This is a genomic window from Luteimonas sp. MC1572, assembly GCF_016615815.1.
Taxonomy (GTDB): Bacteria; Pseudomonadota; Gammaproteobacteria; order Xanthomonadales; family Xanthomonadaceae; genus Luteimonas.
Genome location: NZ_CP067112.1, coordinates 1928756 through 1985274, shown reverse-complemented (window position 1 = coordinate 1985274; position 56519 = coordinate 1928756). Strand labels below are relative to the sequence as shown.

Below are 56519 nucleotides of genomic sequence, written 5' to 3'. Positions count from 1 at the left end.
GTCATCCATTGCAGCGCCGTTGTGCAATGCGGCGATGGACACCGGCGCCTGCGGGATGCGGGCGGGATCGATGGCCGCCACTGCAGCGGCCAGCAGCGGCGCGAGTGCAGCATGCGACGGCAGCGCGTGCGGAGCCTGCCCCAGCGCACGCCATGCGGCACGCAGCGCCGGCAGCGGATGCCCGGCATCGACAGCAAGCGCGTGCAGCGATTTCGACAGCTTGCGGCCGTCGCCGTCCAGCACCAGCGGAAGGTGCAGGTAGCGCGGACGCGGCAGGCCGAGCGCCTGCTGCAGCAGCAACTGGCGCGGGGTGGAGTCGAGCAGGTCGGCGCCGCGGACGATGTCGGTGATGCCCTGCGCGGCATCGTCGACGACCACGGCAAGCTGGTAGGCCCAGGGTCCGTCGGCGCGGCGCAGCACGAAGTCGCCGGCTTCGCGGGCCACGTCCTGGGTAACGCGGCCATGCACGCCGTCGTCGAACGCCATGCGGGTGCCGTCGCCCACGCGCAGGCGGATCGCGGGATCGGTGCGGCGCGCGCCCGGGACGCAGCGGCGATGGATGCCGCCGCTGGCGGCGAGGTCGGTACGGCTGCAATGGCATTCGAACGCCAGGCCCCCGTCCAGCAGCCTGGCCAGGGCCTCCGCGTAAAGCGCCCCGCGGCGCGACTGGTGTTCGACCGGGCGGTCGGGGTGCAGGCCGAACGCCGACAGCGTGCGCAGTTGCGCGCCTGCCGCCCCGGCCACCTCGCGCGGCGGGTCGATGTCTTCCACTCGCACCAGCCACTCGCCACCGGCGCGGCGCGCGAGCAGCCAGCTACCGAAGGCCACGAGCAGCGACCCGAAATGCAGTGGCCCGGTGGGCGAGGGTGCGAAGCGGCCGCGGTACGGCGGTCGTGGCGGATGGGCTGGCTGGGCGGGCACGGTGGGCACCTGGGCGTCAGCTTGAATTTAAACGCGTGCGCCCACAATTTGCACCGCATCCCCGCGTCATTCCAGGACACACCCCATGCTCAAGCGCGTCGCTCTCTTCCTCGCCACCAACCTGGCGGTACTCGCGCTGCTCAGCGTCATCATGTCGGTGTTCGGCATCAATCCGCAGTCGATGGGCGGCTTGCTGGTGATGGCGATGCTGTTCGGCTTCGGCGGTTCGCTGATCTCGCTGCTGTCGTCGAAGTGGGTGGCCAAGCGCGCGGCAGGGCTGCACGTCATCACCCAGCCGCGCAACGAGACCGAGCGCTGGCTGGTCGACACCGTCGCCCGCCAGGCGCAGGCCGCCGGCATCGGCATGCCGGAAGTGGCGGTGTACGAAGCCCCCGAGATCAACGCCTTCGCGACCGGCGCGAGCCGCAACAACGCGCTGGTCGCGGTTTCCACGGGTCTGCTGCGCTCGATGGACCACGGCGAGGCCGAGGCCGTGCTGGCCCACGAGGTCAGCCACGTGGCCAACGGCGACATGGTGACCATGGCGCTGCTGCAGGGCGTGCTGAACACGTTCGTGATCGTGCTGGCGCGCGTGGTCGGGCGCGCGGTGGACGGTTATCTCAGCAACGGCCGCGAAGGCGGCGGTGGCATGGCCTACTTCGCCATCGTGTTCGTGCTCGACATGGTGTTCGGGCTGTTCGCCAGCGTGATTGCGATGTGGTTCTCGCGCCACCGCGAATTCCGCGCCGACGCCGGCGGTGCCGCGCTGGCCGGCCGCGACAAGATGGTCGCCGCGCTCAAGCGCCTGTCGCTCAACCAGGGCGCCAACACCCTGCCCAAGCAGGTCGCGGCGTTCGGCATCAGCGGTGGCGTGGCCCACGGCCTGCGCCGCCTGATGATGAGCCACCCGCCGCTGGAAGAGCGCATCCGCGTGCTCGAAGCCGGCAGCATCGATGGCAAGGCGGCCCTGCAGCAGGGTTTCCTCGCCTGATCCCGCTGCGCTGAGGTAGCGGCGGGGGGAGCAGGAGGGGGCTGCGGCGGGGCTGCCCGCGCACGCCGACGCTCTTCGCTGGCGTTCCGAGGCGTGCGCGTGCCGACATGCGCGGTCAGCCGGTGTTGGGCCGTGGCGGGTTGTGGTGAGCCTTGCGGGTTCACGCGGGGCTGTCCGCGCACGCCGACGCTCTTCGCTGGCGTTCCGAGGCGTGCGAGCGCCGACATGCGCCGACAGCCTTCATGCACCGCGGCGGCTTGCCGGCCAGCACCCCAGAGCACTGTCCCGTCCTTGCCACCCTCCCACTGCAGCAGGATCACGAGGAGGCTGGAGGCTGCAGGCCGCAAGCGCACGCCTCGGAACGCCAGCGAAGCTTGCGGGCGTACGGCCCTGGCCGGAATGTGGCCGGCGAAACCCTTACTCGAAGTCGTATCCCATGTCCGGCCCGGACGGCGCCAGGAAGTGCCCGGACACGTAGTCGACCCCGGTGCCGAACAGCACCGACATCGTCGCCGCATCGCTGACGAATTCGGCCATGGTCTGGATGCCGAGCTCGCGCGCCTTGCCGGCGATCTCGCGGACGCGCTGCTGGTTGTCGGCGCTCTTGGCCAGATCCTCGGTGAAGCCCGGGTCGATCTTCAGCATGTTCGGCTTCAGGTGCGCCAGCAGCTGGAACGAATCCAGGCCCGCGCCGAAGTGCTCCAGCGCGATCCGGCAGTCCAGGCGGCCGATGGCGGCCGCGAACGCCTGCGCCGCCTTGAGGTGGGTGAACACCTTGGCCTCGGGCAACTCCAGCACCAGGTACTCGCCGGGCACGCCGTGCGCCAGCAGCTGCTCGCCGATGTAGCGCGGCAGGCTGTCGTCGTGCAGCGATGCCTGGCTGACCTTGACCAGCAGCGTGGTGGGCCGGCCGGCGCGGATGCGCTCGCCGATCACCGCGATGGTGTGGCCCACCACGTAGCGGTCGATCTCCCACAGCAGGCCGTGCTCTTCGGCGATCTGCAGGAACGTCAGCGGCTTGATCAGCTCGCCGTCGTCGCTTTTTAGGCGCAGGAACGCCTCGTAGACCGCGCCGGTATCGCCCTGCAGGCTGATCACCGGCTGGTAGTGCAGCACGAAGCCCTCGCTGTCGAGGGCGTCGCGCAGGCGGGTGACCCAGGCCTGGATGTGTTCTTCCTCGGCGCGGTCGACCGCGCTGGCGTCGAACAGCTCCAGGCGGTTGCCGCCGGTGCCGCTGGCCGAGGCCACGCCTTCGGTGGCCTTGGCCAGCACCTGGCTGACGCTGGCGATCTTCTCGCCGACCTGCACGCCGCCGATGCTGGCGGTGATCACGCTGGAGCGCTCGCCGATCTCGAACAGCTCGGCGGAGAAGGCCGCGAGCACGCGTGCGGCAGTGGCTTGGGTGCGGGTGTGGTCGCTGTTGCGCAACAGCACGGCGAGCGTGTGTTCGCCAAAGCGGGCGGCGATCGCATCCTCGCCTTCGGCCTCGACCACCGCCTGCAGGCGCGCGCCCACCGCGGCGAGGATGGCATCGGCCGAATCCAGGCCGATATCGGCCAGCAGGTGCTGGTAGTGGTCGGGTTCGACCAGCAGCAGGGCGTGCTGCACGCTGCCCTGCGAGACCGCGTCGACCGCATCCTCCAGCGCGCGCAGGAAGGTCGGCCGGTTGAACAGCCCGGTGACCTGGTCGCGCTGCCGCAGTTCTTCGATCTCCTGCGCGAGCTCCGGGTCGAACGTGTCCTGGCGGCGGAAGATCACCTGCAGGCAGGGCTCGCCCTCGTACTGCGCCTGGGTGAACTCCATGGCCGCGGGGAACGCATTGCCGTTGATGTCGCGGGCCTCGAGTTCGTGGCGCGGCGGCGGGGCGTCGCCGCGGGCGAGGTCCTTGAGCAGCTGGCGGAAGCCCTCGATGTGCTGGGGCGCGACCATGTCGAGCAGCGACATGCCCTCGACGTCTTCGAAATCGTCGTACCCGAACATCTCCAGGTAGGCCTGGTTGGCGCGAATGTGCATGCCTTCGTGGATATAGGCGATCGGCTCGCGCGAGGAATCGATCAGCGCGTCGCAGCGGCGCTCGGTTTCGCGCAGGCGGCCTTCGAGCCGGCGCAGCGCGCGCCGTGCCTCGACGTCGGCCCAGACTTCGCGGATCGCGGCCAGCAGCAGCTGCGGCCGCTCGCGCAGGGCGACCGCGCGCACGCCGGCGGTCATCGCGTCGACGTAGCCGGCCTCGTCTATGGTCTCGGCCAGCGCCACCACCGGCAGGTCCTTGCCACTCGCCAGCACCTGCTGCATCACGGTCGCGAACGGCACGCTCGCGGACGCCTGTTCGGCCACCACCACGTCGATCGGCTGCGTCGAGATGGCGGTTGCCAGTTCGTCCGCCGATGCCGGGCGCAGCGGGCGCACCGCGATGCCGGCGTTGCGCAGCGTACTGACGATGGCTTCGGCCGCTTCGACGCTGTCGTCGACGATCATCAGCCGCAGGGCGGCATCCTGGCTCTTGGACATTGCGGTCTCCGTGGTAGCGGCGTTATGCCATGCGCCGACGCGCGGCGTCCACGACAGCGGCATGCAGCGCTGGCGAAGCGTGAGCGTCGTCGCCGATGCGCAGGCGATTACAGCGCGCGTTTCGAGGCATCGCCGGCGACTTCGCGCACCAGCCTGGGAACAAGGTAGCCGGGCAGGCGCGCGACCAGCGCCGCGTGAAGTTCACGGGCGCGCGCGTCGGGCACCTCGAAATGCGCGGTGCCGGCGACGCGGTCGAGCTGGTGCAGGTAGTACGGCAGCACGCCGGCGTCGAACCCGCGCTCGCACAGCGTGGCCAGCGCCTCCACCGAATCGTTGACCCCGGCCAGCAGGACCGCCTGGTTGAGCAGGGTGGCGCCGGCGGCGCGCAGCGCGGCCATGGCGGCATCCACGTCGGCGTCGAACTCGTTGCCGTGGTTGGCGTGCACCACCACCACCACCGGCCACGGCAGCGAAGACAGCCACGCCAGCAGTGCGTCATCCACGCGCTCCGGCAGCACCACCGGCAGCCGGGTGTGGATGCGCAGGCGGCGCACGTGGGGCACCGCGCGCAGGCGGTCGGTGACTTCAACCAGCTTGTGGGTGGCGAGCGCCAGCGGGTCTCCGCCTGACAGGATCACCTCGGTGACGGACGGATCGGTGGCGATCGCCTCGACGGCGGCGGCCCAGCCGCCCGCCGCGGCGGTCTCTTCGGCGTAGGGAAAGTGGCGGCGGAAGCAGTAGCGGCAGTTGATCGCGCAGCTGCCGGTGGCCACCAGCAGGGCGCGGCCCTCGTACTTGTGGATCACTCCCCGGGCCACGCGCGCGGCGCCATCGCCGACCGCATCCAGCCCGAACCCGGGCACGGTGCGCAGCTCGTCATCCAGCGGCAGGACCTGGCGCAGCAGGGGGTCGTGGCGGTCGCCGTGGCGCATCCGGCCGATGAACGCGCGCGGCACCCGCAGCGCGAAGGCAGCCACGGCGGCGTCCGGAACGGAGCCGGCTTCGGCCTCCAGGCCGAGCAGGGCGAGCAGCTCGCGCGGGTCGCGGACCGAGTCGCGCCAGGCCTGCTGCCAACCGCGTGGCTGCATGGGAAGGGGGGCTGCGAGTATCATTTCGCCACATTCTAGCCGCTCACGCGGCCCACCCCCGCCGAACCCCTGCAGGAGCACGCATGGCCAGCTATGGCATGAACGACGTCAAGAACGGGATGAAGATCCTGGTCAACAATGATCCGGCCGTCATCACCGACACCGAGTACGTCAAGCCGGGCAAGGGCCAGGCGTTCACCCGCGTGAAGTACCGTCTGATCAAGTCGGGCCGCGTGCAGGAAGTCACCATGAAGGCGACCGACTCCATGGAAGCCGCCGACGTGGTCGATACCGACATGCGCTATCTGTATGCCGACGGCGAGTACTGGCACTTCATGGACCCGGAGAGCTTCGAGCAGGTGCAGGCCGACAAGGCCGGCATGGGCGGCGCCGAGAAGTGGCTGAAGGGCGAGGAAGACTGCGTGGTGACGTTGTGGAACGGCACGCCGATCCAGGTCACCCCGCCGAACTTCGTCGAGCTCAAGATTGCCGAGACCGACCCCGGCGTCCGCGGCGACACCTCCGGCGGTGGCGGCAAGCCGGCCACGCTGGAAACCGGCGCGGTGGTGCGCGTGCCGCTGTTCGTCGGCCAGGAAGAAGTCATCAAGGTCGACACGCGCTCCGGCGAGTACGTCAGCCGGGTCAAGTGATGACGGTGGCGGAGACCCCCGAAGCCTGCGACCTGCTGCTCGAGGCCGGCTTCGTGGTGCCGGTCGAGCCGCACGCGGTGGTGCTGGAGGACCATGCGGTGGCGGTCCGCGACGGCGTGATCGTCGCGGTGCTCCCGATCGCGGAGGCACGCCTGCGCTTCTCCGCGACGGAGACCGTGTCGCGCCCCGGGGCGGCGGTGGTGCCGGGTTTCGTCAACGCCCACACCCACAACCCGATGACCCTGCTGCGCGGGATCGCCGACGACCTGCCGCTCAAGGTCTGGCTGCAGCAGCACATCTGGCCGATCGAGGCCGCGGTGATCGCGCCGGACTTCGTCGCCGACGGCATCACGCTCGCCATCGCCGAGATGCTGCGCGGTGGCACCACCTGCGCCAACGAGAACTACTTCTTCCCGGACGTGCAGGCCGCGGTGTACAAGCGCCACGGCTTCCGCGCCCGGGTCGGCCTGCCGGTCATCGACTTCCCCACCGCGTGGGCGAAGAGCGATGACGAGTACTTCGACAAGGCCGGTGAGGTGCACGACCAGTGGCGCGACGATCCGCTGGTGTCGATGGCGTTCGCGCCGCACGCGCCGTACACCGTCAGCGACGCCAACTTCGAACGCGTGCGCATGCTCGCCGACCAGCTCGACGTGCCGGTGCACCTGCACCTGCACGAGACCGCGCAGGAGGTCGAGCAGTCGCTCCGCGAGCATGGCCAGCGCCCGCTGGCACGGCTCGACCGCCTCGGCCTGGTCAACGACCGCCTGATCGCCGTGCACATGACCCAGCTGACCGACGCCGAGATCCACCTGTGCGCCGCGCGCGGCGTGAGCGTGGTGCATTGCCCGGAGTCGAACCTGAAGCTCGCCTCCGGGTTCTGCCCGGCCTGCGCACTCGAGCGCGCCGGCGTGAACCTGGCCATCGGCACCGACGGCTGCGCCAGCAACAACGATCTCGACATGGTCTCCGAAACCCGCACGGCGGCGCTGCTGGCCAAGGCGGTGGCGCAGGACGCCGAGGCGTTCGATGCGTTCACCGCGCTGCGCGCGGCGACCCTCGGTGGCGCGAAGGCGATGGGGCTCGACCACCTTGTCGGCTCGATCGAGCCCGGCAAGCAGGCCGACCTGGCCTGCATCGAACTCTCCGACCTCGAGACCCAGCCGCTGCACCACGTGGTGTCGCAGCTGGTCTACGCCGCCGGCCGCCACCAGGTGAGCGACGTCTGGATCGCCGGCCGCGCGCGGCTGCGCGCCCGCCAGCTGGTCGACATGGACGTGGCCGCCATCACCGCCAACGCACGGCAATGGCGCGAGCGCATTGCCGGCATCGACCGCAGGCAGCCATGACCATGCAGCCGTCATCCGACGCACGCCCCAACTTCCGCCAGTCCGAGCTCGACAAGTTCGCCGCGCTCGCCACCCGCTGGTGGGATCCGGACGGGCCGCAGAAGCCGCTGCACGCACTCAATCCGGTGCGCCTGGCCTATGTGCAGGCGCGCGCGCCGTTGTCGGGGCGCCGCGTGCTGGATGTCGGCTGTGGCGCCGGGCTGCTGAGCGAGGCCATGGCGCGCGCCGGCGCCGAGGTCACCGCGACCGACCTGGCCGACGAGCTGATCAAGGTCGCGCGCCTGCACGGGCTGGAGTCCGGCCTCAAGGTCGACTACCGGCTGCAGGCGGTGGAAGCACTGGCGGACGAAATGCCCGGCGCGTTCGACACCGTCACCTGCATGGAGATGCTCGAGCACGTGCCCGACCCGGGCGCCATCCTCGGCGCGTGCGCACGCCTGCTGAAGCCCGGCGGTCGCCTGTTCGTGTCCACGCTCAACCGCACGCCGGCGGCGTTCGCGCTGGCGATCGTCGGTGCCGAATACATCGCCCGCCTGCTGCCGCGCGGCACCCACCAGTACCGCGATTTCATCAAGCCGTCCGAACTGGCCGCATGGCTGCGCGCGGCCGGGCTCGAGCTCGAAGACGTCAGCGGCATGGTCTACGAGCCCTGGCGCAACGCGGCGCGGCTGTCGTCGCGCACCGACGTCAACTACCTCGCCTGCGCGCGCAGGCCGGACGCGGCGTGAGCGGAGCTGCATCGCCGGCCGGGCAGGGCGGCCGCTTCCCGCGCTGCGTGCTGTTCGATCTTGACGGCACCCTGCTCGACAGCGCCCCGGACATGGCCGCCACCCTCAACCGCATGCGCGCCGCGCGCGGGGCGGCACCGATGGAGCTTGCCGACGTGCGCCCGCACGTCTCGCGCGGTGCGCGGGCGATGAGCGCGGCGGCCTTCCCGGAGCTTGGCGGCGAGATCGGGCCGGAGATCGTGCGCGAATTCCTCGACACCTATGCCACGGAGCTTGGCCGCCATGGCGCCGCGTTCGACGGCATCGAACCCATGCTGGCCGCGCTCGAAGCCGATGGCGCGTGCTGGGGCATCATCACCAACAAGCCCGAGTACCTGGCGCGCGCGCTGATGCCCGGGTTGGGCTGGGAGTCGCGCAGCGCGGTGCTGATCGGTGGCGACAGCCTGGCCGAACGAAAGCCGCACCCGCTGCCCTTGCTGCACGCCGCGGCACAGCTCGGCTTCGCGCCGGGCGAATGCGTGTACGTCGGCGACGACGAGCGCGACATCCTTGCCGCGCGCGCCGCGGGCATGCGTTCGCTGGTCGCGCTGTGGGGTTACCGCCTGCAGCACGACGACCCGCTCACCTGGCAGGCGGACGCCATGGCCGACGCGCCGCAGGACCTGCTCGACCCGGCGGCCTGGCCGTGAGCGTCGATGTGCGCGACGAGGCCGCCGGCTTCGTCGCCAAATGGCGGACGCGCTGGCCGGAGTGGGCGCTGGCGATGGTGTTCGTGCCGGCGGCGCAGCGCGATGTGGTGGACGCCTGGTTCAGCCTGCTGCAGGAGCTGACCGACGCTGCCTGGGGCGGCAGCGATCCCACGCCCGGGCTTGCCAAGCTGGCCTGGTGGCAGGACGAGTTGGCGGGCTGGGAAAAGGGCGCGCGCCGCCATCCGCTGGGCGCGGTGCTGCAGCCGCGGCAGGCGCCGTGGAAGGCGCTCGGGCACGGCCTGCCTGCGCTGCGCGCCATGCGCGACGACGGCGAACCCGGCAGCTTGCCGATGGCATCCGCGCCGCCGGACGGTCGGGCCTTCGCCGAGGCGGTTGCCGCGTGCGAGGCGGTGTTGTTCGCCGGGCGCGCGGTCGATGCGGACGCGGTCGCCGCGGTCTCGGCGACGCTGGCCGGGGAGCATTCGCTGCTCGGCGGCGCGGACGCCGCCGCGGGACCACTGGCGGCGGCCATGCCGGTGCGTCCCGGTACGCGGCCACGCGGCATCCATCTCGCGCTGCTGCGCGCGCGATTGTCGCGCCCCGAACGTGCGGTGCCGCCGCTGCGCGCGTTGCTGGCCGCATGGCGCGGGGCGCGCCGCGCGGCCTGACCGCGACGCAGCGTTGCAGCGACCCGTTTGCAGCGCCGGGTACAATTGCAAACCATTCTCGATTGCAGGCACTCCGTTTGACTTCCACCACGCAACCGCAGTCGCTGCCCGACGTCGCCGACGACCTCGCCGCCGCCGCGCGCCCGCTCGACTGGGTCGGCATGCGCCGGATCGCGCTGCCGCTGCGCGTGGCCAGCGACGACGGGGACTCCATGCTGGTGCCGGCATCCGCGGACATCGGCGTGAACCTGGCCAGCGCCGACACGCGTGGCATCCACATGTCGCGCCTGTACCTGCGCCTGCAGGACACCCTGGCCGCGCAGCCGCTCACGGTTCCGGTGCTCGGGCGGCTGCTGCAGGACTGCATCGACTCGCAGTCCGGCCTGGCCACCACGGCGCGCCTGACGCTGCGCTACGAGCACCTGCTGCTGCGCCGCGCGCTGGCCAGCGACAACGCCGGTTGGAAGGCCTATCCGGTCGAAGTCGACGCCACGCTGTCGGCCACCGGCCTGGAAACCGTGCTCGCGTTCGGCGTCGACTATTCGAGTACCTGTCCGGCGTCCGCGGCGCTGTCGCGCAGGGCCAACGCCGATCGCTTCGAAGCCGACTTCAACGGTGCACCGCCGCCGTCCGCGACGGCGGTGCGCGACTGGCTGGCGTCGGAGCGCGGCCTGGCCGCCACGCCGCATGCGCAGCGCAGCCGCGCCGACGTGCGCGTGGTGCTGCGCCCCGGCATCGCGATGCTGCCGCTGCGAGAACTGGTCGACGCGGTCGAAGCCGGGCTCGGCACGCCCGTGCAGACCGCGGTCAAGCGCGAGGACGAACAGGCCTTTGCCCGCGCCAACGCCGCCAACCTGATGTTCTGCGAGGACGCCGCGCGCCGCGTCGCCGCCGCTGTCGCCGCCGACCCGCGCGTCGCGCGCTTCGACATCACCGTCTCGCACTTCGAGAGCCTGCACGCCCACGACGCCGTGGCGCGCGTGGCGGGGAGCTGCGCGCCGCGCTGAGCCGGCCGCGCCCGCCTCGCTGCACGGCCGGCATGTGCTGGGCTACGATTGCGCGATGGGGAGGGGGGAAACGAAGCGTTTGTCTGGGTGGTGCAGTCTCTGGCTGTGCCTGGTGTTGCTGTGTGCCGGGCCCGCCTCCGCGTCCGCCGGTAACGCCTTCGTGCTGCAGCCGTTGCCGGCCGGCGGGGAAGCCATCGACGTGGCCGACTTGCGTTCCGGCGGTCTCGATGACCGGCTCGGCCCGCCTTCGGCGCCGGTGATCCAGACGCGCCGCGGTGATGTGACCTGGTGGCGGGTCACCACCGCCGTGCCGCTGGCTCCGGACAGCCTGCCGCAACTGGTGCTGCGTTCGCCGTTCCTGAACCATGTGCAGGCGTGGGTGCCCGGCAGTGCCGCGCCGGTCAGCCACGCACTGTATGGCGAGCACGCGGACTCCCGCTATTCGCACCGCGCGCTGGTGGTGGACCTGCCACAGGGCATCCCGGCGGGCGAAGCGGTCTGGCTGCGTGTGGACGGGGCATCCTCGCTGCAGATGCCGGTCTCCATCGAGTCCCTCGACCAGGTGCATCGCCATGACCTCGCCTTCGTCGCCTGGCGGGTGTTCGTGCTGTCCGTGCTTTCGGTGCTGGTGTTGCTGGCCTTCGCCTTCCGCGTCGGCACCGGCGATGCCAGCTTTGCGTGGTTCGGCGCGATGCTGTTCTTCGCGGTGCTGTATCTCGTGTCCATCAGCGGCGATCTCCGCCTGCTGCCCGGCGCGGACACCGTGTTCGGAGGGTCGTCGCGGGCCAACCGCGTGGTCGGCGGGCTGGGCGTCGTGTGCAGCAACCTGTTCCAGCGCGCCTACCTGGACCTGCGCGGCAAGCTTCCCGCGCTCGATCGGCTGCTGTGGGTGGGCACCGCGCTGGCGGCGGTCGCCGGCGTCGGCAGCATGGTCGGTGATGCCGCCTGGCTGGGGCTTCTGGGCAACATCGGGCTCATGCTCTCGGCCGCCCTGCTGCTGGTCGGGAGCACGATGCTTGCGCTGCGTGGCGATCGTGCCGGGCGCGTGGTCATGGCGTCCTGGCTGCCGCTGATGGTGTTCACGACGCTCATGGCCACTGAGGTGATGGGGCTTTGGGCCGGCCCTACCTGGCTGGTGCAGGGGCTTGCGGGCAGCTTCGCCGTGGCCGGGTTGCTGCTCACCATCGGCCTGGCCGACAAGCTGATGGAGCTGCGCCGGGACCGCGACCACGCCAGCGCGCGGGCGCGGGCGGATGAGCTGACCGGCATGCTCAACCGCGCCGGCGTGGAGTCGGAGCTCCGGCGGGCCGTGCAGCAGGCCGGCGCCGATGCCGCGCCCGCAAGCATCGCATTCGTGGACGTCGACAACTTCAAGATGATCAACGACGCGTACGGGCACAGCATCGGCGACCAGTGCCTGCGGATCGTGTCGCAGCGCATCCGCAGCCAGCTGCGTGGCGACGAGGTCATCGGCCGGTACGGTGGCGACGAGTTCCTCGTGGTGTTGCCGAAGGCCGGCCTGGACGACGCGCTGGCCGTCGCGCGGCGCATGCTGGCATCGGTCAATGGCCGCCCGCTGGCGATCAACGACCTGCGTTTGGACGGCAGCCTGAGCATCGGCGTGGCGGAACTCGTGGCCGGCGAAACCGCGGAGGCGCTGGTAGAGCGCGCCGATGCCGCGCTGTACGCCAGCAAGCAGGCGGGACGCAACCGCGTGACCGGCGCAGCCAGCGATGGCATGCAGGAAGATCCGCCCGGCGCGCCGGTGACGATATGACCATGCTGTCGCTCGACGCGCTGCAGGAAGGCGACATCCTGCTGATGATGGGTGACGGTCCGCTATCGGATCTGATCGCCTGGGCCAGCGACGGAATCTACAGCCACGCCGCCATCGTTGCCGACAACGGTGAGCTGATCGAGGCCTCGCTGCGCGGCGTACGGCGCTATCCGCTGGCGCGTCGCGTCGCGGAACAGGCGCATTTCCACTGCATCGACGCGTTCCGCATGCGCGATGGCCTCGGCCGGGCGATCGATGCCCGCGACCGTGGTCGTGTCCGCCAGCACGCGCAGGGGATGCTCGGCGTGCCGTACCCGGTCAATCAGCTGGCGCTGCTGGGTGTGGTGATGGCGGTGCGCGGCAAGTGGCCCGCGCATCCACTGGCGCGCAAGCTGGTCAGGCTGGCGCTTGACCATGCGTTGCCGGCCCGATCACCGGCGATGGTCTGCAGCGAAGTCGTCTATCGCAGCTGGGCGGAGTGCGATGTCGACCCGCGGGGCAGGCTGGCGCCGCGGATCGTCGAGGGCGAACGCGGCGTCGCCCCGTTCCCGGCAATCGACTGGAAGGTCCTGTTCGACGAAGTCGGCCCCTTGCTGGGGTCGCAGGCGCTGCTGGCAGCGGGCACTGCCCGCGGCACCACTGCCTCCGCGGATGCCGACGCCACCGTGCTGCTTGCCGACGACGGCGAGGACATCGCCGACGCCGCCCTGGAACAGGCGCGCCTCCAGGTGCTGGCGGGGCTGGATCAGGGCGTTCTGCTGCGCGGCGCCGGCGTGGAGTCGCTGGCCGATCCGCGCCCGAACCCGCGCCTGGTCTCGCCGCAGGACCTGGCCAACTCGCCCGGCGCGGAACTGCTCGGCCGCCTGATGCAGCGCACTATGGGGTGAGGCGAGCAGGGCGCCGCCACATCCCTCACGGGCGTTCCAGCACCAGCAGCGGGTCGACGCGCACGTCGAACCAGTTCATGCCCCAGTGCAGGTGGGGGCCGGTGGCGCGCCCTGTGGCGCCGACGGCGGCGAACGCCTGGCCCTGTTCGACGCGGTCGCCTTCCGCGACATCGATGCGCGAGAGGTGCAGGAAGTTGGAGCTCACGCCGTGGCCGTGGTCGATCACCACGGTGCCGCCGGTGAGGTAGAGGCCCGGGTCGGCGAACGTCACCACGCCGGCCGCGGGTGCCTTCACCGCGGTGCCGGTGGGCGCGGCGATGTCCATGCCCGAGTGTCCGGACCCGGGCTTGCCGTTGTAGATGCGCCCGCTGCCGAAGCGTCCACTGATGCGACCTTCGACCGGGCGCTGGAAGCGCTGCGCGAAGTCGGCGCGGTCGTCGTCGCGCACGCGCGCCGCGGTGACGCGCGCCTGTTCGCGGCGGATGCGCTCGGCGATCGCCGGCGGCGGATCGACGGTCTTCGGCGGCACGCCGTTCACGTGTTCCATCGGCCAGTCGCGCGGGGTGACGGCGATGCTCGCGTGCGTGCGGCTGCCGTCAGGTGCGGTCACGCCCACGCGCAGCGGACCGGTCGCATCGCGTCCCACGCCGAACACCACGCTGCCGTAGCCCGTGGTGCGCAGCACGCGGCCGGCGTAATCGACGCGGCTGCCGGGCGGCACCTTGCCGATCACCAGCGCGCCCTGCTGCACGCTGGCCGGGAACACCACGCGCGTGTCGGGCGTGGCCGACTGTTCATTCGAAGCCTGACGCGCGGACGCGCCGGCAGGTGCGAACGCCAGCGCAACGCCTGCGGCCAGCGCCAGCAGCGACGGCAAGGCGAGCACGGCTCGGATCAACGCGCGAACTCCAGGCGTTTGCCCTGCGGGTCACCCACCAGTGCAGTGCCATCCCACGCCAGGGCGCCATTGACCCAGGTGGAGGCGATGCGCGAACGGAACGTGGTGCCCTCGAACGGCGACCAGCCGCATTTCGACAGCACGTCCTCGCGCTTCACGGTGAACGGGCGGTCCTCCACCAGCACCAGGTCGGCGTGGTAGCCCTCGCGCAGGAAGCCGCGCTCGGCCACGCCGAACAGCTGCGCCGGCGCGTGCGCGAACTTCTGCACCACGCGGGCGACGTCGAAATGGCCTTCGTGCACGCACTCCAGGGCCGCGACCAGCGCGTACTGCACCAGCGGCAGCCCGCTCGGCGCGCGCACGTAGGGGTTGTGCTTTTCTTCCCAGGTGTGCGGCGCGTGGTCGGTGGCGAGCACGTCGATGACATCGTCGGCCAGCGCGCGCAGCAGCGCCGCGCGATCCGAGGCCTCCTTGATCGCCGGATTGCACTTGATCTGGTGGCCCAGGCGCGCGTAGTCGGCGCGGTCGAAGCGCAGGAAGTGGATGCAGGTCTCGGCGGTGATGCGTTTGCGCAGCCTGCCGTCGGCATCGACCAGCGGGCCGGCATCGAACAGCGCCAGCTCGTCGGCGGTGGAAATGTGCAGCACGTGCAGCCGCGTGTCGTGGCGGCGCGCGAGCTCCAGCGCCAGGCGCGTGGACTTGATGCAGGCCTCGCGCGAGCGGATGTCGGGGTGCAGCCCGGCGGGGATGTCATCGCCGTATTTCGCGCGCGCGGCGGCCTGCGCCGCCTCGATCATCGGCGTGTCTTCGCAGTGGGTGATGATCGGCACCGGGGTTTCGCGGAAGATCGCGTCCAGCGTGGCCGGGTTGTCGACCAGCATGTTGCCGGTCGACGCGCCCATGAACACCTTCAGCCCCGGGGTGGCGCGCGGATCGATGGCACGGACCGCGTCGAGGTTGTCGTTGCTCGCGCCCATGTAGAAGCCGTGGTTGGCACGCGCGCGGCCGGCGGCGCGCGCGTACTTGTCCTCGAGCGCCGCGGCATCGAGGGTCGGCGGGCTGGTGTTGGGCATGTCCATGAAGCTGGTCAGGCCACCGGCCACGGCCGCCGCGGATTCGGTGGCCATGTCGGCCTTGTATTCCATGCCCGGTTCGCGGAAGTGCACCTGGTCGTCGATCATCCCCGGCAGCAGCAGGCGGCCGGCGGCATCGACCACGGTTTCGCCGTCGCGCGCGGCCAGGCTGGGGGCGATGGCGTCGATGCGCCCGGCACGGATGCGCAGGTCGGCGTCGAATTCGCGGCCTTCGTTCACCAGTCGGGCGTTGACGATCAGGGTGTCGGTCATCCAGGACGCTCCTTGCGCCGCGGCGGCACGGGGTCGTGCCCGCCGGGATTGAGTGGGTGGCAGCGGCCGACGCGCCGGACCGCAAGCCAGCCGCCACGGAGTGTCCCGTGGCTGGCCAAGGCCTGCATGGCGTACTCGGAACAGCTTGGCGCGAACCGGCAACGTGGCCCGAGCAGCGGGCTGAGCCAGCGTTTGTAAACGCGCAGCAGCGCAATGAGGAGACGATTGATCACGTGGCGCCGACGCAAAGGCCTGCCGCGGTTGCCGCTGCAGTCCGGGCAGGGTATAACACCCCGCTTTCCCGTCCAAGCGACGGGGTGTGGCGCCGGCCACGGATGGTTACCGGCGGCCGGAGCTTCAGGACCGCCGCGCCGCGCCAAGGCCGAGCATTGAATCCTCACCCCGCTGCCGTCATGTTGACGGGATTGCCGGCGGCGTTCGTGCCGGCACCCACTTCCAAGTACAAGGATCGCTGACCGTGGCAGTGAAGAAGACAGTCAAGAAGGCCGCCAAGGCCGCCAAGCCCGCAGCGAAGAAGGCCGCGAAGAAGGCTGCCAAGGCCGCGCCGAAGACCCTTGCCGCCAAGAAGCCAGTTGCAAAGAAGCCGGTTGCGAAGAAGGCCGTTGCCAAGAAGGCAACGAAGCCGGCAGCGAAGAAGACCGTGAACAAGCCCGTGGCGAAGTCCGCCGCCAAGAAGGTCGTGGCAAAAAAGCCCGCGGCCAAGAAGTCCGTCGCCAAGACGGCCCCCAAGAAGGTTGCTGTGAAGAAGACTGTGAAAACTGCCGCAAAGCCGGCTGTCAAGAAAGTCGTGGCGAAAAAGGCTGCGGCAAAGAAAGTCGTGACGAAGGCGCCTGCGGCCAAGGCTGCACCGAAGAAGGCGATTGCCAGTGCACCGGTGGCGAAGAAGGCCGCCGCAACCCCGTCGAAGCCGACTGTGAAGAAGTCCGTTGCACCGGTGGCCAAGGCCCCGGTGAGCAAGGCTCCGGTGACCAGGGCGGTAGCAGCGGCCCAGCCCGTCGTCCAGAAGTCGGCGACCAAGGCGTCCGCCAAGGCCGCGACCAAGGTTGCACCTGCGGCCAAGCCCACGCCTGCGCGTCCAGCCGGCAAGGTCGCGGTGGCGATCACCAACCGTCCGCCGGCCGCCCCGGCGCCCAAGACCCGCTACAAGGTCGTGCCCTACAAGACCGACGAGGCCAACGGGCGCCCGATCGTCCCGGAGGGCTACAAGCCTGGCGCGGACGAGGAGTACATGAGCCCGTTGCAGCTCGAGTATTTCCGCAAGCGCCTCGCGGAATGGCGCGCCGACCTGGTGGAAGAGTCCAAGCAGACCATCGAGAACCTCAAGGACGAAGTGCGCGACGTCGGCGACGACGCCGAGCGTGCCACGCGCGAAACCGAGAACTCGCTCGAACTGCGCACCCGCGACCGCTACCGCAAGCTGATCGGCAAGATCGACAGCACGCTCAAGCGCGTGGATTCCGGCGAATACGGCTACAGCGTCGATTCCGGCGAGGAAATCGGCCTGGATCGCCTCGAGGCGCGCCTCACCGCCGAGCGTACGATCGACGAGCAGGAGCGCTGGGAGCACCTGCGCAAGCAGATCGGCGACTGATCCAGTCGCAAGTTGTGCACGTCACGAAAGGAGCCCGGCGATGCCGGGCTTTTTTTGTTTCCCGTTTGGGGCGCCGCAGTGGCCGGGAGGCCTTCGCGGCTCATGTCCCCCGGATCCGCCTGGCGGCGGATGCCTCCTCCTTGACTTCCCCGCGAAGGCCTCCCGGCCACTTCGGGACTCTGTGCGGGCTGCCAGTAGCGGCACCGTGGGCGGGATTGCGGGCCGTGGCTTTGCTTCTCGAGCAACACGAAGTAAAGAGGACCCGGCACCGCATAGATGATGGGCGTTACGTCAGCTCGCGCATGTCCAGGCGCCGCAACCGCGGCGCGCGCCACGCAGTGACCGCCGCCACGGTCATGGTCACGCAGCCGCCCAGCACCACCGCCGGCACCAGGCCGAGCAGGCGGCCCATGGAGCCGGCGTAGAACGCGCCCAGTTCGTTCGACGAGCCCACGAACAGGCCGTTGATGGACGACACCCGGCCGCGCATCGCGTCGGGCGTAGCCAGCTGCAGGATGGTCGAGCGCAGCACGACCGACACGCCGTCGCAGACTCCGGACATCAGCAGGAAGAACGCCGACAGCCAGAACGCGGTCGACAGCCCGAAACCGATGATGCAGATGCCGAAGCCGGCCACCGCGAACAGCAGGATGCGCCCGGCGTTGCGCGTCGGTGGCCGTCGCGCCAGCCACACGCCCATCGCTACAGCACCCAGCGCCGGCGCGCTGCGCAGGATCCCGAGGCCTTCCGGGCCGTAGTGCAGGATTTCCTTGATGAAGGCGGGCGCAAGCGAGATCGCGCCGCCAAACAGCACCGCGAACATGTCCAGCGCCAGCGCGGCCAGCAGGATCTGGTGCGAGAACACGAAGCGCGCGCCTTCGGCGATGCTGGCAAAGATCGGCGCGCCCTGCAGGGTGATCGCGGGCTCGGTCACCTTCAGTCGGCCGACGGCCAGCGCGGCCATCAGCGCAAAGCCGGCCGCAACGGCATAGGCCGCGGACTTGCCGGCCAGGCCGACGATCAACCCGCCAGCTGCCGGCCCCAGCACCATCGCGGACTGGAACACGATCGAACCCACGCTCGCGCCGCGTGCGAACTGGGTGCGTGGCAGCACCCGCGCGAACAGCGCGTTGTAGACCGGGCCGAGGAACGCGCGCACCGCGCCGGTCAGTGCGACCGCGGCGTAGATCCAGCCGACGTGCACCTGGCCGAGCACGCCGGCGGCGATCAATGCCAGTGCGATCGGCGTCAGCGCCAGGCCGATGCAGGCGAACATGCCAAGCCTGCGGCGCGGCAGATGGTCCACCAGGTACCCCGCGAACGGCGCCACGCAAAAGTACGGCAGCAGTTCCGCCAGGCCGATCAGGCCGAGCATCCACGGGTCGCGCGTGAGCTCATAGACATGCCAGCCCACCGTCACCGCGACCATCTGGTAGGACAGGATGTTGCAGATCCGGTAGGCCATCAGCCCGCGGAAGGAGCGGTTGCGCAGCGGTGCCGCGTTGCCCTGCGCCGTGCGGTCGGTGTCCCTGGGCGGCGTGGCAGCGGTGCCCGCCGTGGTCACGCCTGCGCGCGCTGCGCGGTATCGCGGATCACGGCAAGCAGCGCGGCCAGTCCGTTGCTGCGGGTCGGCGAAAGATGCTTCGCCAGCCCGATGTCGGCGATATAGCCCGGCTCGCTGGCCAGGATCTCGGCTGCGCTGCGGCCGGCGTAGACGCGCAGCGCCAGGAACACCAGGCCGGAGACGATGGCCGAGTCACTGGCCGCGGCGAAATCCAGCCGCGTGGCGTCGCCGGACGGCACGATCCACACCATCGACTGGCAGCCGAGCAGCCGGTGCTCCTCGGTGCGCAGTGCGTCCGGGAACGGCGGCAGCTTGCGGCCGAGGTCGATCAGGTACTGGTAACGCTCCGACCAGTCGCTGAAGAACGCGAACTCGTCGCGGATCGCGGCCTGTGCCTCGTCGGCGGTGGCTTCGAGCGGGAATACGGTGTCGTTCATGCGCGCTTCCAGCGTACGCCCTGCGGCGTGTCCTCGAGCAGGATGCCTTCGCCGGCCAACTGGTCGCGGATGCCGTCCGCGCGTGCGAAGTCGCGTGCCTGCTTGGCGGCGGCGCGCTCCTCGACGAGCGCCTGGATGCGCGCGTCGTCATCGCCCGACGCGCCGCGCGCGAACCACGCCGCCGGCGACTGCTGCAGCAGGCCCAGCACGCGGCCACCGGCGCGCAGGCTGGCGCCGAGCGTGGCCAGCGCCAGCAGGGGGCCGTTGCCCGATGCTTCACCATTGCCAATCGCGTTGCGCAGCACGCGCGCGTTGCCGGCGATCGCGGCCAGTTCGGCCAGTGCCTGCGGGGTGTTGAGGTCGTCGTCGAGCGCGGCTTCGACCGCGTCGGGAGTCGCGACGTCCGGAGCCGTGTCCGCGGGTGCCAGCGCGTCGACGTCGCGCAGCGTGCCGTACAGCCGGTCCAGGGTGCGCACGCTCTGTTCGACCAGCGCATCCGACCAGTCCAGCGGCTGCCGGTAGTGCGCCGACATCAGTGCATGGCGCAGCGCTTCTGGCGGGTGCGCGCGCACCAGGTCGTGGACCTTCTCGATGTTGCCCAGCGACTTCGACATCTTGGCGCCGCCGAAGTTGAGCATGCCGTTGTGCAGCCAGAATCGTGCGAACGGCTTGCCGCCGTGCGCGCACTCGCTCTGCGCGATCTCGTTTTCGTGGTGCGGGAATTGCAGATCCACGCCGCCGGCGTGGATGTCGATGGTCTCGCCAAGGTGGGCGGCTGCCATCGCCGAGCATTCGATGTGCCAGCCCGGGCGGCCATGGCCCCAGGGCGAGTCCCAGCCGGGCAGGTCGCCGGTGGAGGGCTTCCACAGCACGAAGTCGCCCGGGTCGCGCTTGTACGGGGCCACTTCAACGCGGGCGCCGGCGAGCATGTCCTCGAGCTCGCGGCGCGAGAGCTTGCCGTAGCCATCGAAGCTTGCGACCGCGAACAGCACGTGGCCTTCGGCGGCATACGCGTTACCTGCGGCAACGAGGCGCTCGACCATGGCGATGATCTGCGGGATGTGGCGCGTGGCCTCCGGCTCGATGTCCGGCGGCGCCACGCCCAGCGCGGCCATGTCCTCGCGGTAGGCGGCGGCGAAGCGGTCGGTGATGGCCGAGATCGGCACGCCCTGTTCGGCGGCGGCGGCGTTGATCTTGTCGTCGACGTCGGTGATGTTGCGGGCGTAGTCCAGACGGCCGAAACGGCGGCGCAGCAGCCGCGCCAGCACGTCGAACACCACCGGCCCGCGCGCGTTGCCGATATGCACGTAGTTGTAGACCGTGGGCCCGCAGACATACATCGTCGTGCGCTCCGGATCCGCGGGTTGGAAGTCCTCGACCCGCCGGGTCAGGCTGTTGAACAGTCGCAGGGTCATTGCATGGGCCGCTGTGCAGACCCGTGATTCTAGCGGCCGCGGCAGGGCCACGACAGCCACGATTCAGCCCCTGTGCCCGGCCAGCCCATACACTGCCGGATCTCCATGCACCCGTCCTCGCCCGCCAAGCGGTGCCTGCCGCTGCTCTTCGTCGCCGCACTTGCGGCGCCCGCGGCGTGGGCGCAGCACACGGTGATCCAGTCCGAGAACGTGCGCTACGAGTACGCCCAGGTGCTGCGCGCGGAGCCGGTCTACCAGACCCTGCGCGCCACCAGCATGGTCGAGCGCTGCGAGCAGTCGTCGATGGTGCAGGCCGCAGACGACCCGGAATCGCGCCGCGGGCTGGCGCGCGTGGTCGGCGCGGTCAAGGACGTGCTCGCCCCGGCAAGGGCGGCGGAGGTTGCAGGCAGTGACGACGCCGACGCCGCGGGCTGCCGCATGGTGCCCGTGGAGCGCGAGTTCCGCCGCCCGATCGCCTACGACGTCGATTACGTGCACCGCGGCAGCAAGTACCGCTCGCGCCTGCCCGCAGACCCCGGCAACCGGCTGCGGGTGCGGGTGTCGGTGACGCCGGTGGCGCCCGCCGGCAACCAGGATTAGGCCCCAACCCTTGCACCCCGGGCCGCGGGCATGGGACCATTCCGGGTCATGCAGCACACCGCGATCAGCAGCGCCGACCTCCTCACCTCCGCCCGCATGGCGTCGGGGATGACCTCGCGCGCGCACCGACCGGACGCCCTCATTCCCGCGGGTTGAGACCGGATCGCCTGTATGTCCGTTGTCCAGAGCCCGGCCCGAGCCGGGTTTTTTCGTTTCCAGACCCATGGACCAGACCATGACCCCACCGATCAAGCCCGCTCCAATCAAGCACTTCCTCAATACCCAGGACTGGAGCCGCGCCGAGCTCGACGCCGTGCTGGCCGACGCCGAGCGCATGAAGCGCGATCGCCTGGGTGACGCGTTCAAGGGCAAGTCGATCGCCCTGCTGTTCTTCAATCCCTCGCTGCGCACGCGCACCAGCTTCGAGCTCGGCGCGTTCCAGCTCGGCGGCCACGCGGTGGTGCTGCAGCCCGGCAAGGACGCCTGGCCGATCGAGTTCGACCTGGGCACGGTGATGGACGGCGAGGCCGAGGAGCACATCGCCGAGGTCGCGCGCGTGCTCAGCCGCTACGTCGACATGATCGGCGTGCGCGCGTTCCCGAAGTTCGTCGACTGGTCGCTGGACCGCGAGGACCGCGTGCTGGCCGGCTTCGCGAAGTACGCCACGGTGCCGGTGATCAACATGGAAACCATCACGCATCCCTGCCAGGAGCTGGCGCACGCGCTGGCGCTGCAGGAGCATTTCGGCACGCGCGACCTGCGCGGCAAGAAGTATGTCCTCACCTGGACCTACCACCCCAAGCCGCTGAACACGGCCGTCGCCAACTCGGCGCTGACCATCGCCACCCGGATGGGCATGGACGTGACTCTGCTGTGCCCCACGCCGGAGTACGTCCTGGACGAGCGCTACATGGGCTGGGCGGCCGACAACATCGCCGAGAGCGGCGGCTCGCTCACCGTCAGCCACGACATCGACAGCGCCTATGCCGGTGCCGACGTGGTGTACGCCAAGAGCTGGGGCGCGCTGCCGTACTTCGGCAACTGGGCGCCGGAGAAGCCGATCCGCGACCAGTACCGCCACTTCATGGTCGACGAGGCCAAGATGGCGCGCACCAACGATGCCGTCTTCAGCCACTGCCTGCCGCTGCGCCGCAACATCAAGGCCACGGATGCGGTGATGGATTCACCGCGCTGCATCGCCGTCGACGAGGCCGGCAACCGCCTGCACGTGCAGAAGGCGGTGATGGCGGCGCTGGCCAGGCAGTAAAACCGGCAGCGCCCCTCCGGCGCCGCGCAGCAACGAATTCCTCCCCCACGTCCAGATCGAGCGGCATCCATGAACACCCCCGAGACATCCAAAGACATCGTCCTCGCCTTCTCCGGCGGCCTCGACACCAGCTTCTGCGTGCCGTGGCTGAAGGAGCAGGGCTGGAACGTGCACACCGTGTTCGCCGACACCGGCGGCGTCGATGCCGACGAGCGTGCCTTCATCGAAAAGCGCGCCGCGGAGCTCGGCGTGGCCAGCCACGTCACGATCGATGGCGGTCCGGCGATCTGGGACGGCTTCGTGAAGCCGTTCGTATGGGCCGGCGAGTGCTACCAGGGCCAGTACCCGCTGCTGGTCTCCGACCGCTACCTGATCGTCGACGCCACCCTGGCGCGCGCCCGCGACCTCGGCACCAATGCCATCGCGCATGGCTGCACCGGCATGGGCAACGACCAGGTGCGCTTCGACCTGGCGGTGAAGGCTTCGGGTGATTTCCGCATCGTGGCGCCGATCCGCGAGATCCAGAAGGAACACACGCAGACCCGCGCCTACGAGCAGGAGTACCTGGCCGCGCGAGGCTTCGGCGTGCGCGCCAAGCAGCGCGCCTACACGATCAACGAGAACCTGCTCGGGCTGACCATGTCCGGCGGCGAGATCGACCGCTGGGAGGCCCCGGGCGAGGGTGCGCGCGGCTGGTGCGCGCCGCGCGCCGCATGGCCGGAGCAGACGCTGAGCGTGGCGCTGCGCTTCGTCAACGGCGAAGCCGTGGCCATGGACGGGGAGGAGATGCGCGGCGAAATGCTGCTGGCACGCCTCAACACCATGTTCGCGCCGTACGGCGTGGGCCGCGGCATGTACACCGGCGACACCACCATCGGCCTCAAGGGCCGCATCGTGTACGAGGCGCCGGGCCTGACCGCGCTGCTGGCCGCGCACCGCGCGCTGGAAGAAGCAGTGCTCACCAAGCAGCAGAACCGCTTCAAGCCCGACGTGGCGCGCAAGTGGGTGGAGCTGGTGTACGAAGGCTTCTTCCACGACCCGCTGAAGACCGATCTCGAGGCGTTCCTGGCCTCGTCGCAGGCGACCGTCAACGGCGAAGTGGTGCTGGAGACCCGCGGCGGCCGCGTCGACGCGGTGGCGGTGCGCTCGCCGCACATCCTCAATGCCAGCGGCGCGACCTACGCGCAGTCGGCCGACTGGGGCGTGGAGGAGGCCGAGGGCTTCATCAAGCTGTTCGGCATGAGCTCCACGCTGTGGGCGGAGGTCAACCGCCAGTGAGCCACGCCGGCGACCCGCTGCTCGATGCCGTGCTGCGCCACCTGCGCGCGCTGGTGGCGTTCGACACCCGCAACCCGCCGCGCGCGATCGACAGCGGCGGGATCTTCGACTACATCCGCGGGCAGCTGCCGGATTTCGAGGTGACGGTCAGCGACCACGGCGCGGGCGCGGTGTCGCTGTTCGCCCGTCGCGGCCAGCCGGCGCTGCTGTTCAACGTGCACCTGGACACGGTGCCGGACTCGCCGGCATGGACCGCCGATCCGCACGTGCTGCGCGTCGAGGACGGGCGCGCGATCGGCCTCGGCGCCTGCGACATCAAGGGCGCGGCCGCGGCGCTGATCGCCGCGGCGCAGGCCAGCGGCGGCGATGCGGCGTTCCTGTTCTCCAGCGACGAGGAAGCCAACGACCCGCGCTGCATCGCCGCGTTCCTGGCATCCGCGCACGGCTTCGAAGACGTGCTGGTGGCCGAGCCGACCGGCTGCGAGGCGGTGCTCGCACACCGTGGCATCGCCGCGGTGCAGCTGCGCTTCCACGGCGAAGCCGGCCATGCATCGGGCGCGCAGGCGCTGTCCGCCAGCGCCGTGCACAAGGCGATGCGCTGGGGCGTGGACGCACTGGCGCTGGCTGAAGGCGAGGCCCACCAGCGGTTCGGCGGCCTGACCGGGCTGCGCTTCAACATCGGTCGCGTCGAGGGCGGCATCAAGGCCAACGTGATCGCGCCGGCAGCCGAGGTGCGCTTCGGCTTCCGCCCGCTGCCGTCGCAGGACATGGAGGTGCTGCACGCGCGCTTCGCCGCGCTGGCCGCGGAAGGCAGCGACTACACGCCCACGTTCTTCGGCCCCTCGCTGCCGGCCGGCGACGTGTCTGCCGCGGAAGAGCGCCGCCTGGCCGCACGCGACCTGGCCGACGGCCTGGGCCTCGCGATCGGCAACGCCGTCGATTTCTGGACCGAAGCCTCGCTGTTCTCCGCCGCCGGCCTCAACGCCATCGTCTACGGGCCCGGCCACATCGCCCAGGCGCATACCGCTGACGAATGGGTCGCGCTCGACCAGCTCGCACGCTACGCCGGCGCCGTGCACGCCATCCTCTCGAAGGCCACATGAACGCAACGCCCGCCATGCAGAACGTCCACCGCCAGACCCGGCAGACCATCGTCCGCCTGCTGTCCGGAATGGGCAGCGCCAAGGAAATCAGCCAGTACCTGAAGCGCTTCTCGCAGCTCGATGCCGCACGCTTCGCGGTGGTCAAGGTGGGTGGCGCCGTGCTGCGCGACCAGCTCGACGAGCTGGTGTCGTCGCTGGCGTTCCTGCAGCAGGTCGGCCTGACGCCGATCGTGCTGCACGGCGCCGGGCCGCAGCTCGACGAAGCCATGCGCGATGCCGGCATCGAGAAGCGCGTGGTCGACAACCTGCGCTACACCGATGCCGAAGGCCTGGCGATCGTGCGCCGCGTGATGCGCGAGGAGAACCTGCGCCTGGTGGAGGCACTGCAGGCGGAGGGCGTGCGCGCCACGTCGATCCAGTCGGGCGTGTTCGAGTGCGCGTTCCTCGACCGCGAGCGCTATGGCCTGGTCGGCAAGGTCGCGCGCGTCGATACCGACGGCGTGGGTGCGGCGATCAAGGCCGGCTCGATCCCGGTGATCGCCTCGCTCGGCGAGACGGCGGAAGGCCAGATCGTCAACGTCAACGCCGACTGGGCCGCCAACGAACTCATCAAGACCCTGCAACCGTACAAGATCGTGTTCCTCACCGGCACCGGCGGCCTGCTTGGCGCCGACGGCGAGCTGATCGACTCGATCAACCTCAGCACCGAATACGACGAACTGCTGGCGCAGCCCTGGCTGCACTCCGGCATGCGGGTGAAGATCGAGCAGATCCACGACCTGCTGATGGCGCTGCCGCATTCGTCGTCGGTGTCGATCACGCGCCCCGGCGAGCTGGCCAAGGAGCTGTTCACCCACAAGGGCTCCGGCACCCTGGTGCGTCGCGGCGAGCGCGTGCTGCGCGCCGAACGCTGGGACCAGCTGGACCTGCCGCGGCTGCGCACGCTGATCGAATCGGCCTTCGGACGCACGCTGGCGCACGACTACTTCGAGCGCACGCCGCTGCTGCGCGCCTACGTCAGCGAGCACTACCGCACCGCGGTGATCCTCACCGAAGTGGACGGCGTGCCGTATCTCGACAAGTTCGCGGTGCTCGACGACGCGCAGGGCGAGGGCCTCGGGCGCGCGGTGTGGCAGGTGATGCGCGAGGAAACCCCGCGGCTGTTCTGGCGTTCGCGCCACGACAACGCGGTCAACATCTTCTATTACGCAGAGTCCGACGGCTGCTACAAGCAGGCCAAGTGGAAGGTGTTCTGGTACGGCCTGCAGGCGTTCCCGGACATCGAGCGCGCGGTGGCGCATTGCGCGGTGCGCCAGCCGACGCTGCTTGATCCCTCGCGTGCGCCAGCGGCGGTGCGTCATGGTTAAGTCGGTCGGCATCGTCGGCGCGCGCGGCCATACCGGCGCCGAACTCATCCGCCTGCTCGCCGCGCACCCCGGCTTCGAGCTCGCGTTCGTGTCCTCGCGCGAACTCGACGGCCAGCCGGTGTCGGCGCACGTGCCCGAGTACCGCGGCGACTTGCGCTACGCCAACATCGCGCATGAGTCGCTTGGCGGGTACGCCGTCGATGCCTGCGTGCTGGCGCTGCCCAACGGCAAATCGGATGCCTGCGTCGCCGGCCTGGCCGGGGAGGGCGCCGACCCCGTGATCGTGGACCTGTCGGCCGACCACCGCTTCGACGACGCCTGGTATTACGGGCTGCCGGAACTGACACGCAGCACGTATGCCGGGCAACGGCGCATCGCCAACCCGGGCTGCTACGCCAGCGCCATGCAGTTCGCCATCGCGCCGATGCTCGATGAGCTCGAAGGCGCCGTTCAGTGCTTCGGCGTGTCCGGGTTCTCGGGCGCCGGCACCTCGCCCTCCGACCGCAACGATCCCGGCAAGCTGCGCGACAACCTGATGCCCTACGCGCTGGTGGATCACCTGCACGAGCGCGAGGTCACACGTCACCTGGGCGCGCCGGTCGAGTTCATGCCGCACGTGGCGCCGCATTTCCGGGGCATCACGCTCACCGCCAACCTGCACCTGCGCACGCCGGTCACGCTGGACACCGTGCGTGCGCGCTACCACGCCCGCTATGCCGGCGAGCCGCTGCTGCGCGTGGTGGACGAAGCGCCGTGGGTGAGCGCGATCGCCGGCCGCCACGGCGTGGAGGTCGGCGGCTTCACGCTGTCGGCCGACGGGCGCCGCCTGGTGGTGGTGGCCACGCTCGACAACCTGCTCAAGGGCGCCGCCACCCAAGCGCTGCAGAACCTCAACCTCGCCTTCGGCTATCCCGAGACGCAAGGCATCCCGCTCGACTGATCCCGCTGGAACCGACATGTCCGACCTTCTGTGGCAAAAGCCCGGCGTCACCGTCGATGCCGCCATCCAGGCTTTCCTGGCCGGCGACGACGTGGTGCTCGACCGCGAGTTCTTCCTGCACGACATCGAGGCCAGCCGCGCGCATGCGCAGGGCCTGGCGCGCATCGCGATCCTGGCCGAAGACGAACTCGCCGGCATCGAGCGCGAGCTCGACGTGCTGGCCGGTGATTTCAGCGCCGGCCGCTTCGTGCTCGACGACCGCTACGAGGACGGCCACTCCGCGATCGAGGCGCGCCTCACCGAGCGCCTTGGCGATGCCGGGCGCCGCATCCACACCGGCCGCAGCCGCAACGACCAGGTGCTGGTGGCGACGCGGCTGTGGCTGAAGGCGCAGCTGGCGCGCACGCAGGCGCTGTGCGTGGAGGTCGCGGGCATCGCGCTCGACCGTGCCGCGGCTGAGCGCGACGTGCCGCTGCCCGGCTACACGCACCTGCAGCGCGCGGTGGTGTCGTCGCTCGGCATGTGGTGGTCGGCGTGGGCGGAGGCGTTCATCGACAACGCGGCGCGCGCGCGCGACACCCTGGCCTGGATCGACGCCAATCCGCTCGGCAGCGCGGCCGGCTACGGCGTCAACCTGCCGCTCGACCGCGACCACACCACCGCCGCGCTCGGCTTCGGGCGCATGCAGGTCGCGGCGACGTACGCACAGCTGTCGCGCGGCAAGTTCGAGATGGCGGCGCTGGAGGCGCTGTCGAGCGCGATGCTCGACCTGCGCCGCCTCGCCTGGGACCTGAGCCTGTTCACGGCCGCCGAGTTCGGCTTCGTGGCGCTACCGGCGCAGTACACCACCGGCAGCTCGATCATGCCCAACAAGCGCAATCCCGACGTCATCGAGCTGATGCGCGCGACCTACGCGAGCGTGGCCGCGGCGCGCTGCGAGATCGAGCAGCTGCTGTCGCTGCCGTCGGGCTACCACCGCGACCTGCAGGTGTCGAAGGGCGCGCTGTTCCATGGCTTCGGCAAGGGCTTGCAGGCGCTGGCGCTGCTGCCGGACCTGCTGCGCAACCTGGACTGGAACACCGACCGCATGCGTGGCGCGCTGGAGCCGTCGATGTATGCCACGGACCTTGCGGTCGACATGGCGCGCGAAGGCGTGCCGTTCCGGGATGCGTATCGCCAGGCGGCGGACCCGGCGCGCTGGGCGGAAGGCGATCCGGCGGCGAGCCTGCTGGCGCGGGTGTCGCCCGGCGCGGCGGCTGATCCCGGGCTTGAGGTGCTGCGCGCGCGTCTGGTGGACGTGCAGGGCATGTCCGGAAGCTGAGCGAGGGCCGGCGAGGTTGCGCGGCGCTTCGGGCGCCGCTGGCCAGGTCTACGCCCGTTGCAGGGCGTCTTCGAGGAATCGCGGCTTGCAGGCCTGCCACGCGCCCAGCAGCATCACCACGGCGCTTGCGGCGAGCATGGCGAACGGCCAGGTCCAGCTGCCGGTGGTCTCATGCAGCAGCCCGAACAGCAGCGGGCCAAGACAGGCCAGCGTGTAGCCCATGCCCTGCGTGAAGCCCGAGAGAGCGGCGGAGCCTGCCGGAGTGCGGGTGCGCTTGTTGAGCAGGGTCAGCGCAAGCGGGAAGGTGCAGCCGCCGAGCCCGAGCAGGGAGACCCAGAGCAGTGGCATGGCCATCGGGGCGACCAGCAGCCCCGCGTAGGCCGCCACCTGGCACGCGGCGCAGGCGAAGACGATCGGGAAGGGGTTGCGTACGCGCACGGCGATCGCCGGCATCACGAGCGCACCGAGCAGGCCCAGGCCGGCGAACAACGCCACCATCGCGCCACCGTAGGCCGGGCTGGCGCCCGCGTCGGTCAGCAGCTTGGGCAGCCAGGTGAACAGGGCATAGGTCATCAGCGAGGTCATGCCGAACATCAGCGCCATGCCCCAGCCGATCGCGGTGCGCCAGGTGCGCACGCGCGGGGGCGGGGCGACGAGTTCGGGGGCGCCGTCGCCGGGCAGCACGGCGCGGTCGTGGACGCGTGCCAGCGCGGAATCGGCGCGGCGCTCGATCCACAGCACGCCCAGCCAGGGCAGGATCGCCGCCACCGCGATCAGGGCCCACGCGCCCAGCGAGATGCGCCAGCCCACGGCCGCGGCCACCGGCACGGCCAGCAGCGCCGGCAGGATGGTGCCCATCTGCATGACCGCGATGTACAGCGTGCTGACCATGCCGATGCGCGCGGCGAAATAGCGCTTCACCAGTGGCGGCAGCACCACGTTGCCGATGCCGGCGCCGGCCAGCGCCACGACCGAGCCGGCGATCAGCACCGCAGTGCCAGGGGCCAGCGAGCGCAGCACAAGTCCGGCGGCGGCCAGCACCATCGCCAGCAGCGCGGTGCGTTCCAGGCCGGCGCGATGCGCGATGGCCGGCGTCGCCACGCCAAACAGGGCGAAAGCCGCACTCGGCAGCATGCCCAGCACGCCGGCCATGGCGGCGCCGAACGCGAACTCGTGGCCCAGCACGTCCAGCAGCGGGGTGATGGAGGTGACGGCCGTGCGCAGGTTGAACGCGGACAGCACGATCCCGGCGAGCACCAGCGCCGCGCCCGCGCCGAGGGCGGGTGTGGGCGATGCCGGGGACGCTGTTGCACGCATGGGGGGAACGGACTCCAGGAAGCCGCGCCGGGCGCGGAAACGAAAAGACCGGCCGATGGGCCGGTCTTCGCTTGCAATCACCAGTGGTCGGGGAGACAGGATTCGAACCTGCGACTTCTACGTCCCGAACGTAGCGCTCTACCAGGCTGAGCTACACCCCGAGTCGGTGAGCCGCGCATTTTAGGAGTCGGCGGCGCGAAGGGCAAGCCCCTTGTGTTGCGCCGTGCCGGGGATGTGCCCGCAGTCGCTAGAATGCGGGGCTCACCGGTCCACCTTGTCCCCGGAGTTTCCCGCCTTGATCAAGCCACGCACGCCCCCGGGCGTCATGGAGCTGCTGCCCCGCGACCAGATCGCCTTCCAGCGCATGCTCGACACCATCCGCGGCACCTTCGAGCGCTTCGGCTTCCTGCCGGTGGAAACCCCGGTGTTCGAGCTGTCCGAGGTCCTGCTGACCAAGACCGGCGGCGAGACCGAGCGCCAGGTGTATTTCGTGCAGTCCACCGGTGCGCTGGGCAAGGCGGCCGAGTCCGGCGGCGCCGAGGGCGTGCCGGAGATGGCGCTGCGCTTCGACCTCACCGTGCCGCTGGCGCGCTACGTGGCCGAGCACGAGCACGACCTGGCGTTTCCGTTCCGCCGCTACCAGATGCAGCGCGTGTATCGCGGCGAGCGCGCCCAGCGCGGGCGCTTCCGCGAGTTCTACCAGTGCGACATCGACGTGATCGGCAAGGACACGCTGTCGCCGCGGTTCGACGCCGAGATCCCGGCGGTCATCCACGCGGTGTTCGAGGCGCTGGGCATCGGCGCGTTCACCATCCAGCTCAACCACCGCAAGCTGCTGCGCGGCTACTTCGAGGGCCTGGGCATCGAAGGCGACCGCCAGGCGGCGGTGCTGCGCGAGATCGACAAGCTCGACAAGCGCGGCGAGGACGCAGTGCGCGCGACGCTCGAAGGCGAGGGTTTCGGCATTGCCGCGGACGTCGTGGAGCGGCTGATGGCGTTCTCGCGCGTGCGCTCCACCGGCCACGACGATGCGCTGGCGCGGCTCGATGCGCTCGGCGCCGGCACCGCGCTGTTCGAGGAAGGCCGCGACGAGCTGCGCGCGCTGCTCGGTACGCTGAAGGCGATGGGCGTGCCCGAGGCGCGCTACGCGATCAACCTGTCCATCGCGCGCGGCCTGGACTACTACACCGGCATGGTCTACGAGACCGTGCTCGACGCGAACCCCGGCATCGGCTCGATCTGCTCGGGCGGCCGCTACGAGGACCTCGCCGGGCACTACACGAAGTCGAAGCTGCCCGGCGTCGGCATTTCCATCGGCCTGACGCGGCTGTTCTGGCAGCTGCGCGAGGCGGGGCTGGTGACGACCGCTGAAAGTTCGGTCGATGCGCTGGTCACGCTGTTCGACGACGCGGGGCTGGAACACGCCCTCGCCCTGTCGCAGCGCCTGCGCGCTGCCGGCCTGAACGTCGAGACCCAGCTGGAGCCGCGCAAGCTGGCCAAGCAGATGCAGTACGCCGACCGCGCCGGCATCCGCTTCGTGGTGATCCGCGGCGACAACGAGGCCGAACGCGGCGTGGTGGCGGTCAAGGACCTCCGTCGCGGCGAACAGTTCGAAGTCGTCGAAGCCGAACTGGCGCAGACGCTGCTCGTGGAGCGCGAACAATGGAAGGTGCAGGGTGGGCAATAACGTGATCCGCCTCGACGGGCTGTCGCTGACGCGCGCGCAGCTGGTGGCCGTTGCGCGGGGCGCCAGCGTCGCGCTCGATGAGCGCGCATTGACCGCGGTCGCCCGCGCCGCCGACTTCCTGGCCGAGCAGGTGCGCCGCGAGGAGCCGATCTACGGCGTGTCCACCGGCTTCGGCAGCAATGCCGACAAGTTGCTCGGTGCGCATCCGCTGCGCGACGAGCTGCCGGGCGCCACGCCCTCCGGCCGCTCGCTGCACGAGGAGCTGCAGCACAACCTGATCATCACCCATGCGGTGAACGTCGGTGAGCCGCTGGCCGCCGACGTGGTGCGCGCGATGCTGTGCATCCGCATCAACACCCTGCTGCGCGGGCACTCGGGCATCCGCGTCGGCACGCTGCAGGCGATGGCCGCGATGCTCAACGCCGGCATCGTGCCGGTGGTGCCGGCGCTCGGGTCGGTGGGCGCCTCGGGCGACCTGTCGCCGCTGTCGCACCTGGCGATCGTGCTGCTCGGAGGCGGCGAGGCGTTCGTCGAAGGCGAACGCATGCCAGGTGCCGAAGCGCTGCGCCGCGCCGGCCTGGAGCCGCTGCAGCTGTCGTACAAGGAGGGCCTGGCGCTCAACAACGGCACCGCGCAGATGCTGGCGATGGGCGTGCTGGCGGTGGCGCAGCTCGAGGACCTGCTGGATACCGCGGACCTCGCCGCGGCGATGACCATCGACGCCTTTGCCGGGCGCCTCGGTGCCTTCGCCGAGGACGTGCACGCGCTGCGTCCGCACCCGGGCCAGGTCGCGGCCGCCGCGCACCTGCGCGCGCTGCTTGAAGGCTCCACGCTGGCGGATATCCCGTACCACCTGGTGCCACGCTTCAGGCAGTGGCTGCCGACAAGCTGGGATGTCGCCGCGGCGCAGGCGCTCAATTTCGACATCGGCTGGGACTGGGTGCCGCTGGGCCAGCGCCACGGCCGCGAGAAGTTCTACGACCGCTTCCGCCCGTTCCGCGGCGGCAAGAAGCACCAGCCGCAGGACAGCTATTCGCTGCGCTGCGTGCCGCAGGTGCACGGCGCGGTGCGCGACGCGGTGGCGCAGGCCGCGCGCGTGCTCGAGGTCGAACTCAATTCGGTCACCGACAATCCGCTGGTGTTCCCGGACAAGGTGGCCGAGCACGTCGAGGAGCAAGTCATTTCCGCCGGGCACTTCCACGGCATGCCGCTGGCGCTGGCGATGAGCTACGTCAAGGCCGCGATCCCGGTGCTGGCCTCGATCTCCGAGCGCCGCCTCAACAAGCTGGTCGACCCGGCCACCAACGACGGCCTGCCGGCATTCCTGATCGGCAACGAGGACGGCACCGAATCCGGCTTCATGATCGTGCAGTACACCGCCGCCGCGATCGTCAACGACCTCGCCAGCCGCGCCATGCCGACCAGCGTGTATTCCATCCCGACTTCGGCCAACGCCGAGGATCACGTGTCCATGGGCGCCAACGAGGCGCGCCACGTGCTGGCCATGGCCGCCGATCTCGGCAAGGTGCTCGCGCTGGAGCTGTACACCGCCGCCCAGGCGCTGGACCTGCGGCGCGACATGATCAATGCCGCGCGTGACCTGGCGCGACGCGTCGACGCAGAAATGTTTGCCGCGAAGGTGCAGTCTGGCGCGCTCGCGGACGTCGCGGCGCAGGCGGCCTTCATCGCCGAAGTCGACGGCCTGCGCGGCGAACTCGCGGCCGCGGAGGCCTTCCACCCCGGCAAGGCCGTGGCGGCGGCGCACGCCGTGATCCGCACGCGCATCCCGTTCCTCGACCGCGACCGCGCGCTGGATGGCGAGGTTGCCGCCGCTGTAAGGCTGGTGGAAGAGGGCACGCTGCTCGCTGCGATCCCGCGCAGCGGCGTCCCGGGTTGAACCTGCCGCTGCACTTGGGCTGGCTGGGGGCGTTGGAGGCCGGGTTGATCGCGCTGCTGATCGGCGCGCTGGCCTACGCGCTGTTCCACGCCATCGGCGTGCGCCAGCGCTGGACGCCCGGCCACGCCATAGGCTGGGCCTGCCTGTCGGCGGTGGCGCTTGGTGCCGGCATCGACATCTGGCACCTGTTCTACATGGGCGTGGTGAAGCTGGAATCGCCCGTGTACGCCCGCATCGCGCTGGCCAAGATCCATGACCCCAACGGCCTCGGCACCCGCGTGCTGATGGAGATGGTGGGCGCGGTTTGTGGCGTGGCGCTGGCCTGGATGGTGGCGGAGCGGCGGGGCAGGTAGCCGGCCGCGATGGTGTGCCCCGCTGGCCCACAGGCGGTGTAGGGGATTTCCCGAACTGCGGAACGGCCCGCGTCCCGCGCCACAGATGGCGCTAGACTCGGCGCGTGCAAGGAAGCACGCCATGGCACCCGGCTCCGCCGCAATGGCGAGAGGGTGGGCCTGTCGACTACATGGAGGGACCCGCAATGTCGAAAACTTCCCCGTTTCGCACCACGATGCCTGCGCACGTGATGCTGCTGACAGCATCGTTGGCCCTCACAGCAGCAACTCGGGACGCCCGCGCGCTTCAGTCATCAGGTCACGGCGAGGTGGCGCATGTCGACGCAGTTCTTGAAGGCGAAGACTGTCATTCGATCAGTGAGCTCACTGCCAAGGAAGCCTGTTTCGCAGGGGTGGGTGAAGAGCTGATCGCCCGATGCGAGGCTCTGCGTGCAAACGCATGCAAGCCTTATCGGGACATGCATCGGGCGGAGCGCAGGTTGCGTGACCTTGGCGCCGAGATGCTTGCGATCAACAGGAGACGCCTCGCCACGTATGTCGAATCCGATCCTGCCTATCTGGACGATTTGGGCACGCTGGCCTCCGCGGCCGATGAGGCATGGCGTGCATGGCGCGACGCTGCGTGCTCACTGGAACCGTTCGCGGATGGAATGTCGCGACGGGAAGCCTCCGACCTCACGGAGGCCTGTCGCGCGCATTGGACGGAGCAGCGGGTTTCGGAAATCGACAGCAAGATCCAGGAGCTTGAACAAGCCAGGGAGTGAGCAGCATGGACAAGGATGTCTATAACCCACTGAGCAAAGTGTCATTTGAGGCGATTGCATACAACGCCGTCGGCCGAGCAAGTGAGGTTGGTACCTTCCCCGCATACGCACTCGTACACAGCACTGGCAACTCGGGTTGGTCGGTCGGCATGGTCCAGTGGGACTTCGGGCAGCGAGGCCGGGGTGAGAAAGTTCACCTGCTGTTGGACAACTACCAGGCTTGGTCGCGGCCAGAAGATCGGTTCAGCAACGTCGAGGTCGACTCACTGACAAACCGGCTTCAGCGGAGAGGGCAAGTTGGAAACGGTCTTACCCAGGGCGAGCAGGAGCGGCTCAACGCGTACCTGAGGTCCGACTCGGGTCGCGATTTCGTCAACGCGCTCAATCGCGAGCAGATCGAGTACAAATGGGCCCGGATCGGCGAGCCGCTTTCTCAGGTCGGATGGCTGCAGGATCTCGGCGTCTCCGACCCTGCGGCGGTTGGCGAAATCGTTGCGATGACCAGCAAGCTGTTCAATCAGAACGAGACTCGCGGCGCAAGACTGCTCCAGCAGTTGCTAGGCACAGAGATGAGTTCCGAGGCGGTGGAGCACTGGATCGGATCAAGCGGAATCGAAGGTCTCAATCCGCAAGCGCGCAAGGCGATAGTCAGCGGGAGAGACTCTGTGCTTGCCGGCATTCGCTTGATGAATGCCATGGAGACGGGGCACGGCGCGCTGAGCACGCGCTGGAGGGAGGTGGTCTACGTGAACGGCGATGCGGCGCTCGCGCGCGGCTTCAACATCAATCCCGAGCTCCAGTTGTTCGATGCAATGATGCGAGACCCTGCGCAGGGCTCACGGATCTTCAGGAATGTCGAACTCGGCCTTCCCTCTGGCCCTGCAATCTCGTCGGGGATCAACAAGCTCGCCAGGCTCGAAATGGCCCGGGTCGAGCTTGATGTCGCGGGAGACCTCAGTGTCACTGGGCCCCGGGGTTTTCAGTATCGACTGAGCGAGGCGGGATGGACTCTGGTGGGTGAGCCGGTCGCCCGGCGTCGTGAGGTCGATACGCCGGACCATATCGAACTGGGTCGGGCGCAGCCCATGAGTCCAGGCAACGGAGCCGCCGAGGCTCGTGGGCTGGCCGATGGCCGGAGTGTCCCCGACGTTGGTGCCCACGATGACGCCTGCGGTATCGCCGGCAGTGTCCTTCAGGACGTCCAGCGCTCGGGCATGACCGGGGTGACTCTGGCACGTCTCAGCGAAGGTGGCGCCAGGACTCTGCAGGATTCGAGTGGGAAGCTCATCGCCTGGCAGGGTGACCCTCGCGATCCCGCTACGCGCTGGAGCGTGACGTCGGTGGAGGATGCCGCTGGCGTCGACGTGGACCAGGTTCTCCGACACTGCAATCGCGCTGTTGATAGGCCGGAACGGTCGCCGGCACACGCGTCCATGCAGCAAGTCGGGCCCCAGCAGGGTGGGCCCGCAGGCCTCTAGGCAGTCCGCCGGCGTTCCCGAACTTCGAGATGAACGAGCGGACTTGCGCCGCCTCGGGTGCTGTGCATAATGTACTAACGCATTAACACGCTGTCACAATGAAACAACGCCCGCTAACACTGTCGAGGAAGGACGCCGATGCCGGATTCAAGGCGTTGGCGAAGGCGCTTGCCGCGCTCGACAACCCGGCGGAGGTGGCGGCGTTCCTGCGCGACCTGTGCACTCCGGCCGAGCTGGAGGCCATGTCCGATCGCTGGCGCGTGGTGCCGCTGCTGCTTGAAGGCGTGCCGTATCGCGAGATCCACGAACGCACCATGGTCAGCGTGACCACCGTCGGGCGCGTCGCCCGCACGCTGGAGCAGGGCGAGGGCGGCTATGCCGCGGCCGTGCGTAGCCAGTTTCCCCGCCTCGCCGAATCCCACTGAAGGCCCCCGCCATGAGTCCTCCCGTCGCCGCGGCGCGCCGCGATCGATTGCGCATTGCCATCCAGAAATCCGGCCGCCTGGGCGAGCCGGCGCGTGCCCTGCTCGCATCCTGCGGGCTGTCGTGGCGAGAGAGCCGCGACCGCCTGTTCTGCTACGGCGAGTCGCTGCCGGTCGATCTGCTGCTGGTGCGTGACGACGATATCCCCGGGTTGCTCGCCGACGGCGTCTGCGACTACGGCATCGTCGGGCGCAACGTGCTGGACGAATACTCGGCCGAGCGCGCGGAGCAGGGCACTGCCGCGGCTGCACGCGAGCTGCGCGCGCTGGGGTTCGGCGGCTGCCGGCTCGACATCGCGCTGCCGGAAGGCCAGGCCTGGGACGGGCCTGCGCAGCTCCAGGGCGCGCGCATCGCCACCAGCTATCCCGCATTGCTGCGCCAGTGGCTGCAGGCCAACGGCGTGTCCGCTTCGGTGGTCACGCTGTCGGGGTCGGTCGAGATCGCGCCGCGGCTGGGGCAGGCCGATGCGATCTGCGACCTGGTGTCGAGTGGCGCCACGCTCTCGGCAAACCAGCTGGTGCCGGTGGCCACGCTGCTGCGCAGCGAGGCCGTGCTGGCAGGTCCGCCGCAGCCGTTCACCGATGCCCGCGCCGACCTCGCGCAACTGCTGCTGCGCAGGCTGGATGGCGTGCTGAAGATCCGCGACAGCCGGCTGCTGCTCTTCCAGGCGCCGCGCAGTGCGATGCCCGGCCTGATGAAGCTGCTGCCCGACGCCGAGCCGCCGACCGTGATGCAGCTGGACGGCGCCGACAGCCTGTCGTTGCAGGCGCTGTGCCATGGCGCGATGACCTGGCAGCGGCTGGAGGACCTCAAGTTGGCGGGTGCCAGTGGCCTGATGGTGCTGCCGGTCGAGAGGACGCTGGCATGAAGCGGCTGCGCTGGTCCACCCTGGATGCCACCGCGCGCAACGCCGCGCTGCGCCGCCCGACGCAGGCCACGTCGGAGGCGACCGCGCGCTCGGTCGCGGGGATCATCGAGCAGGTGCGGCTGCGTGGCGATGTGGCGCTGACGGAGTACGCCCGCAGGTTCGACGGTGTCGACCTCGACGCGTTCGTGGTGGGCGACGGCGATTTCCTCGCCGCGCAGGCGCAGGTGTCCGCGACCCTGCGCGGCGCGATGGTCGCGGCACGGGCACGCATCGAAACCTTCCACCGCGCCGGCATGCAGGGCGACTACGCCGTCGATACCGCGCCCGGCGTGACCTGCGAGCGCGTCGTGCGCCCGATCCGCCGCGTCGGCCTGTACGTGCCCGCCGGCAGCGCGCCGTTGCCGTCCACCGCGCTGATGCTCGGCGTGCCGGCAAGCCTCGCCGGCTGCGCGGACATCGTGCTGTGCACGCCACCGCGCGCCGACGGCAGCGCGGATCCTGCGGTGCTGGTGGCGGCGGCCCTGTGCGGCATCACGCGGGTGTTCAAGCTCGGCGGCGCGCAGGCGATTGCGGCCATGGCCTGCGGCACGGCGAGCGTGCCGGCCTGCGACAAGGTGTTCGGCCCCGGCAACGCCTACGTCACCGAGGCCAAGCGCCAGGTGGCGCAGGCGGGCCTGGCGGCGATCGACATGCCCGCGGGGCCGTCGGAGGTGCTGGTGATCGCGGATGCCGGCGCCAACGCCGCGTGGGTCGCGGCGGACCTCCTGTCGCAGGCCGAGCACGGTCCGGATTCGCAGGTGCTGCTGCTGTCCGACAGCGAGGCCTTGCTCGAGCGGGTGGGGGTCGAGCTCGAAGCGCAGCTGGACGCGTTGCCGCGTGCGGCGATCGCGCGCGAGGCGCTGTCGGCGTCGCGACTGGTGCTGGTGGACACGCTCGACGAGGCGTTCGCCATCAGCAACGACTATGCGCCGGAGCACCTGATCCTTGCGCTGCGCGCGCCGCGCGCCTGGCTGGATCGCGTGGCGGCCGCAGGCTCGGTGTTCCTTGGCGACCACACGCCGGAGGCGCTGGGTGACTACTGCAGCGGCACCAACCACGTGCTGCCGACCGGTGGCTCGGCGGCGGCGTGGAGCGGCGTCAGCGTGGCCAGCTTCCAGAATTTCCTGAGCGTGCAGACTGCTACGCCAGCGGGCATCGCCGCGATCGGTCCGGACGCGGTCGTGCTGGCCGAGGCCGAAGGGCTCGAAGCACACGCCAACGCGGTGCGCCTGCGGCTGCAGTCGCCGCTGCAGGCATGCGCATGAGCGCGGCCATCGAGCTGCTGCGCCCGGACCTGCGCGGGTTCGCAGGCTACCGCTCCGCACGCGGTGAAGCGATGCGCGGCGATGTCTGGCTCAATGCCAACGAAAGCGCGTGGCCGAACCCGGGCGATGCCGGCGGCGACGCCAACCGCTACCCAGAGCCGCAGCCCGTTGTGCTGCGCGCCGCGCTGGCCGCGCTGTACGGCTGCAAACCCGACCAGTTGCTGGTGGGCCGCGGCAGTGACGAGGCGATCGACCTGCTGGTGCGCGCGCTGTGCCGTCCCGGCATCGACGCGGTGCTGGCTACGCCGCCGGTGTTCGGCATGTATGCGGTCAGCGCGCGGCTGCAGGGAGCGCCGCTGCTCGAGGTGCCGCTGCGCGACACCGACGCTGGATTCGAGCTGGATGGCGAAGCACTGCTCGCCGCGGCGGTGCAGGGCAACGCACGGATCGTGTTCCTGTGCTCGCCATCCAACCCGACGGGTGGCGCGATTCCGCTGGCGCTCATTGCCGAGATCGCGGCGCGGCTCGCGGGCCGCGCGCTGGTAGTGGTGGACGAGGCCTACGCGGAGTTCGACAGCCAGGCGTCTGCGACCGCGCTGCTGGCCAACTGCCCCAACCTGGCCGTGCTGCGCACGCTGTCCAAGGCGCATGCGCTGGCGGCGGCGCGGATCGGCTGCGTGATCGCGGATGCCGGCCTCATCGCCGCGCTGCGCGCCTGCCAGGCGCCGTATCCGGTGCCGGCACCGTGTGCAGCGCTTGCCCTGTCGGCTTTGGCGCCGGAAGCACTGGCAACAACGCGCGCACGCGTGGACCTGGTGGTCGCCGAGCGCGAGCGCATGCGGCTTGCCCTGGCCTGCCTGCCCGGCGTGCGCCGGGTGTATGCGTCGGCGGGCAACTTCCTGCTGCTGCGCTTCGCCGACGCCGGCGCCGCGCTGGCCTCGCTGCAGGCCGAGGGCGTGGTGGTGCGCGACCAGCGCGCTGTTGCCGGCCTCGACGATGCACTTCGCATCACCATCGGCACGGCGGCCGAGAACGAACGCGTATTGACTGCGCTCCGCGCGGCGAGGAGCACGCCATGACACCGATCCTGTTCGTCGACCGCGACGGCACGCTCATCGAGGAGCCCGCCGACCTGCAAGTCGACGGCCTGCACAAGCTGCGCTTCTGCCGCGACGTGGTGCCGGCATTGCTGCGCCTGCGCGATGCCGGCTACCAGTTCGTCATCGTCAGCAACCAGGACGGACTGGGAACCGATGCATTTCCGCAGGCGGACTTCGATGGCCCACAGCTGCTGATGATGCAGTTCTTCGAAAGCCAGGGCATCACCTTTCGCGACGTGCTCATCGACAGCAGCCTGCCCGCCGACAACGCGCCCACGCGCAAGCCCGGCCTGGGCCTGGTCATGCCATACATCAAGGACCGCAGCATCGATTGGTCGCGTTCGGCCATGGTGGGCGACCGCGACACCGACATGCAGTTCGCCGACAACCTTGGCATCCGCGGCTTCCACCTGCGCTCATCGCGCTTCGGTGGCGAATGGGACTGGCCTTCGATCGCACACGCGCTGGTCGATGCGCCCCGCCGCGCGAGCGTGGTGCGAGAAACACGCGAAACCCGCATCCGCGTCGACATCGACCTGGACAGCGTGGCGGAGCCGGCCATCGCCACCGGCCTGGCATTCTTCGACCACATGCTGGAACAAATCGGCAAGCACGGCGGCATCGCGCTGCGGGTGCAGGCCGAAGGCGACCTGCACATCGACGAACACCACACCGTCGAGGACACCGGCCTGGCGCTGGGCCAGGCGCTGCGCGAGGCGCTGGGCGACAAGCGCGGCATCGGCCGCTACGGCTTCACCCTGCCGATGGACGAGACCCTGGCCAGCGCGGCACTCGACTTCGGCGGCCGGCCGTACCTGGTGTTCGAAGGCACATTCCGGCGCGAGCGCGTGGGCGACCTGCCGACCGAACTGGTGGCGCACTTCTTCCGCTCGCTGTGCGACGCCTGCGGGCTGAACCTGCACCTGCAGGTCAAAGGCGACAACGACCACCACCAGGTGGAGGCCTGCTTCAAGGCCTTCGCGCGCGCGCTCCGGCAGGCGGTCGCGCGCAGCGGCCAGGTGCTGCCGAGCACCAAGGGCACGCTGTAGCCATGGACGTGGCGGTCATCGATGCCGGCGGCGCCAACCTGGGCTCGGTGCGCCATGCGCTGGAGCGGATCGGCGCCCGGCCACGCATCGCGCGCGATGCCGATGCGCTGCGCGGCGCGGCGCGCGTGATCCTGCCGGGCGTCGGTGCCGCCGCGCCGGCGATGCGGCTGCTGCGCGAGCGCGGGTTCGAAGCAGTGCTAAAAGCACCGACGGTGCCGTTGCTGGGCATCTGCCTCGGCATGCAGCTGCTGTTCGAGTCTTCCGAGGAGGGCGATGTGGCCTGCCTCGGGCTGTTGCGTGGCAGCGTGCGGCGCATGGCCCCGGCACCCGGCGTGCGCGTCCCGCACATGGGCTGGAACCGGCTGCGCACGCGAGGCGATTCGCGGTTGATGGCCGGGATCGACGACGGCGCATGGGTCTACTTCGTGCATGGCTACGCCGCGCCCGTGACCGGCGACTGCGTGGCTGACTGCACGCACGGTGCGGCCTTCGCGGCGGTGGTGGAGCACGGCCTGGTGGCCGGCGCGCAGTTCCATCCGGAACGCTCCGCCGCGGCCGGTGCGCGACTGCTGCAGAACTTCCTTGGAGCGCGGACATGAGTTTCACGGTCTATCCGGCGATCGACATCCGCGATGGCCGCGTGGTGCGGCTGGCGCAGGGCGATTACTCGCGCGAGTCCCGCTACACGGATGCGCCGCTGGACCTGGCCATGCGCCATGCCGAAGCGGGTGCGCGCTGGCTGCACCTGATCGATCTCGACGCGGCACGCGCCGGCGGCTACACGCTGGCGCCGCTGCTGTCCGGCATCAAGGCGCGGACCGGGTTGTCGGTGCAGACCGGTGGCGGCGTGCGCAGCGAGGCCGATGTCGTCGCGATGCTGGAGGCCGGGGCGGACCGCGTGGTCATCGGCTCGCTGGCGGTCGCCGAGCGCGAGATGGTCGCGGCGTGGGTCGCGCGCTACGGTGCCGAGCGGATCGTGGTCGCGCTGGACGCGCGCCAGGCAGCGGACGGGCAGTGGCGCCCCGCCACGCACGGTTGGACCGAAGACGCCGCGGACACACTGGACGCCTTGGTGGCGTTCCATGCCGACGCCGGCTTGCAGCACCTCCTGTGCACCGACATCGGCCGCGACGGCATGCTGGCCGGCCCCAACCTGGCGCTCTACGCGCGGCTGCTCGCGCGTGCGCCCACGCTGCGGCTGCAGGCCAGCGGCGGTGCACGCGACGCCGCCGACGTCGCCGCCGCGCGCGGCATCGGCTGCGACGGCATCGTGCTCGGCAAGGCGCTGCTGGAAGGCCGTCTGGCGCTGGCCGACGCGCTGGCGTACGTCATCTCCGCGCAGGCGCCACCATGCTGAGCCGCCGCATCATTCCCTGCCTCGACGTGCAGGACGGCCGTGTGGTCAAGGGCGTGCGTTTCCGCGACCACGTCGACGTCGGCGACATCGCCACGCTCGCGCAGCGCTATCGCGACCAGGGGGCCGACGAGCTGGTGTTCTACGACATCGGTGCCAGTCCACGCGGGCGCAGCGTCGACATCGCCTGGATCGAGCGCCTGGCGCGGCTGCTGGACATTCCGTTCTGCGTCGCCGGCGGCATCCGCAGCGTCGACGACGCGCGCCGCGTGCTGCACGCGGGGGCCGACAAGATCTCGGTCAACACGCCGGCGCTCGAGCGTCCCGCGCTGGTCACGGAGCTGGCCGACGCGTTCGGCGTGCAGTGCGTGGTCGTCGGTATCGACTCGTTGCGCGAGGCCGACGGCGAGTGGCGCGTGCGCACCCATACCGGCGATGCCGCGGCGATGCGCGCACCCGGGCGGCGCACGCTCGACTGGATCGAGGAAGTGCAGTCGCTCGGTGCCGGCGAGGTGGTGCTGAACTGCATGGCCAGCGACGGCGCGAGGATCGGCTACGACATCGAACAGCTTCACGCCGCGCGCGCCGCGTGCCGGGTGCCACTGGTGGCGTCCGGCGGCGCCGGGACCAGCGCGCATTTCGCCGAAGTGTTCCGCGAGGCCGACGTCGATGCCGCGCTGGCGGCCAGCGTCTTCCACTCCGGGGAAATCGTCATCCCCGAACTCAAGCAGGCCCTGCGCGCGCAGGGCATCGAGGTGCGCGATGCGTGACGCCATGCCGGCTCTGGACTGGGACAAGGGCGGCGGCCTGCTGCCGGCGATCGTGCAGGACGCGCGCACGCAGCGGGTGCTGATGCTCGGGTACATGAGCCGCGAGTCGCTCGCGGCCACGCACGAGACCGGCCTGGTCACGTTCTTCAGCCGCAGCCGCCAGCGCCTGTGGACCAAGGGCGAATACAGTGGCCATCACCTGAAGCTGGTCGCCATCGAGATCGACTGCGACGCCGATGCGCTGCTGGTGACGGCGGAGCCACAGGGACCCACCTGCCACCTCGGTCGCGACAGCTGTTTCGGCGGGGCTCGCGGCAGCGCGCTTGCCGAGCTCGACCGCGTGGTCGAGTCGCGTGCCGCCGCGATGCCGGAAGGCAGCTACACCACGCGCCTGCTGGCTGGCGGCATCCGCCGCATCGCGCAGAAGGTCGGCGAGGAAGGCGTGGAGACCGCGCTGGCGGCGGTCGTCGAGGAAGACGCCGCGTTGCTCGGCGAGGCCGCCGACCTGGCCTATCACCTGCTGGTGCTGCTGCGCGCGCGCGGTCTGGGATTGTCCGACCTGGAGCAGGTGCTGCGTACGCGCAGCGCGTGAGCACGATTCGCACCGGCTCAGGCTGCCGAGATGGACGTCCTCACGCAGTCGCGGCCGTTGGCCTTGGCGCTGTAGAGAGCCTGGTCGGCGATCTGGAAGGCGTCGTCGATGTCGTCGATCGCACCCGGTTCGATGGTGTGCACGCCGACGCTGGCCGACATGCGGATGATGTCGCCGTTCGACACGCAGGGCTCGGCCAGCAGCGACTGGCGCACTTCTTCGGCCACCGCGACCGCGGCGTGCAGGTCGTGGCCCGGCAGAGCGACCACGAACTCCTCGCCACCGAAGCGCGCCGGTAGCGCGTCGTGCGGCCGCAGCGCGCGGCCGATGCGCTGCGTGGCCCAGCGCAGGCATTCGTCGCCGACCAGGTGCCCGTATTCGTCGTTGACCGACTTGAAGTGGTCGAGGTCGATCATCAGCAGCGACAGCGGCTGGCCGTCATCGTTGCAGTCGCGCAGCATCCGCTCGAAGGCCTCGTGGAAGTAGGTGCGGTTGTAGAGGCCGGTCAGCCCGTCGCGGCGACTGGAATCGCGCAGCCGCGCATGCGCCTCCTCCAGCTGCACCAGGGCGTGCCGCACCTCGCTGGTGCGCTGCGCGACCTTGCGCTCGAGCATCAGGTTGGCATCGCTGACGATGCGTTCGTTCTCGTTGCGCAGCGAGGCATACCGGTAGCTCAGCGCGATCGAGAGGAACAGCATCTCCAGGGCGGAGCCGAGCTGCACGCCGTACTCGGTGAAGAACGACTTGGGGACCACGCCGAACGCGACCAGGGTGAATACCCCCGTGCCCGCGAGGAACATGCTCCACGACAGCAGGAAAAGCCGCGCCGGCGCGTAGCCGCGGCGCAGCGCCACCACGCTTACGATCGTGATCCAGATGATGCTGGCCAGCACGGCCAGCGACACCGCCTGGGTGATGATGCGGTACGGGACGATGATCGCCGCGATGCCGAATGCGACGAACGCGGCAATGGCAATGATGCTGACCACGTTGCCGCGCGGCCAGCGTTCGCCCAGCCCGAGGAACACGCGCGCGAACTGGTGCATGCCCACCAGCGCAAGGCTGATCGACAGCGGCACCGACTTGTCGGCGAGCCAGGTGTTGTCCGGCCACAGGTATTCGAACCCCAGGCCGTTCAGGCAGAACAGCACCAGCCCGAATGCACCGATGTGGAACAGGTACCAGAAGTAGCTGGCATCACGCAGCACCAGCCACAGCACCAGGTTGTAGAAGAACAGCGCCAGCAGGATCCCGTAGTACAGGCCAATCGAGAACTGCGCATCGCGCGACATCTCGGTGAACGCGCTGGGCGTGTACAGCACCAGCGGCACCTGCATCGAACTCTGGCTCTGCACCCGGATCAGCAGCTCCACGCGCTGCCCGACCGGCAGGTCGAGCAGGAAGTTGGGGTGCCTGTAACGGATGCTGCGCTCGGCGAAGGGCAGGGTGTCGCCACCCGCGCGGTGCTCGATGCGACCGTCGGGGTAGCGGACATAGAGGTCGATCTGGTCACTGAGCGGATAGGCCTGCACCAGCAGCCAGCGCGGTTCCGCACGGTTCTCGTTGATGATGGCCGCATGGAACCAGAACGCCCCCTTCTGGAAGCCGAAGGCGGCATCGTTGCGCGGCAGCGGGGCGAACACGCCGTTGCCGACGCGCCGCAACGCATCTTCGACCCGGTCCCTGGCTTCAGTGTCGTGGTGGTAGCTCATGTACGGCGAGAGCGCGATCTCGCGGGTCGCCTCGCCAAGGCCCAGCGTCGGCGCGGCCCACGCGCTGGTCGCGCATGCCAGGAGCAGGCAGAGGCAGGTCAGCAGCAGCCGCCAGGCGGGCGCGGGCCTCGCCTGGATCATCCCCATCTGCACGTGCCTGCTTCCATGTCGGCCCCTACTCCCCCGCCAGGGCTGATCATATGCCCGCGGCATCGTACTTTTGCAAACGAAGGCGGCCGGCATAATGGGCCATCGCTCGCGACGGAACATGTATGCCTCGGTCGACCCGGATTCTTGGAGTGGCGCTCCTGGTGGCGCTGGCTGCACCCGCCACGGCCCGCGACGCGCTGACGGTGCTGCTGTTCGCCGATCCGCAGGTCAAGTCCATGCGCGATGTCGACTATTACGCGCGCGACATCGTCGAGCCGCTGCGCGCCGACGCCGGCATGGGCGCCGATTTCGGCATCAGCCTGGGCGACATCGTCGATGACGTCGTCGCGCTGTATCCGGAGGTCAACGCGGTTACCGCAAGGCTCGGCATCCCGTGGCTGCACGTGCCGGGCAACCATGACCTCGACCCGGGTGCCGAAGGAGACGAGGGATCGCTGTCGGCGTTCCACCGCAGCTACGGCCCGGACAGCTATGTGCGCGAGGAGCCCGAGGCCGCCTTCGTCGTGCTCGACAACGTCGTGAAGCTGCCGGGCGCGCGCGGCGGCTACGTCGGCGGCCTGCGTGAGGACCAGTTCGCGCTGCTCGAGGCCTGGCTGCCCACCCAGCCGCGCGACCGCCTGCTGGTGCTGGCGATGCACATCCCGCTGTTCGATACCGCGGCGCCCGGCCGCGCCGAGACCTTCCGCCGCGCCGACCGCGAGCGGCTGTTCGTGTTGCTGCGCGACTTCCCGAGAGTGCTGGTGCTCAGCGGCCATCGCCACACCCAACGCCATTACCGGCACGGGCCGGCTGACGGCTGGCACGGCGCCACGCCGCTGCACGAGTACAACGTCGGCGCGGCCAGCGGCGCGTTCTGGTCGGGTGCCCCGGACGCGGACGGCATCCCCGACGCCACCATGGCCGACGGCACGCCCAACGGCCACGCGTTGCTGAAGATCGATGCCGACGGCGATTACCGCCTGTCCTGGCATCCCGCGCGGCTGCCCGCGGACAACCCGTCGCTCACCGCGGCGATGGCGCTGCACGCGCCCGCAGTGCTGCGGCACGGCGCCTATCCCGCCTGGGCGGTCTACGCCAATGTGTTCATGGGCGAGGACGACAGCGTGGTCGAGTACCGCATCGACGGCGGCGCCTGGCGCGCGATGGACAAGGTGTCGCGCGCCGATCCACGCCTGCTGGCCGAGAACGTGCGCGACGACGCGGCAGGCGCGCTGCGCGGCTACGACCGCTCGCCCGAAGCCGAAGTCTCGGCCCACCTGTGGCGCGGGGCGCTGCCTACCGACCTGGACCCGGGCGAGCACGAGGTCGAGGTGCGCACCTTCGACCGCTGGCTCGGCGAGCAGCGGGCCGCGACCCGGTATCGCCTGGACCAGGCCGAACCGGGACACGGCACGTCGCCCTAGGCAGAACGATCAGGGCGTGATGGCGTCGAACGAATCCACGCGCGCGTGGCCGTTGGCCGCATCGCCGGTGCGCGGCTGCGGGTAATCCTGCAGCCGGTCGACCAGCACGGTGCGCAGGCCGGCATCGCGCGCGGCGTCGAGTTCGGCCACCACGTCGGACAGGAACACGATGTCGCCCGGCTCGCGCTGCAGGCGTCCGGCGATGTTGGCGTAGCTCGCGGCCTCACGCTTGCCGCCGACCTCGGTGTCGAAGAAGGCGTCGAACAGCGGCAGCAGGTCGCCGGCATCGGAATGGCCGAAGAACAGCTTCTGCGCGGGCACCGAACCGGATGAGTACACCGCCAGCGGGTGGCCCGCGTCGTGCCAGCGGCGCAGCCCGGCCACCGCGTCGGGGTAGATGTGCGCGGTGAAATCGGCGCGCCGGTAACCCTCGCTCCACATCATGCCCTGCAGGGCTTTGAGCGCGGTGTGCTTGCGGTCCTCGTCGATCCAGCCCTGCAGCGTCTCCACGATCATCGCGTCATCGCACATCGCGCCATGCGCGGTGGCCACCTCGTCCAGCCAGCGCCGCACTTCGGGGTCATGGCCACGCTCGCGCACGAAGCGCGGCAGCTCGCGCCGCGCATACGGAAACAGCACGTCGCGCACGAACGCGATGCTGCCCGTGGTCCCTTCGATGTCAGTGAGTACCGTCGTCTTCATGCAAGCCGCGCCTCAGCGCGAACCCTTTTCGTAGCGCGGGAATTTCCGCGCGATGTCGGTGCCGGTGAAGTGGCCGATCCAGCCGTCGGGCTGCTGGAAGAAGCGGATGGCGACGAATTCCGGCTCCGGTCCCATGTCGAACCAGTGCGTGGTGCCGTCGGGGACCGCGATCAGGTCGTCCTTGACGCACTCGATCTCGTAGACCTTGCCGTCGACGTGCAGGGTGAACAGCCCGGAGCCCGCCACGAAGAACCGCACCTCGTCTTCCTTGTGGAAGTGCTCGTCGAGGAACTTGCCGCGCATTTCCTCGCGCTTCGGGTTGTCGGGCGCGATGCTGATCACGTCGACCGAGGTGAATCCGCGCTCGGCGCTGATGCGGTCGACGTCGGCCCTGTACGCGGCGAGAACCTCGTCCTGCGTGGCGCCGGCGGCGATCGGCTGCGTGGCTTGCCAGCGCTCGAACGTCACGCCGATGGCATTCAGTTCGCGCGCGATGGCGTCGCCGGCGCTGGTGTCGAGCAGCGGGGTGGTGGGGGCGTCGTCGGCAAAAATGCGCAGGCGGCTCATGTCGGGATCTCCTTTGGTTCAGCGCCGCGGCTGCAGCCGCAGCAGGTCCAGCTCGCAGCCGAGCAGGAACTCGAAAGCTTCGAGGTGGCGGCGCGCCTCGGCCATGTCGCGGCCCCAGGCGTACAGGCCATGGCCGTCGATCAGGTAGCCCCACATCGGGCCGTCGTCGAGCAGCGCGTCGACCTGCGCGGCCAGCGTGGGCATGTCCTGGCTGTTGGGCAGCACCGGCAGGTCGAGTTCCACCTCGTGGGTGGAGGTTCCCGCGAAGGCCTTCAGCAGCTCGTAGCCGGCCAGGTGCACGTGGCCGGCGCCGGCGTACAGGCGCGAGGCGACGGTCTGCGTGCGCGAATGCGTGTGCAGCACGCAGCCGATGTCGGGAAACCTGCGGTAGAGCTGGGTGTGCAGCAGGGTCTCGGCGGAGGGCCGGTGGTCGCTGCCGACCGCCTTGCCGTCGAAGTCGACGACCATGATGTCGGCCTCGCACAGCTTGCCCTTGTCGCGGCCGGATACGGTGATCGCGGCATGGCGGTCATCGAGCCGGCGCGAGAAGTTGCTGCTGGTCGCGGGCGTCCAGCCGGCCGCCGAAAGCTCGCGGACATTGATGATGAGTTCGCCGGCGCGGTCGCGCAGCGCGTGGATGTCGTAGGGCAGGGTGTCGACCATGCCCCGATTCTACCGCGCGGGTCTAACGCGCGGGTCTAACGCGTGGCGCGGCGCGCGAAGCCCCGGTAGCCGGCCCAGCACAGCAGTGCGATCACCAGCCCGCCGACCAGCGTGTCGACCGGCGTGGAGTAGACCAGCAGGCCGCAGGCGACCAGCGCGCCCATTCCGAGCAGACGCTCGCGCGGACCGGAAGGCAGCTCCGGCGAACCCAGCAACAGGCTCAGGCCGGCGGCGATATAAGCCATCACCACCAGCGTCACCACCATGTTGATGATGGTCTCGAACTGCGACGACACCGTCGGCGCCAACGTGAACACTGCGATCAGGGTCATGGCCGAGGCGATGATGAACAACCCCCAGCGCGCCGAGCCGTTGGGATGCAGGCGCCCGAAGATCGCCGGCAGGAAGCCGCGGTGCGCGGCGCGCGCGCCGGACTCGCCACTGACCAGCATCCATCCGCCGAGCGTGCCGGTGGCCTTGATGGCCGCCGCGGCGGCGATCACCGGCACCGCCCACACGCCGAACATCTCGCCCGCGACCAGCGCGAACGGCGCGCTCGATTCGGCGATGCGTTCGGCGGGCACGATGCCCATCATCAACACCGACGACACCAGGTAGACCACGCCGGCGATCAGGATGCCGCCGATGGTGGCGCGCGGCACGTTGCGGTCCGGATCGCGCACCACGCCGGCGACCATCGCGCCGGTCTCAAGGCCCACGAACGCCCAGAAGATCGGCGCCAGCGACGCCATCACCACCACCGCATCGGTCTCGCCGCTGACGTTCCATGCGGCGCGGTAGATCTCCGGGTCGAAGCTGCCCCAGCCCGCGGTCAGCACCGCGACCACCGGCAGCAGGCCGAACACCACGCACAGCGACTGGAAGCGCGCGATCGGGCGCGGGCCCATCAGGTTGATGGCGAACATCAGCCAGATCAGCGCGATCTGCCCGAACAGGCGCATGCCCGGACCGTCACCGAGCTGGAGCAGGGCCACGATGTAGCCGAACGCCGCCACCGCGATCGCGTTGTTGCCGATCCATGACGAGATCCAGTACAGCGTGGTCGCCAGGAAGCCCATGTCGCGGCCCAGCGCCGGCCGCACGTAGTCGTCGGGCGAGGTCATGTCCGGGTAGGCGCGCGCCAGCCGCGCGAACGCCGCGCCCAGCACCACCGCGAGGATGGTGCCGAGCAGCCAGGCCAGCGCGGTCACGCCGCCGGACTTGGCCAGGGTGGCCGGCAACAGGAAGAACCCCGAGCCGATCATGTTGTTGGCGACAACGAACGTCGCCAGCACCGGGCCGATCTTCTTTGCGCTGGCGACCACGTCAGTCATGGCTGCTTGTCCTCAGCGCGTACGCAGCTTGCTGTGCCAGTGGCCGTAGCCGAAATAGATCACCATGCCGATGACCATCCAGCCCACGAACAGCGGCCAGTGCTCCATGAACGGCGGCAGGAACAGGTACAGGCAGGCCGCGACGCCGAGCGGCGACACGATGTACACCAGCGGCACGCGGAACGGACGCGGCAGGTCGGGCCGCTTCAGGCGCAGCACCAGCACGCCGGCGGACACCGTGGCGAAAGCCAGCAGGGTGCCCATCGACACCATCTCGCCGAGCAGGCCGATCGGCAGGAAGCCCGCCAGGCATGCCGCGATCGCGCCGACGATGATCGTGCCCACGTAAGGCGTCTGGTACTTCGTGTGGACCTTGCCGAAGATTTTCGGCAGCAGGCCGTCGCGCGACATGCTGTAGAAGATGCGCGGCTGCGCCATCAGCATCACCAGGATCACCGAGGACAGGCCGGCAATCGCGCCGACCTCCACCACCGACTTCAGCCACAGCAGGTCGGGGTAGGCCTCCAGCGCGGTGGACACCGGCTTCGGCGTCGACAGTTGCGGGTACGGCACCAGGCCGGTCAGCACGCCGCAGACCACGATGTAGACGATGGTGCAGAACACCAGCGAACCGAGGATGCCGATCGGCATGTCACGCTGCGGGTTCTTGGCTTCGCCGGCGGCGGTGGAGACCGCATCGAAGCCGATGTAGGCGAAGAACACGATCGACGCGCCGCGCACGATGCCTTCCACGCCGTACTTGCCCGGGCCCTCGTTCGCGGGGATGAAGGGCTGCCAGTTGGCCGGGTCGATGTACTGCAGGCCGAAGCCGATGAACAGCAGGATCACCGTGACCTTGAGGGCCACGATGATGGAGTTCACGAACGCCGACTGGGTGATGCCGACGTAGCACAGGCCGCTGACCGCAGCGACGATGGCCACCGCCGGCAGGTTGAGGATCGCGCCGGTGCGCACGAACTCGCCGTTGGTGACGGTGAACGTGGCCATCGACAGCGCGTCCGGGATCGGCACGCCCAGCGTGCCGAGGAAACCGTTGAGGTAGCCGGACCAGCCCACGGCGACGGTGGAGGCCGCGAACAGGTATTCCAGCACCAGGCACCAGCCGATGAACCACGCCACGAACTCGCCGAGCGTGGCGTAGGCGTAGGAATAGGCGCTGCCGGAGACCGGCATCATCGATGCGAATTCGGCATAGCACAGGCCCGCCAGTGCGCAGGCGAATCCGGCCAGCACGAAGCTCAGCACCACCGCCGGGCCGGCATGTTCGGCCGCGGCATGGCCGGTCAGCACGAAGATGCCCGCGCCGATCACCGCGCCCACGCCGAGCAGGAACAGTTGCGTCGCCGTGAGCGTGCGCTTCAGGCTCACTTCGCCCTGCAGGCTGCCTTCGACCGGTTCGCCGGCATCCACGTGTGGAGCAGGCTCGATCGCCTTGACCCGCATGAGGTCTCTGAGCATTCGCGTGTTCCCCTTCGTTGTGGCAACGGACGGCGTGGGGACCGCGCTGCATTGGACGGTGCCACAGGCACCATGGCTGCCGTACCTTGCCAAAGCATGGCGGGGATCACAAGCGGCATCGCGGGGCCTGCGCGCGGCGATAATGGAGCGCCGGGCACGAGCCAAAAAATGTCGCAACGCACCATCCATCTGCACCCAGGTGACGATCCCGCCATCGAGCGGCTCGCAGCCGCGTTCGCCGCGCATGGCATGCGCATGCCCGATGAGGCCGAGGCCGCGGACATGTTCATCGCGCTGCTGCGCGACCGCGAGGATCCCTTCCTGCGCACGCGCCTGGCCGGCCACTTCACCGCGTCGGCGCTGGTGGTGAGCGCCGACGGCCGGCGCACGCTGCTCACCCACCATCGCAAGCTCGATCGCTGGCTGCAGCCCGGCGGCCATGCCGACGGCGACCGCGATCTCGCGCGCGTCGCACTGGGCGAAGCCGAAGAGGAAACCGGACTGGTCGGGCTGGTGCTCGAGGGCGGGATCTTCGACCTCGACCGGCACTGGATTCCGGCGCGCAATGAGGTGCCCGGCCATTGGCACCACGACGTGCGCTACGTGGTGCGCGCCGGCGCCGACGAGCGTTTCGTGGTCAGCGACGAATCACATGCGCTGGCCTGGCGCGACATCGCGGCCGTCGCCGCCGACGACGGCATCGACCCGTCACTGCGCCGCATGGCGTGCAAGTGGCTGGGGCGCGCGCCTCAGTAGAGGATGCGCGCGCGCAGCGTGGCGGGCACCGCGGCCAGCGCCGTGCGCAGGCCCTGCGCCTGCTCCGGCGTCGCGGTGATGTCGATCACCACGTAGCCGACCTTGCTGTCGGTGCGCAGGAACTGGCCGTCGATGTTCACACCCGCCTGCGAGAAGATGTCGTTGACCTGCGACAGCACGCCCGGCACGTTGCGGTGGATGTGCAGCAGTCGCTGGCTCCCTTCGTGCCCAGGCAGCGTGACCTCGGGGAAGTTGACCGCCGACAGCGTGCTGCCGTTGTCGCTGTAGCGCACCAGCTTCGACGCCACCTCGATGCCGATGTTGTCCTGCGCCTCGAGCGTGCTGCCGCCGACGTGCGGAGTGAGGATGACGTTGTCGAAGCGCGTCAGTGGCGACGTGAACGCATCCTCGTTGCCCTTGGGCTCGACCGGGAACACATCCACCGCCGCGCCGCCGACCTGGCCGCTGTCGAGCGCCGCGGCCAGCGCGTCGATGTCGACCACGGTGCCGCGCGAGGCGTTGATCAGGTGCACGCCGGGCTTCATCGCCGCGAGTTCGGACGCGCCGATCATCAGGCGCGTGGCAGGGGTTTCCGGCACGTGCAGGGTGACGACGTCGGCGCGCGCCAACAGGTCGTCCATCCCGATCGCGGCCTGCGCGTTGCCGAGCGACAGCTTGGCCTCGATGTCATGGAACAGCACGCGCATGCCGAAGCCTTCGGCAAGCAGCCCGACCTGGGTGCCGATGTGGCCGTAGCCGATGATGCCGAGCGTCTTGCCGCGCACCTCGTGGCTGCCGGTCGCCGACTTCAGCCAGCCGCCGCGCAGGCATTCGGCGTGCTTCCGCGGGATGCCGCGCATCAGCATGATCGCCTCGGCGATCACCAGCTCGGCCACGCTGCGGGTGTTGGAGTAGGGCGCGTTGAACACCGGTACGCCGGCAAGCTCGGCCGCGTCCAGGTCCACCTGGTTGGTGCCGATGCAGAAGCAGCCGACCGCCAGCAGGCGCCTGGCGTCGGCCAGCACGTCCGCCGTCAGCTGGGTGCGCGAACGGATGCCGACGATGTGCGCCTCGGCGATGCGCGCGCGCAGCTCGTCCTCGGGCAGCGACGATGCGAACGCCTCGATGTTCGAATAGCCGGCGTTGCGGAACACCTCGACCGCGCTGTCGCTGACGCCCTCCAGCAGCAACACACGGATATCCTTGCGGGGGTAGGAGGTCTTGAGCATGCGGATGCGCCGGGCGGGCCCTGCAGTGTGCCAGCGGGCGCCGCATGTTGCACCGCAGCGCTGGACGCTGGCGCGCGTGGCTGGCAGGCTGGCCGCAATGCACGCTGAGCGGTCCAGATGAGCGATCCACGACTCGAGCGCCTGTGCGAGGCCGTCCCCGGCCTGGCGCTGGCCACGTCCGCCGACGACCTGCTGCACTACGGCCAGGACTGGACGCGGCGCTGGACGCCGGCGCCGCTGGCGATCGCGTTTCCGGCCAGCGTGGAGCAGGTCGTCGCGGTGCTGCGCTGGGCTGGCGCGGAGAACGTGGCGGTGGTGCCCTCGGGCGGGCGCACCGGGTTGTCGGGGGGCGCGGTGGCGGCCAACGGCGAACTGGTGCTGAGCCTGGAACGCATGCGCCGCGTACTTGCCTTCGATGCGGTCGACCGCACGCTGGTCGTCGAGGCGGGCGTGGCGCTGGAGACGGTGCAGGAAGCGGCGCGCAGCCATGGCCTGTACTACCCGGTCGATTTCGCATCCCGCGGCTCCTGCACCATCGGCGGCAACATCGCCACCAACGCCGGCGGCATCCGCGTGCTGCGCTACGGCAACACCCGCGAATGGGTCGCCGGGCTGAAGCTGGTGACCGCCGCCGGCGACGTGCTCGACCTCAACCGCGGCCTGGTCAAGAACTCCAGCGGCTACGACCTGCGCCACCTGGCCATCGCCTCGGAGGGCACGCTGGGCGTGGTGGTGGAGGCCACGCTGCGACTCACCGCGCCGCCGCCGCCCACCGCGACCATGTTGCTGGCGCTGCCCTCGTTTGCGGTGCTGATGCAGGTGTTCCAGGCGCTGCGCGAACGGCTGGCGCTGGAGGCATTCGAGTTCTTCACCGACCGCGCGCTGCATCACGTGGTCGCGCATGGCGCGCAGGCGCCGTTCGCCGACGTGCATCCGTACTACGTGGTGGCCGAGTTCGCGGCCGACGGCGCCGATGATCCGCGCCTGCTCGACGCCTTCAGCCACTGCGCGGAGCAGGGTTGGGTGGCCGACGGCGTGATTGCCGGCAGCGACGCGCAGGCGGCGCAGCTCTGGCGCCTGCGCGAGGGCATCACCGAAAGCCTCGCAGCATCGTTGCCTTACAAGAACGACGTGGCCGTGCGGGTGTCGGCGATGCCCGCGTTCCTGGCAGAGGCGCAGGCGCTGCTCGCGGCCGAATATCCGGATTTCGAGGTCGTCTGGTTCGGGCACATCGGCGACGGCAACCTGCACATCAACGTGCTCAAGCCCGCCGACATGGAGCAGGATCAGTTCGTGACGCGCTGCGGCGCGGTCACCGCACACCTCGCCAGCCTGCTGAACCGCCACGGCGGCAGCATCTCCGCCGAACACGGCATCGGCCTGGTCAAGAAGGCCTTCCTCGGCTCCACTCGCGATGCCGCCGAGATCGCGGTGATGCGCGCGCTGCGCCTCGCCCTCGACCCGGCGGGTATCCTCAATCCCGGCAAGCTCTTCGACGCCGAATCCCCCACCAGCGACCCCACGCCATGACCCGATTCTTCCCCGCCTGCGCGCTGCTGCTGCTCGCGGTTGCCCCCGTCCACGCTTCCAGCTTCGCCGGCACCAGCGGCGGTGCCTCGTCGGCATCCAGCGCCGGCTCGTCCGGATCCACGTCCGGCAACGACAAGATCGTGCTGCAGGCGCGCGAGGATGCGGCCGGTTTCGTCGCCACCGATGGACGCATCCGCGGTGCACGCCTCGAGGCGGCATTGCGCCACCTGCGCGGGCAGTCGGCCGCGGCGCGCGACGCCAGCGACCTTGAACTGGCGCGGGCGATCCTCGCCCGCTGATGCGCTGATGCACCGCTGGGCCAGGCGCCTGCTGCTGTGTGCGCTGGCCGTGCCGTGGCCCGCGCATGCGGCGCTGCAGGTCACCGCGGAAAGCGGCGCGACCGCGGCCGATGCCGAGGCAAGCCGGCGGCTGGTGCAGGCGACGCTGCCGCGCCTGCCGCCCGTGCTGCGGGACTGGGACGCCACGCTGCAGCTGGGCTGGCGCGACGACCTGCCGGCGCAGGTGCACGGCCGCATCCGCGGGCGCCGCATCGTGCTCGACCGCGCCCTGTTGGCCGCGTGGCAGGACGGGTCGGCGGGAGAGGGGCGCGATGCCGCGGTGACGGCGCTCGTCCACGAGGTCGCACACGCCTGGGACCACGGTCCCGGCCGTATCTCGCGCGATCCGCGCACGCTCGACCTGGCCGGTTGGCAGGTGCGGCCGCTGTGGCCCGGTCGCGGCGCACGCAACGCCTTCGGCGCGCGCAGCCCCGATGCCTACGAACTGGCGTCGCCCGCGGAGTTCGTGGCGGTGAACGTCGAGCACTTCCTGCTGGATCCGGCGTACGCCTGCCGGCGCCCGGCGCTGCATGCGCATTTCGCCGCGCACTTCGGCTGGTCGCCCGACGCGCCGGCCTGCGCCGCCACGCTGCCCTACGTCGACGCCGGCGCACTCGCCGACGCCGATGCCGCGCCCCTGCTGGAACTCGATCCGGCGCGCGTGGTCGCCGTGGACTACCTCCTCGCCGGCGACGGCGAAGCCATGTCGAGCCGCTGGGGACACAGCATGCTGCGCCTCGTGGTCTGCGCCCCGGGACGCACGCCCGGGCCGGACTGCCGCCTCGACCTCGACCACCACCGCGTGCTCTCGTTCCGCGCCTTCGTCGACGACCTGCAGCTCTCGAGCTGGCGCGGGCTCACCGGTGGCTATCCCTCGCGCCTGTTCGTGCTGCCGCTGCAGCAGGTCGTGGACGAGTACACGCGGGTGGAGTTGCGCCCGCTGGCATCGATCCCGCTGCGGCTGTCCGCCGGCGAGATCGCCGCGCTGCTCGAACGCGCGGCGCGCGTGCACTGGAGCTACGACGGCCGCTACCGCTTCGTCGGCAACAACTGCGCGGTGGAAACCTGGAAGCTGCTGCACGACGGACTGCCGCGCGCGTCCGCGGCCGACCTCGTCAGCATCACGCCGAAGGGCCTGCTCCGGCGCCTGCGCCGCGCCGGGCTGGTCGACGATTCCGCGGTGCCGGCGGACGCCGACGAGGCGCGCC

The 56519-nt window shown here is 70.2% G+C and carries 53 protein-coding genes and 1 tRNA gene (2 of these 54 running past the window's edge); 36 read left to right on the top strand and 18 right to left on the bottom strand.

From position 1 onward, the window contains the following. Nucleotides 1–921, bottom strand: partial view of a tRNA glutamyl-Q(34) synthetase GluQRS gene (gene gluQRS, locus JGR64_RS09015; RefSeq protein ID WP_199373026.1) — the 5' portion only. 6 nt of this gene lie to the left of the window's left edge; only the first 921 of its 927 coding nucleotides appear in the window; its start codon is at nucleotides 919–921; its stop codon lies beyond the left edge, outside the window. 85 nt (nucleotides 922–1006) lie between these two features. Between gluQRS and htpX the strand changes: the two genes are divergently transcribed. Next, nucleotides 1007–1912, top strand: coding sequence for a protease HtpX (htpX, locus tag JGR64_RS09010; RefSeq protein WP_199373025.1), 906 nt, complete (start codon nucleotides 1007–1009; stop codon nucleotides 1910–1912). A 417-nt stretch (nucleotides 1913–2329) separates the two neighbouring features. Here the strand turns inward: htpX and JGR64_RS09005 are convergent, their stop codons facing one another. Continuing rightward, nucleotides 2330–4420, bottom strand: a complete 2091-nt coding sequence (locus JGR64_RS09005) for an EAL domain-containing protein (protein WP_199373024.1) — start codon at nucleotides 4418–4420, stop codon at nucleotides 2330–2332. Nucleotides 4421–4527: 107 nt separating this feature from the next. Next, nucleotides 4528–5532 (bottom strand): EF-P beta-lysylation protein EpmB, encoded by a 1005-nt coding sequence (gene epmB, locus JGR64_RS09000; protein ID WP_199373023.1) that lies wholly within the window; start codon nucleotides 5530–5532, stop codon nucleotides 4528–4530. Between the two features lie 59 nt (nucleotides 5533–5591). Here epmB and efp point away from each other — a divergent pair, with 59 nt between their 5' ends. From efp to JGR64_RS08960, 8 genes are all read left to right on the top strand, one after another. After that, nucleotides 5592–6158 carry an elongation factor P gene (gene efp / locus JGR64_RS08995; protein WP_199373022.1) on the top strand — a complete coding sequence of 189 codons (567 nt, stop codon included), beginning with the start codon at nucleotides 5592–5594 and terminating at the stop codon, nucleotides 6156–6158. After that, on the top strand, nucleotides 6158–7507 hold the full coding sequence (locus JGR64_RS08990; protein ID WP_199373021.1) for a TRZ/ATZ family hydrolase: 1350 nt from the start codon (nucleotides 6158–6160) through the stop codon (nucleotides 7505–7507). The genes efp and JGR64_RS08990 overlap by 1 nt, the downstream gene beginning before the upstream one ends. Before the next feature lie 2 nt (nucleotides 7508–7509). Then, complete coding sequence (gene ubiG, locus JGR64_RS08985) at nucleotides 7510–8235, top strand: bifunctional 2-polyprenyl-6-hydroxyphenol methylase/3-demethylubiquinol 3-O-methyltransferase UbiG (RefSeq protein WP_199373257.1); 726 nt, start codon at nucleotides 7510–7512, stop codon at nucleotides 8233–8235. Then, nucleotides 8232–8924 (top strand): phosphoglycolate phosphatase, encoded by a 693-nt coding sequence (gph, locus tag JGR64_RS08980; RefSeq protein ID WP_199373020.1) that lies wholly within the window; start codon nucleotides 8232–8234, stop codon nucleotides 8922–8924. Before ubiG ends, gph begins: the two co-directional genes overlap by 4 nt. Beyond that, nucleotides 8921–9592: a phytoene/squalene synthase family protein gene (locus JGR64_RS08975; RefSeq protein WP_199373019.1), complete on the top strand. Its 672-nt coding sequence runs from the start codon at nucleotides 8921–8923 to the stop codon at nucleotides 9590–9592. The genes gph and JGR64_RS08975 overlap by 4 nt, the downstream gene beginning before the upstream one ends. Nucleotides 9593–9669: 77 nt before the next feature. Further along, nucleotides 9670–10599 carry a GTP cyclohydrolase FolE2 gene (folE2, locus tag JGR64_RS08970; protein ID WP_234446940.1) on the top strand — a complete coding sequence of 310 codons (930 nt, stop codon included), beginning with the start codon at nucleotides 9670–9672 and terminating at the stop codon, nucleotides 10597–10599. 199 nt (nucleotides 10600–10798) lie between these two features. Next, on the top strand, nucleotides 10799–12376 hold the full coding sequence (locus tag JGR64_RS08965; protein WP_199373017.1) for a diguanylate cyclase: 1578 nt from the start codon (nucleotides 10799–10801) through the stop codon (nucleotides 12374–12376). Further along, a complete protein-coding gene (locus JGR64_RS08960) occupies nucleotides 12373–13263 on the top strand; it encodes a hypothetical protein (RefSeq protein WP_233348032.1) in 891 nt (296 codons plus the stop codon). The genes JGR64_RS08965 and JGR64_RS08960 overlap by 4 nt, the downstream gene beginning before the upstream one ends. A gap of 25 nt (nucleotides 13264–13288) precedes the next feature. Here JGR64_RS08960 and JGR64_RS08955 read toward each other — a convergent pair whose 3' ends face one another. Genes JGR64_RS08955 through yidD form a run of 3 tightly spaced genes read right to left on the bottom strand, consistent with a single transcriptional unit; the run spans nucleotide 13289 to nucleotide 15740 of the window. Beyond that, on the bottom strand, nucleotides 13289–14131 hold the full coding sequence (locus tag JGR64_RS08955) for a M23 family metallopeptidase (protein ID WP_199373255.1): 843 nt from the start codon (nucleotides 14129–14131) through the stop codon (nucleotides 13289–13291). A gap of 26 nt (nucleotides 14132–14157) precedes the next feature. Next, on the bottom strand, nucleotides 14158–15507 hold the full coding sequence (locus JGR64_RS08950; protein ID WP_199373016.1) for a dihydroorotase: 1350 nt from the start codon (nucleotides 15505–15507) through the stop codon (nucleotides 14158–14160). After that, nucleotides 15504–15740: a membrane protein insertion efficiency factor YidD gene (gene yidD, locus JGR64_RS08945; RefSeq protein WP_199373015.1), complete on the bottom strand. Its 237-nt coding sequence runs from the start codon at nucleotides 15738–15740 to the stop codon at nucleotides 15504–15506. Before yidD ends, JGR64_RS08950 begins: the two co-directional genes overlap by 4 nt. 245 nt (nucleotides 15741–15985) lie before the next feature. Between yidD and dksA the strand changes: the two genes are divergently transcribed. Continuing rightward, the gene (dksA, locus tag JGR64_RS08940; RefSeq protein ID WP_199373254.1) at nucleotides 15986–17119 is read left to right on the top strand and encodes an RNA polymerase-binding protein DksA; all 1134 of its coding nucleotides are present in this window, start codon (nucleotides 15986–15988) and stop codon (nucleotides 17117–17119) included. 286 nt (nucleotides 17120–17405) lie between these two features. On the opposite strand, the gene JGR64_RS08935 is transcribed toward dksA, so the two are convergent. From JGR64_RS08935 to cysS, 3 genes are all read right to left on the bottom strand, one after another. Further along, complete coding sequence (locus JGR64_RS08935; RefSeq protein WP_255529259.1) at nucleotides 17406–18611, bottom strand: MFS transporter; 1206 nt, start codon at nucleotides 18609–18611, stop codon at nucleotides 17406–17408. 68 nt (nucleotides 18612–18679) lie between these two features. After that, nucleotides 18680–19120, bottom strand: coding sequence for a SufE family protein (locus JGR64_RS08930; RefSeq protein WP_199373014.1), 441 nt, complete (start codon nucleotides 19118–19120; stop codon nucleotides 18680–18682). Continuing rightward, nucleotides 19117–20535, bottom strand: coding sequence for a cysteine--tRNA ligase (cysS, locus tag JGR64_RS08925; RefSeq protein WP_199373013.1), 1419 nt, complete (start codon nucleotides 20533–20535; stop codon nucleotides 19117–19119). Before cysS ends, JGR64_RS08930 begins: the two co-directional genes overlap by 4 nt. 105 nt (nucleotides 20536–20640) lie before the next feature. Between cysS and JGR64_RS08920 the strand changes: the two genes are divergently transcribed. The 7 genes from JGR64_RS08920 to argH all read left to right on the top strand — a co-directional run bounded on the left by JGR64_RS08920 (nucleotide 20641) and on the right by argH (nucleotide 28411). After that, the gene (locus JGR64_RS08920) at nucleotides 20641–21135 is read left to right on the top strand and encodes a hypothetical protein (RefSeq protein ID WP_199373012.1); all 495 of its coding nucleotides are present in this window, start codon (nucleotides 20641–20643) and stop codon (nucleotides 21133–21135) included. Between the two features lie 235 nt (nucleotides 21136–21370). After that, nucleotides 21371–22402, top strand: a complete 1032-nt coding sequence (locus JGR64_RS08915) for an N-acetylornithine carbamoyltransferase (RefSeq protein WP_199373011.1) — start codon at nucleotides 21371–21373, stop codon at nucleotides 22400–22402. A 69-nt stretch (nucleotides 22403–22471) separates the two neighbouring features. After that, nucleotides 22472–23680 (top strand): argininosuccinate synthase, encoded by a 1209-nt coding sequence (locus tag JGR64_RS08910; RefSeq protein ID WP_199373010.1) that lies wholly within the window; start codon nucleotides 22472–22474, stop codon nucleotides 23678–23680. A gap of 17 nt (nucleotides 23681–23697) precedes the next feature. Next, nucleotides 23698–24783 carry an acetylornithine deacetylase gene (locus JGR64_RS08905; RefSeq protein ID WP_199373252.1) on the top strand — a complete coding sequence of 362 codons (1086 nt, stop codon included), beginning with the start codon at nucleotides 23698–23700 and terminating at the stop codon, nucleotides 24781–24783. Beyond that, complete coding sequence (locus JGR64_RS08900; protein WP_199373009.1) at nucleotides 24780–26150, top strand: acetylglutamate kinase; 1371 nt, start codon at nucleotides 24780–24782, stop codon at nucleotides 26148–26150. The genes JGR64_RS08905 and JGR64_RS08900 overlap by 4 nt, the downstream gene beginning before the upstream one ends. Then, nucleotides 26143–27090: an N-acetyl-gamma-glutamyl-phosphate reductase gene (gene argC, locus JGR64_RS08895; protein ID WP_199373008.1), complete on the top strand. Its 948-nt coding sequence runs from the start codon at nucleotides 26143–26145 to the stop codon at nucleotides 27088–27090. Before JGR64_RS08900 ends, argC begins: the two co-directional genes overlap by 8 nt. 16 nt (nucleotides 27091–27106) lie before the next feature. Then, on the top strand, nucleotides 27107–28411 hold the full coding sequence (gene argH, locus JGR64_RS08890; protein ID WP_199373007.1) for an argininosuccinate lyase: 1305 nt from the start codon (nucleotides 27107–27109) through the stop codon (nucleotides 28409–28411). A 48-nt stretch (nucleotides 28412–28459) separates the two neighbouring features. Here argH and JGR64_RS08885 read toward each other — a convergent pair whose 3' ends face one another. Both JGR64_RS08885 and JGR64_RS08880 read right to left on the bottom strand, forming a co-directional pair. Further along, nucleotides 28460–29728, bottom strand: a complete 1269-nt coding sequence (locus JGR64_RS08885) for an MFS transporter (protein ID WP_199373006.1) — start codon at nucleotides 29726–29728, stop codon at nucleotides 28460–28462. A gap of 84 nt (nucleotides 29729–29812) precedes the next feature. After that, nucleotides 29813–29889 (bottom strand) — tRNA-Pro (locus JGR64_RS08880). A gap of 134 nt (nucleotides 29890–30023) precedes the next feature. Here JGR64_RS08880 and hisS point away from each other — a divergent pair. The 14 genes from hisS to hisIE all read left to right on the top strand — a co-directional run bounded on the left by hisS (nucleotide 30024) and on the right by hisIE (nucleotide 43427). Then, entirely contained in the window at nucleotides 30024–31415 is a 1392-nt protein-coding gene (hisS, locus tag JGR64_RS08875) for a histidine--tRNA ligase (protein ID WP_199373005.1), read from the top strand. Further along, the gene (locus JGR64_RS08870) at nucleotides 31405–33312 is read left to right on the top strand and encodes an aromatic amino acid lyase (protein WP_234446939.1); all 1908 of its coding nucleotides are present in this window, start codon (nucleotides 31405–31407) and stop codon (nucleotides 33310–33312) included. Before hisS ends, JGR64_RS08870 begins: the two co-directional genes overlap by 11 nt. Next, the gene (locus tag JGR64_RS08865; RefSeq protein WP_199373004.1) at nucleotides 33309–33665 is read left to right on the top strand and encodes a hypothetical protein; all 357 of its coding nucleotides are present in this window, start codon (nucleotides 33309–33311) and stop codon (nucleotides 33663–33665) included. The genes JGR64_RS08870 and JGR64_RS08865 overlap by 4 nt, the downstream gene beginning before the upstream one ends. Before the next feature lie 185 nt (nucleotides 33666–33850). Continuing rightward, a complete protein-coding gene (locus tag JGR64_RS08860; protein WP_199373003.1) occupies nucleotides 33851–34429 on the top strand; it encodes a hypothetical protein in 579 nt (192 codons plus the stop codon). A 5-nt stretch (nucleotides 34430–34434) separates the two neighbouring features. Continuing rightward, nucleotides 34435–35907: a hypothetical protein gene (locus JGR64_RS08855; RefSeq protein WP_199373002.1), complete on the top strand. Its 1473-nt coding sequence runs from the start codon at nucleotides 34435–34437 to the stop codon at nucleotides 35905–35907. 98 nt (nucleotides 35908–36005) lie between these two features. Further along, on the top strand, nucleotides 36006–36332 hold the full coding sequence (locus JGR64_RS08850) for a YerC/YecD family TrpR-related protein (protein WP_199373001.1): 327 nt from the start codon (nucleotides 36006–36008) through the stop codon (nucleotides 36330–36332). 11 nt (nucleotides 36333–36343) lie between these two features. After that, nucleotides 36344–37258, top strand: coding sequence for an ATP phosphoribosyltransferase (hisG, locus tag JGR64_RS08845; RefSeq protein ID WP_199373000.1), 915 nt, complete (start codon nucleotides 36344–36346; stop codon nucleotides 37256–37258). Continuing rightward, complete coding sequence (gene hisD, locus JGR64_RS08840) at nucleotides 37255–38562, top strand: histidinol dehydrogenase (RefSeq protein WP_199372999.1); 1308 nt, start codon at nucleotides 37255–37257, stop codon at nucleotides 38560–38562. Before hisG ends, hisD begins: the two co-directional genes overlap by 4 nt. Continuing rightward, on the top strand, nucleotides 38559–39641 hold the full coding sequence (hisC, locus tag JGR64_RS08835; RefSeq protein ID WP_199372998.1) for a histidinol-phosphate transaminase: 1083 nt from the start codon (nucleotides 38559–38561) through the stop codon (nucleotides 39639–39641). Before hisD ends, hisC begins: the two co-directional genes overlap by 4 nt. Then, nucleotides 39638–40711, top strand: coding sequence for a bifunctional histidinol-phosphatase/imidazoleglycerol-phosphate dehydratase HisB (hisB, locus tag JGR64_RS08830; protein ID WP_199372997.1), 1074 nt, complete (start codon nucleotides 39638–39640; stop codon nucleotides 40709–40711). Before hisC ends, hisB begins: the two co-directional genes overlap by 4 nt. Before the next feature lie 2 nt (nucleotides 40712–40713). Beyond that, nucleotides 40714–41310, top strand: coding sequence for an imidazole glycerol phosphate synthase subunit HisH (gene hisH / locus JGR64_RS08825; protein ID WP_199372996.1), 597 nt, complete (start codon nucleotides 40714–40716; stop codon nucleotides 41308–41310). After that, a complete protein-coding gene (locus tag JGR64_RS08820) occupies nucleotides 41307–42068 on the top strand; it encodes a HisA/HisF-related TIM barrel protein (protein ID WP_199372995.1) in 762 nt (253 codons plus the stop codon). The genes hisH and JGR64_RS08820 overlap by 4 nt, the downstream gene beginning before the upstream one ends. Then, nucleotides 42062–42835, top strand: coding sequence for an imidazole glycerol phosphate synthase subunit HisF (hisF, locus tag JGR64_RS08815; RefSeq protein WP_199372994.1), 774 nt, complete (start codon nucleotides 42062–42064; stop codon nucleotides 42833–42835). Before JGR64_RS08820 ends, hisF begins: the two co-directional genes overlap by 7 nt. Next, nucleotides 42828–43427, top strand: a complete 600-nt coding sequence (hisIE, locus tag JGR64_RS08810) for a bifunctional phosphoribosyl-AMP cyclohydrolase/phosphoribosyl-ATP diphosphatase HisIE (protein ID WP_199372993.1) — start codon at nucleotides 42828–42830, stop codon at nucleotides 43425–43427. Before hisF ends, hisIE begins: the two co-directional genes overlap by 8 nt. A gap of 17 nt (nucleotides 43428–43444) precedes the next feature. Here hisIE and JGR64_RS13990 read toward each other — a convergent pair whose 3' ends face one another. Then, complete coding sequence (locus tag JGR64_RS13990) at nucleotides 43445–45286, bottom strand: diguanylate cyclase (protein ID WP_305067909.1); 1842 nt, start codon at nucleotides 45284–45286, stop codon at nucleotides 43445–43447. Nucleotides 45287–45438: 152 nt separating this feature from the next. On the opposite strand from JGR64_RS13990, the gene JGR64_RS08800 reads away from it, so the two are divergent. Beyond that, complete coding sequence (locus tag JGR64_RS08800; protein WP_234446938.1) at nucleotides 45439–46713, top strand: calcineurin-like phosphoesterase C-terminal domain-containing protein; 1275 nt, start codon at nucleotides 45439–45441, stop codon at nucleotides 46711–46713. A gap of 9 nt (nucleotides 46714–46722) precedes the next feature. Here JGR64_RS08800 and mtnC read toward each other — a convergent pair whose 3' ends face one another. From mtnC to JGR64_RS08775, 5 genes are read right to left on the bottom strand one after another with little or no spacing between them, the layout of a single operon-like run. Continuing rightward, nucleotides 46723–47415, bottom strand: a complete 693-nt coding sequence (gene mtnC / locus JGR64_RS08795) for an acireductone synthase (RefSeq protein WP_199372990.1) — start codon at nucleotides 47413–47415, stop codon at nucleotides 46723–46725. Between the two features lie 12 nt (nucleotides 47416–47427). After that, a complete protein-coding gene (locus JGR64_RS08790) occupies nucleotides 47428–47982 on the bottom strand; it encodes an acireductone dioxygenase (protein ID WP_199372989.1) in 555 nt (184 codons plus the stop codon). 18 nt (nucleotides 47983–48000) lie between these two features. Then, nucleotides 48001–48645 carry a methylthioribulose 1-phosphate dehydratase gene (locus JGR64_RS08785; protein WP_199372988.1) on the bottom strand — a complete coding sequence of 215 codons (645 nt, stop codon included), beginning with the start codon at nucleotides 48643–48645 and terminating at the stop codon, nucleotides 48001–48003. 35 nt (nucleotides 48646–48680) lie between these two features. After that, entirely contained in the window at nucleotides 48681–49979 is a 1299-nt protein-coding gene (locus tag JGR64_RS08780; RefSeq protein ID WP_199372987.1) for an amino acid permease, read from the bottom strand. Nucleotides 49980–49991: 12 nt separating this feature from the next. Then, nucleotides 49992–51458, bottom strand: a complete 1467-nt coding sequence (locus tag JGR64_RS08775; RefSeq protein ID WP_199372986.1) for an amino acid permease — start codon at nucleotides 51456–51458, stop codon at nucleotides 49992–49994. A 249-nt stretch (nucleotides 51459–51707) separates the two neighbouring features. On the opposite strand from JGR64_RS08775, the gene JGR64_RS08770 reads away from it, so the two are divergent. Then, on the top strand, nucleotides 51708–52214 hold the full coding sequence (locus JGR64_RS08770) for an NUDIX hydrolase (RefSeq protein WP_233348146.1): 507 nt from the start codon (nucleotides 51708–51710) through the stop codon (nucleotides 52212–52214). Here JGR64_RS08770 and serA read toward each other — a convergent pair. Continuing rightward, nucleotides 52208–53449 carry a phosphoglycerate dehydrogenase gene (gene serA / locus JGR64_RS08765; protein WP_199373250.1) on the bottom strand — a complete coding sequence of 414 codons (1242 nt, stop codon included), beginning with the start codon at nucleotides 53447–53449 and terminating at the stop codon, nucleotides 52208–52210. The two genes, JGR64_RS08770 and serA, sit on opposite strands and share 7 nt — an antisense overlap. 111 nt (nucleotides 53450–53560) lie before the next feature. Between serA and JGR64_RS08760 the strand changes: the two genes are divergently transcribed. The 3 genes in view from JGR64_RS08760 to JGR64_RS08750 are tightly spaced (at most 7 nt apart) and all read left to right on the top strand, a layout consistent with a single transcriptional unit that may run on beyond the window. Beyond that, on the top strand, nucleotides 53561–54973 hold the full coding sequence (locus JGR64_RS08760) for an FAD-binding oxidoreductase (protein ID WP_199372984.1): 1413 nt from the start codon (nucleotides 53561–53563) through the stop codon (nucleotides 54971–54973). After that, nucleotides 54970–55272, top strand: a complete 303-nt coding sequence (locus tag JGR64_RS08755) for a DUF2388 domain-containing protein (RefSeq protein WP_199372983.1) — start codon at nucleotides 54970–54972, stop codon at nucleotides 55270–55272. Before JGR64_RS08760 ends, JGR64_RS08755 begins: the two co-directional genes overlap by 4 nt. 7 nt (nucleotides 55273–55279) lie before the next feature. Then, on the top strand, nucleotides 55280–56519 hold the 5' portion of the coding sequence (locus JGR64_RS08750) for a DUF4105 domain-containing protein (RefSeq protein WP_199372982.1). 599 nt of this gene lie beyond the right edge of the window; 1240 of the gene's 1839 nt are visible here — the first part of the coding sequence; it begins with the start codon at nucleotides 55280–55282; the stop codon falls past the right edge of the window.

What these genes read in the sequence shown, in the direction of transcription:
- JGR64_RS08920 (WP_199373012.1), top strand. Translation starts at nt 20,641, where the DNA reads ATGCACCCGTCCTCGCCCGCCAAGCGGTGCCTGCCGCTGCTCTTCGTC.
- hisD (WP_199372999.1), top strand. Translation starts at nt 37,255, where the DNA reads ATGAAGCGGCTGCGCTGGTCCACCCTGGATGCCACCGCGCGCAACGCC.
- hisF (WP_199372994.1), top strand. Translation starts at nt 42,062, where the DNA reads ATGCTGAGCCGCCGCATCATTCCCTGCCTCGACGTGCAGGACGGCCGT.
- hisC (WP_199372998.1), top strand. Translation starts at nt 38,559, where the DNA reads ATGAGCGCGGCCATCGAGCTGCTGCGCCCGGACCTGCGCGGGTTCGCA.
- JGR64_RS08860 (WP_199373003.1), top strand. Translation starts at nt 33,851, where the DNA reads ATGTCGAAAACTTCCCCGTTTCGCACCACGATGCCTGCGCACGTGATG.
- JGR64_RS08785 (WP_199372988.1), bottom strand. Translation starts at nt 48,645, where the DNA reads ATGGTCGACACCCTGCCCTACGACATCCACGCGCTGCGCGACCGCGCC.
- JGR64_RS08760 (WP_199372984.1), top strand. Translation starts at nt 53,561, where the DNA reads ATGAGCGATCCACGACTCGAGCGCCTGTGCGAGGCCGTCCCCGGCCTG.
- JGR64_RS13990 (WP_305067909.1), bottom strand. Translation starts at nt 45,286, where the DNA reads ATGGGGATGATCCAGGCGAGGCCCGCGCCCGCCTGGCGGCTGCTGCTG.
- JGR64_RS08915 (WP_199373011.1), top strand. Translation starts at nt 21,371, where the DNA reads ATGACCCCACCGATCAAGCCCGCTCCAATCAAGCACTTCCTCAATACC.
- JGR64_RS08820 (WP_199372995.1), top strand. Translation starts at nt 41,307, where the DNA reads ATGAGTTTCACGGTCTATCCGGCGATCGACATCCGCGATGGCCGCGTG.
- JGR64_RS08755 (WP_199372983.1), top strand. Translation starts at nt 54,970, where the DNA reads ATGACCCGATTCTTCCCCGCCTGCGCGCTGCTGCTGCTCGCGGTTGCC.
- JGR64_RS08960 (WP_233348032.1), top strand. Translation starts at nt 12,373, where the DNA reads ATGACCATGCTGTCGCTCGACGCGCTGCAGGAAGGCGACATCCTGCTG.
- htpX (WP_199373025.1), top strand. Translation starts at nt 1,007, where the DNA reads ATGCTCAAGCGCGTCGCTCTCTTCCTCGCCACCAACCTGGCGGTACTC.
- argC (WP_199373008.1), top strand. Translation starts at nt 26,143, where the DNA reads ATGGTTAAGTCGGTCGGCATCGTCGGCGCGCGCGGCCATACCGGCGCC.
- JGR64_RS08855 (WP_199373002.1), top strand. Translation starts at nt 34,435, where the DNA reads ATGGACAAGGATGTCTATAACCCACTGAGCAAAGTGTCATTTGAGGCG.
- efp (WP_199373022.1), top strand. Translation starts at nt 5,592, where the DNA reads ATGGCCAGCTATGGCATGAACGACGTCAAGAACGGGATGAAGATCCTG.
- JGR64_RS08950 (WP_199373016.1), bottom strand. Translation starts at nt 15,507, where the DNA reads ATGACCGACACCCTGATCGTCAACGCCCGACTGGTGAACGAAGGCCGC.
- JGR64_RS08790 (WP_199372989.1), bottom strand. Translation starts at nt 47,982, where the DNA reads ATGAGCCGCCTGCGCATTTTTGCCGACGACGCCCCCACCACCCCGCTG.
- argH (WP_199373007.1), top strand. Translation starts at nt 27,107, where the DNA reads ATGTCCGACCTTCTGTGGCAAAAGCCCGGCGTCACCGTCGATGCCGCC.
- JGR64_RS08990 (WP_199373021.1), top strand. Translation starts at nt 6,158, where the DNA reads ATGACGGTGGCGGAGACCCCCGAAGCCTGCGACCTGCTGCTCGAGGCC.
- JGR64_RS09005 (WP_199373024.1), bottom strand. Translation starts at nt 4,420, where the DNA reads ATGTCCAAGAGCCAGGATGCCGCCCTGCGGCTGATGATCGTCGACGAC.
- JGR64_RS08930 (WP_199373014.1), bottom strand. Translation starts at nt 19,120, where the DNA reads ATGAACGACACCGTATTCCCGCTCGAAGCCACCGCCGACGAGGCACAG.
- JGR64_RS08900 (WP_199373009.1), top strand. Translation starts at nt 24,780, where the DNA reads ATGAACGCAACGCCCGCCATGCAGAACGTCCACCGCCAGACCCGGCAG.
- hisIE (WP_199372993.1), top strand. Translation starts at nt 42,828, where the DNA reads ATGCGTGACGCCATGCCGGCTCTGGACTGGGACAAGGGCGGCGGCCTG.
- JGR64_RS08775 (WP_199372986.1), bottom strand. Translation starts at nt 51,458, where the DNA reads ATGCTCAGAGACCTCATGCGGGTCAAGGCGATCGAGCCTGCTCCACAC.
- hisH (WP_199372996.1), top strand. Translation starts at nt 40,714, where the DNA reads ATGGACGTGGCGGTCATCGATGCCGGCGGCGCCAACCTGGGCTCGGTG.
- hisB (WP_199372997.1), top strand. Translation starts at nt 39,638, where the DNA reads ATGACACCGATCCTGTTCGTCGACCGCGACGGCACGCTCATCGAGGAG.
- JGR64_RS08885 (WP_199373006.1), bottom strand. Translation starts at nt 29,728, where the DNA reads ATGCGTGCAACAGCGTCCCCGGCATCGCCCACACCCGCCCTCGGCGCG.
- ubiG (WP_199373257.1), top strand. Translation starts at nt 7,510, where the DNA reads ATGCAGCCGTCATCCGACGCACGCCCCAACTTCCGCCAGTCCGAGCTC.
- JGR64_RS08850 (WP_199373001.1), top strand. Translation starts at nt 36,006, where the DNA reads ATGAAACAACGCCCGCTAACACTGTCGAGGAAGGACGCCGATGCCGGA.
- JGR64_RS08910 (WP_199373010.1), top strand. Translation starts at nt 22,472, where the DNA reads ATGAACACCCCCGAGACATCCAAAGACATCGTCCTCGCCTTCTCCGGC.
- JGR64_RS08770 (WP_233348146.1), top strand. Translation starts at nt 51,708, where the DNA reads ATGCGCATGCCCGATGAGGCCGAGGCCGCGGACATGTTCATCGCGCTG.
- cysS (WP_199373013.1), bottom strand. Translation starts at nt 20,535, where the DNA reads ATGACCCTGCGACTGTTCAACAGCCTGACCCGGCGGGTCGAGGACTTC.
- JGR64_RS08780 (WP_199372987.1), bottom strand. Translation starts at nt 49,979, where the DNA reads ATGACTGACGTGGTCGCCAGCGCAAAGAAGATCGGCCCGGTGCTGGCG.
- mtnC (WP_199372990.1), bottom strand. Translation starts at nt 47,415, where the DNA reads ATGAAGACGACGGTACTCACTGACATCGAAGGGACCACGGGCAGCATC.
- epmB (WP_199373023.1), bottom strand. Translation starts at nt 5,532, where the DNA reads ATGATACTCGCAGCCCCCCTTCCCATGCAGCCACGCGGTTGGCAGCAG.
- hisG (WP_199373000.1), top strand. Translation starts at nt 36,344, where the DNA reads ATGAGTCCTCCCGTCGCCGCGGCGCGCCGCGATCGATTGCGCATTGCC.